Origin of the sequence: Aeromonas sp. A600620, assembly GCF_029479985.1 — a bacterium.
Taxonomy (GTDB): domain Bacteria; phylum Pseudomonadota; class Gammaproteobacteria; order Enterobacterales; family Aeromonadaceae; genus Aeromonas; species Aeromonas veronii_A.
Genome location: NZ_JAAKXB010000014.1, coordinates 1 through 57,198, shown reverse-complemented (window position 1 = coordinate 57,198; position 57,198 = coordinate 1). Strand labels below are relative to the sequence as shown.

53 protein-coding genes and 1 pseudogene (1 of these 54 only partly in view) are annotated in these 57,198 nt (G+C 58.1%); 39 read left to right on the top strand and 15 right to left on the bottom strand.

The genetic code is table 11. From position 1 onward, the window contains the following. From rnpA to G5533_RS16310, 5 genes are all read left to right on the top strand, one after another. On the top strand, window positions 1-139 hold the 3' portion of the coding sequence (gene rnpA / locus G5533_RS16330) for a ribonuclease P protein component (protein ID WP_005342318.1). 221 nt of this gene lie to the left of the window's left edge; only the last 139 of its 360 coding nucleotides appear in the window; the start codon falls outside the window, past its left edge; its stop codon occupies window positions 137-139. Continuing rightward, window positions 106-354: a membrane protein insertion efficiency factor YidD gene (gene yidD / locus G5533_RS16325; protein WP_075116235.1), complete on the top strand. Its 249-nt coding sequence runs from the start codon at window positions 106-108 to the stop codon at window positions 352-354. Before rnpA ends, yidD begins: the two co-directional genes overlap by 34 nt. A gap of 5 nt (window positions 355-359) precedes the next feature. Beyond that, a complete protein-coding gene (yidC, locus tag G5533_RS16320; RefSeq protein ID WP_421276564.1) occupies window positions 360-2,006 on the top strand; it encodes a membrane protein insertase YidC in 1,647 nt (548 codons plus the stop codon). Between the two features lie 99 nt (window positions 2,007-2,105). Then, window positions 2,106-3,467 (top strand): tRNA uridine-5-carboxymethylaminomethyl(34) synthesis GTPase MnmE, encoded by a 1,362-nt coding sequence (mnmE, locus tag G5533_RS16315; protein WP_441255083.1) that lies wholly within the window; start codon window positions 2,106-2,108, stop codon window positions 3,465-3,467. Between the two features lie 162 nt (window positions 3,468-3,629). Further along, window positions 3,630-3,821: a hypothetical protein gene (locus tag G5533_RS16310; protein ID WP_421223552.1), complete on the top strand. Its 192-nt coding sequence runs from the start codon at window positions 3,630-3,632 to the stop codon at window positions 3,819-3,821. Here the strand turns inward: G5533_RS16310 and G5533_RS16305 are convergent. The 9 genes and pseudogenes from G5533_RS16305 to G5533_RS16265 all read right to left on the bottom strand — a co-directional run bounded on the left by G5533_RS16305 (window position 3,774) and on the right by G5533_RS16265 (window position 15,939). Continuing rightward, window positions 3,774-4,754: a hypothetical protein gene (locus G5533_RS16305; protein WP_216952506.1), complete on the bottom strand. Its 981-nt coding sequence runs from the start codon at window positions 4,752-4,754 to the stop codon at window positions 3,774-3,776. The two genes, G5533_RS16310 and G5533_RS16305, sit on opposite strands and share 48 nt — an antisense overlap. A 16-nt stretch (window positions 4,755-4,770) precedes the next feature. Further along, complete coding sequence (locus G5533_RS16300; RefSeq protein ID WP_421223550.1) at window positions 4,771-6,045, bottom strand: hypothetical protein; 1,275 nt, start codon at window positions 6,043-6,045, stop codon at window positions 4,771-4,773. 40 nt (window positions 6,046-6,085) lie between these two features. Continuing rightward, entirely contained in the window at window positions 6,086-7,960 is a 1,875-nt protein-coding gene (locus tag G5533_RS16295; protein WP_421223548.1) for an HAD-IB family phosphatase, read from the bottom strand. Between the two features lie 189 nt (window positions 7,961-8,149). Then, window positions 8,150-8,383 (bottom strand): annotated as a pseudogene (locus G5533_RS16290) (IS3 family transposase); the annotation flags it as partial. A 24-nt stretch (window positions 8,384-8,407) separates the two neighbouring features. Further along, a complete protein-coding gene (fhuB, locus tag G5533_RS16285; RefSeq protein ID WP_441255080.1) occupies window positions 8,408-10,390 on the bottom strand; it encodes a Fe(3+)-hydroxamate ABC transporter permease FhuB in 1,983 nt (660 codons plus the stop codon). Further along, on the bottom strand, window positions 10,387-11,271 hold the full coding sequence (locus G5533_RS16280) for an ABC transporter substrate-binding protein (protein WP_421255595.1): 885 nt from the start codon (window positions 11,269-11,271) through the stop codon (window positions 10,387-10,389). The genes fhuB and G5533_RS16280 overlap by 4 nt, the downstream gene beginning before the upstream one ends. A gap of 34 nt (window positions 11,272-11,305) precedes the next feature. Next, window positions 11,306-12,070, bottom strand: a complete 765-nt coding sequence (locus G5533_RS16275; RefSeq protein WP_421255577.1) for an ATP-binding cassette domain-containing protein — start codon at window positions 12,068-12,070, stop codon at window positions 11,306-11,308. Between the two features lie 46 nt (window positions 12,071-12,116). Further along, window positions 12,117-13,763, bottom strand: coding sequence for a multidrug ABC transporter permease/ATP-binding protein (locus G5533_RS16270; protein ID WP_421255578.1), 1,647 nt, complete (start codon window positions 13,761-13,763; stop codon window positions 12,117-12,119). 79 nt (window positions 13,764-13,842) lie between these two features. Further along, on the bottom strand, window positions 13,843-15,939 hold the full coding sequence (locus G5533_RS16265; RefSeq protein WP_227341687.1) for a TonB-dependent siderophore receptor: 2,097 nt from the start codon (window positions 15,937-15,939) through the stop codon (window positions 13,843-13,845). Window positions 15,940-16,335: 396 nt separating this feature from the next. On the opposite strand from G5533_RS16265, the gene mioC reads away from it, so the two are divergent. The 26 genes from mioC to G5533_RS16135 all read left to right on the top strand — a co-directional run bounded on the left by mioC (window position 16,336) and on the right by G5533_RS16135 (window position 42,364). Next, entirely contained in the window at window positions 16,336-16,785 is a 450-nt protein-coding gene (gene mioC, locus G5533_RS16260) for an FMN-binding protein MioC (RefSeq protein ID WP_335838293.1), read from the top strand. A gap of 508 nt (window positions 16,786-17,293) precedes the next feature. After that, window positions 17,294-19,183, top strand: a complete 1,890-nt coding sequence (mnmG, locus tag G5533_RS16255; protein WP_421255579.1) for a tRNA uridine-5-carboxymethylaminomethyl(34) synthesis enzyme MnmG — start codon at window positions 17,294-17,296, stop codon at window positions 19,181-19,183. 21 nt (window positions 19,184-19,204) lie between these two features. After that, window positions 19,205-19,831: a 16S rRNA (guanine(527)-N(7))-methyltransferase RsmG gene (rsmG, locus tag G5533_RS16250; protein ID WP_033115246.1), complete on the top strand. Its 627-nt coding sequence runs from the start codon at window positions 19,205-19,207 to the stop codon at window positions 19,829-19,831. 26 nt (window positions 19,832-19,857) lie between these two features. Then, a complete protein-coding gene (locus tag G5533_RS16245) occupies window positions 19,858-20,661 on the top strand; it encodes a ParA family protein (RefSeq protein WP_216952494.1) in 804 nt (267 codons plus the stop codon). Next, window positions 20,658-21,566 carry a ParB/RepB/Spo0J family partition protein gene (locus G5533_RS16240; protein ID WP_005342343.1) on the top strand — a complete coding sequence of 303 codons (909 nt, stop codon included), beginning with the start codon at window positions 20,658-20,660 and terminating at the stop codon, window positions 21,564-21,566. Before G5533_RS16245 ends, G5533_RS16240 begins: the two co-directional genes overlap by 4 nt. Window positions 21,567-21,756: 190 nt before the next feature. Next, complete coding sequence (locus tag G5533_RS16235) at window positions 21,757-22,167, top strand: ATP synthase subunit I (protein ID WP_216952492.1); 411 nt, start codon at window positions 21,757-21,759, stop codon at window positions 22,165-22,167. 8 nt (window positions 22,168-22,175) lie between these two features. Further along, window positions 22,176-22,958 carry a F0F1 ATP synthase subunit A gene (gene atpB, locus G5533_RS16230; RefSeq protein WP_216952488.1) on the top strand — a complete coding sequence of 261 codons (783 nt, stop codon included), beginning with the start codon at window positions 22,176-22,178 and terminating at the stop codon, window positions 22,956-22,958. Between the two features lie 58 nt (window positions 22,959-23,016). Next, on the top strand, window positions 23,017-23,259 hold the full coding sequence (gene atpE, locus G5533_RS16225; RefSeq protein ID WP_005307205.1) for a F0F1 ATP synthase subunit C: 243 nt from the start codon (window positions 23,017-23,019) through the stop codon (window positions 23,257-23,259). 55 nt (window positions 23,260-23,314) lie between these two features. Beyond that, window positions 23,315-23,785, top strand: a complete 471-nt coding sequence (gene atpF / locus G5533_RS16220) for a F0F1 ATP synthase subunit B (RefSeq protein ID WP_204480536.1) — start codon at window positions 23,315-23,317, stop codon at window positions 23,783-23,785. A gap of 13 nt (window positions 23,786-23,798) precedes the next feature. Further along, entirely contained in the window at window positions 23,799-24,332 is a 534-nt protein-coding gene (atpH, locus tag G5533_RS16215; protein WP_204480539.1) for a F0F1 ATP synthase subunit delta, read from the top strand. Between the two features lie 15 nt (window positions 24,333-24,347). Continuing rightward, complete coding sequence (gene atpA / locus G5533_RS16210; RefSeq protein ID WP_216952485.1) at window positions 24,348-25,889, top strand: F0F1 ATP synthase subunit alpha; 1,542 nt, start codon at window positions 24,348-24,350, stop codon at window positions 25,887-25,889. A 42-nt stretch (window positions 25,890-25,931) separates the two neighbouring features. Then, a complete protein-coding gene (gene atpG, locus G5533_RS16205) occupies window positions 25,932-26,798 on the top strand; it encodes a F0F1 ATP synthase subunit gamma (protein WP_041210471.1) in 867 nt (288 codons plus the stop codon). 33 nt (window positions 26,799-26,831) lie between these two features. Beyond that, window positions 26,832-28,220, top strand: coding sequence for a F0F1 ATP synthase subunit beta (atpD, locus tag G5533_RS16200; RefSeq protein ID WP_026455856.1), 1,389 nt, complete (start codon window positions 26,832-26,834; stop codon window positions 28,218-28,220). 18 nt (window positions 28,221-28,238) lie between these two features. Continuing rightward, window positions 28,239-28,667, top strand: coding sequence for a F0F1 ATP synthase subunit epsilon (locus G5533_RS16195; RefSeq protein WP_005339345.1), 429 nt, complete (start codon window positions 28,239-28,241; stop codon window positions 28,665-28,667). Between the two features lie 93 nt (window positions 28,668-28,760). Further along, window positions 28,761-30,128: a bifunctional UDP-N-acetylglucosamine diphosphorylase/glucosamine-1-phosphate N-acetyltransferase GlmU gene (gene glmU / locus G5533_RS16190; protein ID WP_421255580.1), complete on the top strand. Its 1,368-nt coding sequence runs from the start codon at window positions 28,761-28,763 to the stop codon at window positions 30,126-30,128. Window positions 30,129-30,148: 20 nt separating this feature from the next. Continuing rightward, window positions 30,149-31,552: an undecaprenyl-phosphate glucose phosphotransferase gene (locus G5533_RS16185; RefSeq protein WP_216952480.1), complete on the top strand. Its 1,404-nt coding sequence runs from the start codon at window positions 30,149-30,151 to the stop codon at window positions 31,550-31,552. Next, window positions 31,536-32,855 (top strand): outer membrane beta-barrel protein, encoded by a 1,320-nt coding sequence (locus tag G5533_RS16180; protein WP_441255076.1) that lies wholly within the window; start codon window positions 31,536-31,538, stop codon window positions 32,853-32,855. The genes G5533_RS16185 and G5533_RS16180 overlap by 17 nt, the downstream gene beginning before the upstream one ends. A gap of 1 nt (window position 32,856) precedes the next feature. Next, on the top strand, window positions 32,857-33,396 hold the full coding sequence (locus G5533_RS16175) for a polysaccharide biosynthesis/export family protein (protein ID WP_421231433.1): 540 nt from the start codon (window positions 32,857-32,859) through the stop codon (window positions 33,394-33,396). Window positions 33,397-33,411: 15 nt separating this feature from the next. After that, window positions 33,412-35,553, top strand: coding sequence for a GumC family protein (locus G5533_RS16170; protein WP_441255074.1), 2,142 nt, complete (start codon window positions 33,412-33,414; stop codon window positions 35,551-35,553). Next, a complete protein-coding gene (locus G5533_RS16165; RefSeq protein WP_441255072.1) occupies window positions 35,550-36,764 on the top strand; it encodes a lipopolysaccharide biosynthesis protein in 1,215 nt (404 codons plus the stop codon). Before G5533_RS16170 ends, G5533_RS16165 begins: the two co-directional genes overlap by 4 nt. Then, on the top strand, window positions 36,761-38,140 hold the full coding sequence (locus tag G5533_RS16160) for a hypothetical protein (RefSeq protein WP_441255070.1): 1,380 nt from the start codon (window positions 36,761-36,763) through the stop codon (window positions 38,138-38,140). The genes G5533_RS16165 and G5533_RS16160 overlap by 4 nt, the downstream gene beginning before the upstream one ends. Then, window positions 38,137-39,147: a glycosyltransferase family 2 protein gene (locus tag G5533_RS16155; RefSeq protein WP_441255069.1), complete on the top strand. Its 1,011-nt coding sequence runs from the start codon at window positions 38,137-38,139 to the stop codon at window positions 39,145-39,147. Before G5533_RS16160 ends, G5533_RS16155 begins: the two co-directional genes overlap by 4 nt. Beyond that, window positions 39,144-40,358, top strand: coding sequence for a glycosyltransferase family 4 protein (locus G5533_RS16150; RefSeq protein ID WP_441255068.1), 1,215 nt, complete (start codon window positions 39,144-39,146; stop codon window positions 40,356-40,358). The genes G5533_RS16155 and G5533_RS16150 overlap by 4 nt, the downstream gene beginning before the upstream one ends. Continuing rightward, window positions 40,355-40,846, top strand: coding sequence for a serine acetyltransferase (locus G5533_RS16145; protein WP_441255067.1), 492 nt, complete (start codon window positions 40,355-40,357; stop codon window positions 40,844-40,846). The genes G5533_RS16150 and G5533_RS16145 overlap by 4 nt, the downstream gene beginning before the upstream one ends. Beyond that, window positions 40,833-41,960, top strand: coding sequence for a glycosyltransferase family 4 protein (locus G5533_RS16140; RefSeq protein WP_421223518.1), 1,128 nt, complete (start codon window positions 40,833-40,835; stop codon window positions 41,958-41,960). Before G5533_RS16145 ends, G5533_RS16140 begins: the two co-directional genes overlap by 14 nt. Then, window positions 41,957-42,364, top strand: a complete 408-nt coding sequence (locus tag G5533_RS16135) for a hypothetical protein (protein WP_441255066.1) — start codon at window positions 41,957-41,959, stop codon at window positions 42,362-42,364. Before G5533_RS16140 ends, G5533_RS16135 begins: the two co-directional genes overlap by 4 nt. A gap of 32 nt (window positions 42,365-42,396) precedes the next feature. Here G5533_RS16135 and G5533_RS16130 read toward each other — a convergent pair whose 3' ends face one another. From G5533_RS16130 to blrA, 5 genes are all read right to left on the bottom strand, one after another. After that, window positions 42,397-43,794 carry a DUF4832 domain-containing protein gene (locus G5533_RS16130; protein ID WP_421236156.1) on the bottom strand — a complete coding sequence of 466 codons (1,398 nt, stop codon included), beginning with the start codon at window positions 43,792-43,794 and terminating at the stop codon, window positions 42,397-42,399. A 134-nt stretch (window positions 43,795-43,928) separates the two neighbouring features. Further along, the gene (gene creD, locus G5533_RS16125; RefSeq protein ID WP_421255589.1) at window positions 43,929-45,278 is read right to left on the bottom strand and encodes a cell envelope integrity protein CreD; all 1,350 of its coding nucleotides are present in this window, start codon (window positions 45,276-45,278) and stop codon (window positions 43,929-43,931) included. Window positions 45,279-45,398: 120 nt separating this feature from the next. Further along, entirely contained in the window at window positions 45,399-46,193 is a 795-nt protein-coding gene (gene blaOXA / locus G5533_RS16120; RefSeq protein WP_263085054.1) for an OXA-12 family class D beta-lactamase, read from the bottom strand. Window positions 46,194-46,276: 83 nt separating this feature from the next. Next, the gene (gene blrB, locus G5533_RS16115) at window positions 46,277-47,698 is read right to left on the bottom strand and encodes a beta-lactam sensor histidine kinase BlrB (protein ID WP_421223931.1); all 1,422 of its coding nucleotides are present in this window, start codon (window positions 47,696-47,698) and stop codon (window positions 46,277-46,279) included. Further along, window positions 47,695-48,369 carry a beta-lactam response regulator transcription factor BlrA gene (blrA, locus tag G5533_RS16110; protein WP_157161682.1) on the bottom strand — a complete coding sequence of 225 codons (675 nt, stop codon included), beginning with the start codon at window positions 48,367-48,369 and terminating at the stop codon, window positions 47,695-47,697. Before blrA ends, blrB begins: the two co-directional genes overlap by 4 nt. Before the next feature lie 122 nt (window positions 48,370-48,491). On the opposite strand from blrA, the gene G5533_RS16105 reads away from it, so the two are divergent. Continuing rightward, a complete protein-coding gene (locus tag G5533_RS16105) occupies window positions 48,492-49,265 on the top strand; it encodes a DeoR/GlpR family DNA-binding transcription regulator (protein WP_421209781.1) in 774 nt (257 codons plus the stop codon). Between the two features lie 55 nt (window positions 49,266-49,320). Then, a complete protein-coding gene (glmS, locus tag G5533_RS16100; protein WP_005355853.1) occupies window positions 49,321-51,153 on the top strand; it encodes a glutamine--fructose-6-phosphate transaminase (isomerizing) in 1,833 nt (610 codons plus the stop codon). A 59-nt stretch (window positions 51,154-51,212) separates the two neighbouring features. On the opposite strand, the gene G5533_RS16095 is transcribed toward glmS, so the two are convergent. Then, window positions 51,213-51,989 carry a helix-turn-helix transcriptional regulator gene (locus G5533_RS16095; protein ID WP_216952456.1) on the bottom strand — a complete coding sequence of 259 codons (777 nt, stop codon included), beginning with the start codon at window positions 51,987-51,989 and terminating at the stop codon, window positions 51,213-51,215. 210 nt (window positions 51,990-52,199) lie between these two features. Between G5533_RS16095 and G5533_RS16090 the strand changes: the two genes are divergently transcribed. From G5533_RS16090 to G5533_RS16065, 6 genes are read left to right on the top strand one after another with little or no spacing between them, the layout of a single operon-like run. Further along, a complete protein-coding gene (locus G5533_RS16090; protein WP_216979813.1) occupies window positions 52,200-52,961 on the top strand; it encodes a DUF3450 domain-containing protein in 762 nt (253 codons plus the stop codon). Next, window positions 52,958-54,262, top strand: coding sequence for a MotA/TolQ/ExbB proton channel family protein (locus G5533_RS16085; RefSeq protein WP_257691535.1), 1,305 nt, complete (start codon window positions 52,958-52,960; stop codon window positions 54,260-54,262). Before G5533_RS16090 ends, G5533_RS16085 begins: the two co-directional genes overlap by 4 nt. Further along, the gene (locus tag G5533_RS16080) at window positions 54,259-54,789 is read left to right on the top strand and encodes a MotA/TolQ/ExbB proton channel family protein (RefSeq protein ID WP_005339367.1); all 531 of its coding nucleotides are present in this window, start codon (window positions 54,259-54,261) and stop codon (window positions 54,787-54,789) included. Before G5533_RS16085 ends, G5533_RS16080 begins: the two co-directional genes overlap by 4 nt. Next, window positions 54,786-55,187, top strand: coding sequence for an ExbD/TolR family protein (locus G5533_RS16075; protein ID WP_005339369.1), 402 nt, complete (start codon window positions 54,786-54,788; stop codon window positions 55,185-55,187). The genes G5533_RS16080 and G5533_RS16075 overlap by 4 nt, the downstream gene beginning before the upstream one ends. Then, window positions 55,184-55,846, top strand: a complete 663-nt coding sequence (locus tag G5533_RS16070; RefSeq protein WP_005339371.1) for an energy transducer TonB — start codon at window positions 55,184-55,186, stop codon at window positions 55,844-55,846. Before G5533_RS16075 ends, G5533_RS16070 begins: the two co-directional genes overlap by 4 nt. A 2-nt stretch (window positions 55,847-55,848) precedes the next feature. Next, on the top strand, window positions 55,849-57,027 hold the full coding sequence (locus G5533_RS16065) for a hypothetical protein (protein WP_421298890.1): 1,179 nt from the start codon (window positions 55,849-55,851) through the stop codon (window positions 57,025-57,027). The last annotated feature ends 171 nt before the right edge of the window (window positions 57,028-57,198 follow it).

Below are 57,198 nucleotides of genomic sequence, written 5' to 3'. Positions count from 1 at the left end.
CCGCCTCAAACAACATCAGCTGCCCGCTATCGACATCGTGGTGATCGCCAAGGCCGGTGTGAAAGAGATGGATAACGAGGAACTGTTCAAGTTACTGGAAAAGCTATGGCGCACCCTGTCACGCCGTTGCAATGGGTAGCTATCAAACTGATACGCCTGTATCAGCTAATCATTAGCCCTCTGCTCGGGCCGCGCTGCCGTTTTACCCCGACTTGTTCCCAATTTGCGATAGAAGCCATCCGACTTCACGGTTTCATAAAAGGCGTTTGGTTAGCCAGCAAACGTCTATTAAAATGCCATCCCTTATCCGAGGGTGGTTATGACCCGGTTCCGCAACCAAAGCGAAGAAACTGAAAACTATGGAATCACAACGCAATCTACTCCTGATCGGTTTGCTGTTCGTGAGCTTTCTGCTCTGGCAACAGTGGGAGTCCGACAAGGCTCCGAAGCCGGCCCCGACTACCGTGGCCCAAACCGAACATTTCGTACCTGAAGCCGGTCAGACCGGTGATATTCCTCAGGTTTCCGAGCAAGCCAACGCGACTGCCGCACGCAAGCTGATCACAGTCTCCTCTGACGTGCTCAAGCTGACCCTGGATACCCAGGGTGGCGACATCGTGTCTGCCGAACTGCTGTCTCACAAACTGGAAGAGGGCAAGGACCAACCGTTCGTGCTGCTGACCAGCAAGCCTGAGCACCTCTATATCGCCCAGAGCGGTCTGGTGGGTCGCAACGGTCCGGACAGTCAGGCCGAAGGTCGTCCTACCTATGAAGCCGCCCAGACCAGCTATCAGCTGGCCGATGGTCAGGATCAAGTCGTCGTTCCGATGACCTGGACCGACAGCAAGGGCGTGGTCTTCACCAAGGAGTTCGTCCTCAAGCGTGGCGACTATGCCGTTGGCGTTGATTACAAGATCGACAACAAATCTGCCGAGCCGGTTCAGGTGCAGTTCTATGGTCAGCTGAAGCAGACCGTAGCAACGCCGAAGGATCAGGAAGGTCATGCCATGGTAGCCAGCGCTTACCGTGGTGGTGCCTTCTCCACTGAAGATACACGCTACAAGAAGTACACCTTCGACGAGATGAAGGATGCCGACCTGAACAAGACCACCAAGGGTGGTTGGGTCGCCATGCTGCAACACTACTTCGTCTCTGCCTGGGCTCCGAATGCCGACGATACCAACAGCTTCTACAGCCGCGTGATCCCGGGTAAAGGCCAGGCCATCATCGGTTACAAGGCGCCAATGGTTGACGTGGCTGCCGGTCAACAGGCCGAAGTGACCAGCAAACTGTGGGTCGGCCCCAAGCTGCAAGACCAGATGGCCAAGGTAGCTAACCACCTCGACCTGACTGTCGACTACGGCTGGCTGTGGTTCATCGCCCAACCGCTGCACTGGCTGCTGACCGTGTTCCACGGTTTCGTCCAGAACTGGGGTCTGGCCATCATCATGCTGACCCTGCTGGTGCGCGGCATCATGTTCCCGCTGACCAAGGCCCAGTACACCTCCATGGCCAAGATGCGCATGCTGCAACCCAAGATTGCGGCCCTGCGCGAGCGCTTCGGCGATGACCGCCAGAAGATGTCTCAGGGCATGATGGAGCTGTACAAGAAGGAGAAGGTCAACCCGCTGGGTGGCTGCCTGCCGATCCTGGTTCAGATGCCCATCTTCATTGCCCTCTACTGGGCACTGATGGAGTCTGTTGAGCTGCGCCACGCGCCGTTTGCCCTGTGGATCACTGACCTGTCAGTGAAGGACCCCTTCTTCGTGCTGCCAATCCTCATGGGTGCCTCCATGTGGTATCTGCAGAAGATGAGCCCGACCACCGTAACCGACCCGATGCAGCAGAAAGTGATGCAGTTCATGCCGATCATCTTCACTTTCATGTTCCTCTGGTTCCCGGCTGGCCTGACTCTCTACTGGCTGGTGAGCAACGTCATCTCCATCATCCAGCAGACCATCATCTATCGTCAGCTGGAGAAGAAAGGACTGCATTCACGCAGCTAATCTTCCCGTGATGACAAAAGAGGCGGCCTTCGGGCCGCCTTTTTTATTACAATGTCCCCCACTACGTTTTCCTATCAGCGAACAAACGAGCCAAGCAAGATGACAACAGATACGATCGTGGCCCAGGCCACCGCGCCAGGCCGTGGTGGCGTCGGCATAGTCCGGGTCTCCGGCCCCGCCGCCGAACAGGTCGCCGAGATAGTGCTCGGCAAGCTCCCTCGGGTGCGCTACGCCGAATATCTGCCGTTCAAGGATGAGCAAGGCCAGGTACTGGATCAGGGCATCGCCCTGCTGTTCAAAGCCCCCAACAGCTTCACCGGCGAGGATGTGCTGGAGCTGCAGGGCCACGGCGGCCCCGTCATCATGGACATGCTGATCCGCCGCATTCTGAAAATCGATGGCATCCGCCCTGCCCGCCCCGGCGAGTTCAGCGAGCGCGCCTTCATCAACGACAAGCTGGATCTGGCCCAGGCCGAAGCCATCGCTGACCTTATCGAAGCCTCCAGCGAACAGGCCGCTCGCAGCGCCATGCACTCCCTGCAGGGGCAGTTCTCCAGCAAAATCCAGCAACTGGTGGAGAGCCTGATCCGGCTGCGCATCTATGTGGAAGCGGCCATCGACTTCCCGGACGAGGAGATCGATTTCCTCTCTGACGGCAAGGTGGCGGGCGACCTCTACAGCATCATGTCCGAGCTGGACGACGTGCGCGGGGAAGCCAAACAGGGCGCTCTGCTGCGGGAAGGGATGAAGGTGGTGATCGCAGGTCGTCCCAACGCCGGCAAATCGAGCCTGCTCAACGCTTTGGCAGGGCGCGAGTCAGCCATCGTCACCGAGATTGCCGGTACCACCCGCGACGTACTGCGCGAGCATATCCATCTCGATGGTATGCCGCTGCACATCATCGACACAGCCGGTCTGCGCGACACTCAGGACAAGGTGGAGCAGATCGGTATCGAACGCGCCTGGGCCGAGATCGAACAGGCCGACCGGGTGCTGTTTATGGTGGATGGCACCACCACAGACGCGGTTGACCCGCGGGAGATCTGGCCGGAATTTGTTGATCGGTTGCCAAAAAACATCGGCCTCACCGTCATTCGCAACAAGGCCGACCTGACCGGCGAGGATCTGGCACCGAGCCAGGAGCAGGGCCACGCCGTCTACCGCATCTCCGCCAAGACCGAGCTGGGGCTGCCTGCCCTGCGCGAGCACCTGAAAGCCTGCATGGGCTTCCAGGGCAACACCGAAGGGGGCTTTATGGCCCGTCGCCGCCATCTGGATGCGCTGGAGCGCGCCGCCGAGCGCCTGCTGGTGGCCAAGGAGCAGCTGGAAGTGTTCATGGCCGGCGAGCTGGTGGCCGAAGAGCTGCGCCTCGCGCAAGAGTCCCTCTCCGAGATCACCGGCGAATTCAGCTCCGACGATCTGCTGGGCCGCATCTTCTCCAGCTTCTGCATCGGGAAGTAATGTGGTGAAAAATCAGCAATAAAAAGCAGCCAGTGAGAACATAAGATATTGTAAATATTGGATTTTGTTTTTTACTGGCTATTCTTGCCTGATCTTGTTTCGTGAGAATTTACCCCGAAAGTACCCCGAAGTAACCTCTCGGGGTACTTTCGGGGGACACTCATGAAGATCAGCATCGAATTCTGCGCACCGGACGCCGAAGGCAAGCGCGCTCTGCGCTTAACCTACTACGCCGGCTCCTACCTTGATCCAGCCACAGGCATCCGCAAGCACAAACGCAACTGCGCCATCACAATGACCACAGCATCACTTGCTGATGATGTTTTCCACTACACCATAATCAAAGTGGGCTGACGGGAAGTTGCTGTGATATTTCATCGCCTGCTCGACAAACTCATCTGCCAATGGTGCTCGTTGTCGATAGTCATGAAACAGAATGGCCTGGAGATGTCCCAGCTTGCTGCGCTGCTCATCGGATGGCAAGCCCTCATCATCCAACAGGCAGACTGTGGGCCGCCCCATTAGAATGGACTCGGCATGTATGGAGGAAGCACCGTTGCACAACACAACATCAGCCTCCTGAATCGCTCGGATCGAGCACTCCTCAGCGGGAATGATGCAATCGGGAAAACGATTATTGAATAATTTCTCTACCTGCGCCACGTCCCGCCAAGCAGGTAACTTGACTCTGACATTTTCCGTTATAAGCGGAGCAAAGTAATCGACTATTCCTGAATCACCAAATCTCAGACGCAAGTGTTCAAACATACTGATGAACAGTACAATCCTCGGTTTATTTTTTTGGGCTGGCTGGCTAGGACGAGCACTTTTTGTATGCTTTATCCATCCACTTTCTATGACTTTCGTATGACGACCCAAGGTCGCCTGGAGTGCAGAGGATGAAAAAGGCGTAAGTATGTAGTCAAAAAGATCCAAAAACCTTAGTTCATTGAGATTTTTATCTCCAAAAGGAGTAAGAAGATCATGTGGAATATATATGGATTTCTTAGGTTTTAATTTTTGAATTATTTCTAATGGCGATAAATAATTTGGGTAGTGTTCATTAAATTTTGGCGCCAAAAACTTTGCAACATCTCTAGTTAAATTAGTATGTGCTGATGTAATGTAGACAACATCCTCACCAATAAAGGGGGCAAGTAAATCTTCATCCTGCGCTGTGAGTTGGCCAAAATCCAACTCTGTGACATCATAACCAACCGCCCTAAGGTATTTGCATAAATCAGCCAACACATACTCAGAATCTACGCCTGAGGTAACAATTTTCATGAGGTCTGGCCTTTTATTATGTGGTAATTTGAGAAACAGCAAACTGATTATCGCTTGCTCTTATCCCCACTCGCGGTGTACGCGTCAACTTGGTGTCAATGACATCAATAATGAGAGTGCTGCCAACCTCAACCATTACCTTGGTAGACATGACAGAGAGTGCAATAATAGTAGAGTACTGCCCAGCGGTAACATTCACCTCTTCACTTGGTATAAATTTAGGCTCACTTATTATCCTCCAACTACCATCATTAACCCATAATGTGATAACAGGCATATCTGCCGTGGATGCCTGAAGCATACAGGCATACATATGACTATCTTGCGGGCCTGAATAGCAAGCGACCAGAGAAGCATGTCCACTCCCAGCCCCCAACCACGAAAATTTAGCCTTTATACTAATCACATCATCTACAGCAGTTTTTGCCTGAGCAATGGCCAGAGAAAAACCATCAGCTGGCGCCATAAAACCAATCTTGGTCGAATCAAATGGTGTTATCATCAAATTCTCCCAATAGAAATTTTCGGTATTGCAAATTGGGAGTCTAGCCGCCCTAAGTGTTACACAGCTGGGCGACTCAGTATAAATCGCCGGTGCAGAACCAAATACAGAATAAGAACCATCAGGCAAACATCCAATAGAGACAAAATCACATTTTTGATTTTCCGAAAGCTGTGCTATCTCATAGAAACCAACCTTATGAAGACATTTTCTAGTGTTCTTGCTATGTACCACAAAATGGCAATTATCGATATATAAAATATGACTTTGACAAGCCCTCAGAAGTAGATTTAGGATATGTCGCTCACCAAAAAAATCCTGCATCAGCCAAGGTGATGCGATACCAATACTTGTTACATGACGATCTTTCAAATGCAATACAAAATCGTCAACATTGCGAACATAAATAACTTCCTGATCTTGCAACAGTAACGAGACACCATCATGTAGCACTGGACATGCAAAAACTATATTGCACTGCTGCCAACTCTTGATATTTTTAGAAATACCAACAAAAACATCTTCAAGCTCAGCCGCTGTAACTATCACATCGTGGACATTGGCTGATGACATCACCGGTAATGAACTGACTTTCTCGCGCAGAAGTTCTGTTATAGCCTGAAGTCTGGAGATATCATCACGCAGAGTTAGCTGCCCCTCTGACAGTTGCTGGTTACCTTGCTCAATCCCCTGACTCAGATTAACCAGCTGTTCTGAAAAAATGAGATCAGCATCGCACTTTCCTGAACACCTCAGGAATGATTGGAGAAAACGCGTAAATCGACTCATGGTATCGTCATCCAATAATTATTATTCAGTACAGTTTTGCCTAACTGCTCTCTTCAGGTATACAGACAAGGGCATAGAAATGGGTGTTATCCCATCGGTTGTACTCTTTTGGATAAATATCAACAACTTCCTTAATGCTGAAACCGGCTTGACGTATAAGATCTATCTCATGCTGTAGCCATCTATATTCAGAGTAGTAATCTGTTCCTAGCTCTTTGGAGTAACCATCAACAATGACATCTTCAGTACACCCCATCTGATGCTTGACTATCAAAGTACCAGCAGGTCGTATCCATGAGCGAGCCTTCTGATAAATCCGTTCCGCCTCTGTTCTATTGAAGAAATTCATCACACCAAAAATGGTAACAAGATCAAATTTCTCTGCCACATCAAATATATTGAGATCTTCATTAATAACTTTCAGGTTGTCCATTCTTTTTATAAAATCGCTAAAGTTAGAATATTTTTCTACAGCGACTATTTTAGAGAAATCTTCTGTAAGGTGATTAACAAGCAGCCCAGTACCAGCACCAAGATCAAGCAGGGTTTTACTTTTATCTGAGAAACGTTTGACTAACTCAATATCAAAAATAGAAAAATCGGGGGCTTTATTTCTAGTCTCTATTGGTGATTTTATTTTGCTGGCTAGTTTTTCATAATAACTATTTATTTTATGATTACCACTACTCCACGAGTCCACAAAATCAACAGCTTTCTTATAGTCTTCATAAGTGTCAATATCTTGCGCTCGTATTATCTTCGCAGACATTGGCAATAATGGTTCTAAAAGATTGTAAAGATGGCCCGAGGTAAATCTTATATTTTCCCTGCGGATGGCAGCAGGTCCAGACCACTCGTAATCACCATCATCTCTGGAAAATGAAACAACTTGTTCTTGTTCATTGAGCTTCACAAAAACTGCGTCTTCGCTCACTTTTTGACTCACCCCAATAAATTCTTGCTCTGCTTCAATGCACTGAGCAATATCATCTGGGTGAACTAATAGATCCCCATCCCAAGCAATAATCATTTCATTAGCATGTTTACCACCAAGATAGAGACTAGCGCCAGTTTTAGAGTGAAAATAATCGTGATTGAAAACAAAAATAATATCTTTTCTGATCGAGCATACTTCATCAATAAGACTGCTAGCCTGAAAACCAACAACTATTCTAAGATCACTTACATGCCGGAATTGTTCTAGCTGTAGATGAATAAGTGGCACCCCTTGTAGCTTAATAAGCGACTTTGTTTGTCCCAGCCCAAGGCGCGAACCAACCCCCGCAGCACTAATTACCACTGACCTTCCATTTTGAGGTGATTTTATCTGTTGCAGTAACCTGAGCATAGCAACAGAATCATATACTGCATAATCTGCAACTTGCATTACCGTATTTGCCGGTTGGTGAATCAAGCCGCAAGCAATAGAAACATCAGCGATCCTCATGGCCTCAGCATCATTATTTCCATCACCGATGAAAACGACTTGCTCACCTTGCGCTTGATACTCTTTAACAATATCTTCTTTCTTTAGTATTTTGGTTAATCTAACCTTGCCATTGGCATCAACTTCCCCTTCTGATGATCGAATTACGCACTCTATTTTTTTGGCTAATTCTGCGATCCAGCCATTATAATTTCCAGTGGCAATAATACAGTCATCACGGTTACTATTGATAAAATCGAGCAGAGACTGGTTAAGGGGAATATCCGCTACGATGCGAGCAACTTGAGCCACATCTAGGTGACCAAGTATGTCAACCCGCTTGATGAAACTTTCCATGAATGGGATCTGACCATTAATAGTCTGGGCAGTTAACTCTTCTATTTGCGTAGTGACATTGAAACTTTTAGCTATGATAGGCAATGTTTCACAGCAGCTAAGTGTTCCGTCGAGATCGAAAATAAATTTCATCCTTTGCCTCGCTAGGTTGGCAATATCTAAACGTTTGTATTTATAAGACAATAAGCAAGTGAAGTCGAGACAATCTGGCGCAGGATCATACCCAGATCAGATGGACTTAGCCCACGATGGTAGACATATTCTGTTCTCACGACGAGACTTATTCGAAGACCTTTGGTGTGGCGCGCATCCAAGGTGGCTCTAGCGTCGCACTCTGTAGTAGAACGCTTCAATGCAATCGAAGATTTCGGCGCGGGCCAGATCGTGGGTTTTGTTGATCCTTTTTATGATGCGATCTTTTTTTCAGCGAACTGAAGAACGATTCAGAGACAGCATGATCCCAACAGTTGCCACGTCGGCTCATATTGGGGGCCAAGTTATTGGCCCCAAAAAACACTGCCTATCGTTACTGCCATATTGGCAACCCTGATCCGACTACACGATAGCCAATCCACAAACCTAAAGGCGGCGCAGGCACCACATGAAGTAAGCGCCCCCCAACAGGGTGGAGACCAGTCCGACCGGCACCTCCTGCGGGAAGATGATCTGCTGGCCGACCCAGTCCGCCGACACCATCAACAGGGCGCCGGAAGCGGCGGCCCCAAGCAGATGCCAACGTGCCCGCACCAACCCCATCAGCTTGGCCATATGCGGCGCCAGCAGACCGATGAAGGAGAGCGGCCCCACCACCAGGGTGGCACTGGCGGTGAGAACGGCCACCAGCAGCAGGATGGCGAGCTGGGCACGGTTGAGGCGAATGCCGAGTGCGGTCGCCACCGCACTCCCCATTGGCAGCAGATCGAGCCAGCGGCTGACAAGCAGGCAGGCGGCCAGCATCAACAGCGCCAGCCCCACCAGCCCATAGGCCACCGGCAGGGTGACGTAATAGGTAGAACCGGACATCCAGGAGAGCAGTTGCTGCACCCGCAGGTCGCCGTTGGCCAGCGCAATGGCCTGCAGCGGCTCAAACAGTGCCGTGATGGCGATACCTGAGAGCAGGATCCGCTCCGGCTGAAAGCCGTGCTTGCGATTGACCACCACCAGCAGCAACAGGCAGCCGAAGGCTCCGAGCAAGCCACCGGCCAGCATCAGCGGCAGGGGCAACGCGGGCAGCAGCAGCGCTGTGGTAATCACCCCCATAAAGGTGCCGCCGCTCACCCCCAGCAGCTCCGGACTCGCCATCGGGTTGTTGCTGACCCGCTGCAACAGGGTGCCCGCCAGCGCCAGCAGCACGCCAGCCGCCCCCGCAGCCAGAGTGCGCGGCAGTCGCCACTCCAGCTGGGCCTGCCAGCGGAGCCAGCTTGGCCAACTCCAGCCCGTCATCCCCTGCCCAACCAGCAGGGAGGCGACCACGGCCAGCAGCAGCCCGACCAGCAACAGGCCGATAAGGCGAGTCGGTGCCGGATGGCGGGCCACCAGCAGGCCGGCGTTTGCCTTAGGCGCACCCGACTTGATGCCCAGGCGCGGGAGCAGCCAGAGCAGCAGCGGTGCGCCCAGCAGGGCGGTCATTGCGCCGGTGGGGATCAAGACTGGCCAGAAGCGGCTCAGGCTCTGCAGCAGCAGATCGGTCGCCGCCAGCAGCAGGGCGCCGAGGATCGGTGCCCACAGCAGCCGCTGGCCAAGCTGGCGGATCCCGAGCAGCCGCACCATGGCGGGCGCCGCCAGCCCGATAAAGCCGATCAGCCCCACCACGCTTACCACGCAAGTGGTGATAAACACCGCCAGCCCCAGTCCGGCAAAACGCAGATGCTGCAGGGAGACCCCCAGACTGCGGGCGCTGGCATCATCCAGCTCCAGCACTGCCAGCGGGCGTACCAGCACAACGGCCAGCGCAGCGGCTACCAGCAGGCGGGGTAACAGGTAACTCACCCCGCTCCAGCTGTTCTGCACTAGCGAGCCACTGCCCCACACCAGCAAGCCTTTCAGCTCCTCCTGAAAGAACAGCAAGAGTCCCATGCTGATGGCCGCCAGATAGAGGTTGATCACCAGCCCGGCAAAGACGATGACCACCGGATTGAGCTGGCGACGCCAGGCCAGGGCAAACACCAGTGCCATCGCGAGGCTGCCACCGGCCATGGCGATCCACTCCCGCCCCAACAGCAACCAGGAGGGGGCAAACAGGGTCACCATCATCAACGCCAGTTGGGCGCCGGAGGCCACCCCCAAGGTGGTCGGTGACGCGAGCGGGTTGCGCAGCACCTGCTGCATCAGGGTGCCTGCCAGCCCGAGCGCCGCCCCAGCCAGCAGGGTGACAACCAAGCGGGGCAGCCAGCTGAAATGCACCACCGCTTGGCTGACATCATCCAGATTGGGGGTGAACAGGCTCTGCCACCAGAGCGCAGCGGGCAGCTGGCGAGCCAGCTCCCAATACGCGAGCAAGAGGGTCAATCCCAGCAGGATCGAGACCGGCCGCAGCAGCGGCGATGTGAGCAGTCGCTTCATCGGCTAGCCTCCATACGCTCGGCATCTTGCAACAATGCATCGCTGAGCAGACCGGCGAAACGGCGGGCGGCCAATACGCCACCAAAACTCCAGACCGCAGGCAGATGCAGCACAGGCGCCTGCCGTACCTGCGGCAGATGCTGCCACAGCCCAGGCTCCTGCAGCCGTTCGCTCACCCCTACCGGGATGGGATCGACCACCACCAGCCGCGCGGTTGGCAAGGTCATAAACTGCTCGATACTGACCACCGAGAAACCCCAGTCATTGGTCTGCTCCTGCCAACCATTACGCAGCCCGAGCCGCGTCATCACCGCATCGAACAGGCTGTGGCGACCAAACACCCGCACATGGCGCTCATCGATAAACTGCACCACCAGCAGAGGCGGCAGATCCGCAGACAATCCGGCCTGCATTCTGGCGAGATCCCGATCCAGCCCGGCCAGCAGCCGTTCGCCCTCGGCGGTTTTGCCCACCATGCGGGCGAGGGTCAGGGTCACCTCGTGCAGCCGCTGCCACAGATCGGTTTGCCCATCATAGAGGGCGATGGTGCTCACCGGTGCAATGCGGGAAAGAGTTGGCGCCAGCGGGGCCGCCAGCGGCGAGATGAGGATGTGATCGGGTTTGAGCTCCGCCAGCAGCTCACGGTTGGGCTGGGTGCGCAGGCCGATATCCACCACTCCGGCAGGTAGCCGTGGCTCGCCGACCCATGCCTGATAGGGGCCTGCATCCCCCACCGCCAGCGGCGTCACCCCGAGCGCCAGCAGGGTCTCGGCTATGGTCCAGTCGACAGTGGCAATACGGGGTAGCGGCGCAGAGGCGATCGGGGATGTGTCGGCCTGCGCCGCTAGTGGCAGCAGCAGGCTAATAAGGCAGGGTGCCATCTTCTTCAATAAACGGTTCAAGAGAGCCCCCCGGTCAGACGATGGCGATGGGATGAGCATGAGCCGGGTGGCGAATGACCTCCATCGGAATGCCATAGATAGCGTGCAGGGTCTCGCTGGTCATGAGCCCCTCAGGTTCACCGTGGGTAAGCAGGCGGCCGGAGTGGAGCGCCACCAGCCGATCACAGAAGCGGGAGGCCATATTGATGTCGTGAATGACGATGATGACCCCAAGGTTTAGCTGACGGCTCAACTGCTTGACGAGCGTCAGCACCTCCACCTGATGGGCCACATCCAGCGCGGCCAGCGGCTCGTCCAGCAGGATAAAACGGCTCTCCTGGGCCAGCAGCATCGCCAGCCAGACCCGCCCCCGCTCGCCGCCGGAGAGGGTATCCACCAGCCGATCGGCAAAGCGTTCGGTATGGGTAAGGGCGATGGCCCGATCGACCTGGCGGTGATCCTCCGCCCCCATCCGGCCCAGCAGGCCGCGCCAGGGATAGCGGCCCATCTCCACCAGCTCCCGCCCGAGCAGATTCTCAGCGCTCGGCAGATGCTGGGGCAGATAGGCCACCTGACGGGCGAACTCCCGGTTGCCCCATTCGGGTAGCGGCTTGCCATCGAACAGGATCTCTCCATCACTCAAGGGTTGCTGGCGTGCCAGCAGCTTGAGCAGGGTCGATTTGCCCGAACCATTGTGGCCGATGAGGCCATAGACCTGTCCCTGCTCAAAACGCAGGTCGGTGGGGTGCAGCAGCGTGCGGTCATTGACCGTGAAGCTGGTTGATTTCATCTCGAACATAAGCAATTCCTGTGCTGGCTTGCCGTCAGTCTCATCGGTGCCGGTATCAAGCCGGCACCTCGCAATCCAGATGGGCGATCGCATCGCGGCTCACTGCGGCGCGGCGCGCCCCGGTCAGCTCAGTGAGCTGGCCCTGGCGCATCTCCAGCAGGCGATCTGCCAGCGGGAAGTAGTGATCGTCGTGACTGATGGCAATCACTGTCTTGCCCATCTCCTTGAGGCGCGGCAACAGCACCTGATAGAAGATGCGGCGGAACTGGGGATCCTGATCCGCAGCCCACTCGTCAAACAGCATCACCTCGCGCTGCTCGGCCAGCGCCAGCAGCAGGGCGACCCGCTTGCGCTGCCCTTGGGAGAGATCGATATCGGCGATAAAGCCATCCTTGATGGTGAGCTTGCTGCCCATCTGCAACCGCTCCAGCCACTCGGCCACCAGCTCATCCTTGGGTTCCGGCCCCAGCAGGTGCTGGAACAGGTGATAGTCGGTAAAGATGGCGGAGAAGAGCGCCAGATAGCCATTGCGATCGGTGATCGGCTCACCATCCAGCAGGATCCGGCCCGATACCGGTTGATAGAGGCCGGTCAGCAGCATGGCCAGGGTCGACTTGCCGGAGCCATTGCCACCGATGATGAAGATCTGCTCCCCCTTTTCGATGACCAGATCGGTGGGGCCAACGGCAAAACCGCCCTCCCCCTGATAGTGAAAGCTCACCTGCTCCAGCTCGATACGCTGCCAGGGTCGGATGGCGGGCGGCAGCGGGAAGTCCGCATCCGGCTCGGCCAGATTGAGGGCGGCGATCTTGTCGAACGCCACCTGAGCGGCAAGCAGGGTCGGCAGGGCGCCAATTCCCTGCAACAGCGGGGTGCGCAGGAACAGCAGGGTCAGGGCGAAGGTGGCGGCCACATTGGTGTTGGCCCAGCCAAGGCCGTTGGCCAGAAAGAAGACCAGACCGATGGCCCCCAGCATCATGATATTCGACCAGTTCACCGCGCTCAGGTGATAGGTGTCGGCGCGGATGATCTGCTGGCGATAGTCACGGGCATTTTGCTCATAGAGCTGGTGGTAAACGAAGTGAGCCCGCTCGCGGTTGAGCGCCAGCTCCTTGCTGCCAGCGATGATGGCCTGATAGTTCTGATAGAGCCGATCTTCGGCCTGACGCATGTGGGAGAGATGGCGATAAACACGGTTCACCAGCAACCAGCCCACCACCATGGTGACGGTGACCCAGAGCGCGGTCACCCCGAGCAGGGCCGGAGAGAGCCAGCCGAGGTAAAAGGCAGAGCCCAGCGTGAGCACCAGCCCCTGCACCAGCTCAGGCAGGCGCACGAAGGCGATGGTGATCTGGCCGATATCGCTGGAGAGGGAGGCCAGCAGTGGCCCCTGACCAATCTGTCGGATGCGGGCGACATCGGTATCCAGCAGTTGCTTGAGCAGACGGCCGCGCAACCGGTAGACAAAATGGTGACCGAGAGTGGTCAGGGCCAGCTGGGATCCAAGCGTGATCACCAGCAGCAACACAATCAGGCCGACCAGCTGACCGAGGATCGGCAGCGGATCACCTATAGATTCGATAAGAGACTGATTGATAAAAGCAATGACGCCAATCCCGCTGACGGCACTGAGCAGACTGAGCAGGGTGATGGCGATAAAGGGCCAACGATATTGGCGATAAACCAGAGACAAGAGTTCCATAACGGACCGGTATTCCAGAGAGATCAGAACAACTGCGGGTGAAAAGAAGGGCGGGAATCCGGTTCCCGCCCGACTTCGATTACCAGCGGTAGTTGATGCTGCCCACTACGCTGCGCGGCTCGCCGTAGTAGCAGTAGTAGTCACAACTGGCCACGTAGGTTTCACCCAGCAGGTTGTTGACGTTGAGCTGGGCACGCCAGTTCTTGGCAAAGTCATACCCGATCATCGCATCCCAGACGGTATGGGCCGGCACCTCGGCAGAGCCGTAGATGGGGGTGTAGTCCGCATTCACGGCGCCAATACCCACGCTGGAACCGATATAACGCACACCGGTACCCAGCTCCAGACCCGAAGCCACCCCTTGCTGCACCTTGTAGTTACCCCAGAAGGAGGCCTGGTGGCGCGGGATCAGGCTGGCACGGCGATCGCTACTGCCTGTGTCGTTGGTTTTGGCATCGGTGTAGGTATAAGCAGCGGTCAGACGCAGCGCATCGGTCACCTGCACGCTCCCTTCCAGCTCAACCCCCTGAGAGGTCACTTCACCCGCCTGGGTCTGCTGGCCGGAACCGGTAGAGACCAGCGAGTTGGTCTGGGCCAGATCGAACAGCGCCAGATTGATGTAACCGTCGAGGAAGGCAGGCGCATACTTCACGCCGGTCTCGTAGAGCTTGCCCTTGAGCGGCTTGTAGGAACTCTTGGTGTTGGGATCGATCCCCGGCAGCACCTCGAACGACTCGGCATAGGCAAAGTAGGGAGAGAGGCCGTTGTCAGCCAGATACATCAGGCTGCCCGAGAGGGAGAGCTCGTGATCGTACTGGCGCTCGTCCTTGCTGGTATTGGTGTTGTGGGTCTCCACATAGTCAAAACGGCCACCGGCAGTCAGCAACCAGCGATCGTCCCAGCGGATCTGGTGCTGGGCATAGAGACCGCTCTGGCCCTTGCTGCTCTTCTGGTGAGTAGCAGTCGACTCATCAAAACCGGGGAAGCCGCTGTAATCCGGGTTCATGGTATTGATGGAGCCCATGGCGTAGTTGTCGGCCTCGACCCCTTCATTGACGTGACGCTGCAGATCCACCCCCAGCAGCAAGGTCTGCTCGGTGCTGTCGGTGTTCCAGTAGCCCACCATCTGGTTGTCCATAGTGGCACTCTTGGTATTGCCATCGCGGTAAACCAGGCCACGACTGGCGGTTGTGCCTTCATAGGTCGGGAAGATATAGGTCTGGCGCAGCAGCAGATCGTTGTAGTTGAAGCGGACGTTCTGCTTGAACTCCCAGGTCTGGTTGAGCTGGTGGGCCAGCTCGTAACCGGTGGAGATCTGGGTATTGCGGTTGCGATCGTAATCCGGCTGGCTCAGGTTGGTGGAGGGATCAATCTGGCCACCTGACGTATTCAGGGTGCCATAGACCGGGAAGAAGCCGTTGGTCGGGACCCCTTCGTCGTGCAGAAAACTGGCCAGCAGGGTCAGGCTGGTACGATCCGAAAGATCGAAGGTGACGCTGGGCGCCAGATAAACCCGATCGTTGTAAGTACCGGTAAGCACCCCATCACGCTCTTTATAAAGAGCAACCATGCGGTAGCGGCTGTTGTCGGAGAGCGCGTCAGAGACGTCCACCCCGACTTGACGATGATCCCGGCTGCCAAGCTGCAGATCCACCTGCCCTTGCGGCGTGGCGGTCGGCCGCTTGCTGATGGCATTGATCACCCCGCCCGGAGGCGCCTCACCGTAAAGGATCGAGGCTGGCCCTTTCAGCACTTCCACACTCTCCAGACCGAACGGTTCCGGCGTCCAGACGTAGTAGCCGGTGCCAAACAAGCGGTTGCCATCCAGATAAGAGGCGGCATCGAAGCCACGCACCTTGAACCAGTCGGTGTTGTTGTCGGAACCATAGAGACCGGTCAATACGCCGGAACGGTAGCGAATCGCTTCATCCAGCTGCAACACGGCGTGCTGATCCAGCTCCTCGCGATTAACCACGGAGACGGCGCGAGGGGTCTCGGCCATCGGCACTTCCACCTTCATGGCCGTACCGGTCACCACCATGGTTTCGCTGGCTTTGGGCAGCTCAGCGGTGGTTTGTTCGGCCATCAGCGGCAGGGAGACGAGCAAACCGGAGAGCGAAAGCACGCCGAAGGCGCCCTTCTTGCCGGGTCCTGTTGTGTATTTTTGCGCAATCATATTAAAGTCTCGTTTATCAATGAGTTATGTTGTTTTAATTGTTATTTGTGGTCGTTTGTCACGACATCACCCTGTTCCATGGGCGAATAAAGCAGCGCAATCCTACTACAGGAGCCGTGATCGAATCGATTCAATAATTGCTAATCATTTGCATCTACATTGTTATCTGGCTGCATCGTTGGCAGGATTTCGCGGGAGATGGGAGCCATCAGGAGAGCTATGAGCGGAGAAGAAAATGGAGAGGAATATAAAGAAGCAGAAAAAAGATCGGCAGGATGGATCCGATGGCATTATCTGACTGGATCCATTATCCCCAAGCTTTATCCATATTTATCCACACCCTTTGGCGGTAGAATCCGGCTTTCCGTTTCTTTGTCTGAAATCAGGATCCATTCCATGGCCAAACTCAATCTCGTCGTCGGCTCCATGCTGGGCGCCGCCGAATATGTCGCAGACCACGTCGCCAACCTGCTGGAACAGGCTGGCCACCAGACCCGGATCCACAACCCGGCCAAGCTGGCAGAGGTACTGGATGATGCGGGATCCATCCTGCTGGTGGTCACTTCCACCCATGGTGCCGGGGATGTGCCCGACAACCTGCAACCCTTCGCCAAGGAGCTTGCCGAGCAGCATCCGGATCTTAATTCATTGAAATATGGCGTGATCGCCCTTGGTGACAGCAGTTATGACACCTTTTGCCAGGGCGGCAAGACGCTGGATCGCCTGCTGGCCGAGTGCGGAGCCAGCCGGATTGGCGAGCGACTCGACATCGATGTGACCCAACACGAGATCCCCGAAGATGCCGCAGAAGTGTGGATCCGCGACTGGATGACGATGATCGCCTGATCGGCGTGCGGGAGATCCTGAAAAAAAGCTTGATCTCCCCACTTATCCCCAGATCGACTATCCACCATGTTATTAACAGATTGATCCGGGGGAGTTGTTCTACAAGGTTACCCACAACGCCCAGGGGTAATGTGCATAACTACGGTGTAAAGCTCTGTAAAACCTATAGTTATCCATGTATTAGATCCAGACCGACAGACATCTGTGTATAAAAGTCCTGGTTATCCCCTCGTTCACCGGGCCAGGATCCAAGCTTTTCCACAAGCTAGGATCGTCCTTAAATTAATGATCTTTATGATCAAAAAGTGCTTATCAACAGAAAGGGCGGATCCTAATAAGAGATCCAGTAAAAGATCGATCTAAAGATCCTTAAGATCTAATTAGTGGATCCTCCCTTCATACTGAACGTTAAGTAGACGTTCCCCTCAGGACGCGAAACAGATAGAATGTTCCGCCCTTTAGCCCAGGCAAATAAAGATCTTCAGGCGTGCAGATCAAGGTGATCCCAATGCAATACCATGAACAATTTGATGTGATCGTCGTCGGTGGCGGTCATGCCGGAACCGAAGCAGCAACAGCGGCAGCCCGTATGGGCATGAACACCCTGTTGCTGACCCACAATATCGATACGCTGGGACACATGTCCTGTAATCCGGCGATCGGCGGGATCGGCAAGGGACACCTGGTCAAGGAAGTTGACGCACTCGGCGGGATCATGGCGCGTGCCATCGATCTTGGCGGGATCCAGTTCCGCACCCTCAACTCCTCCAAGGGCCCGGCAGTGCGAGCCACTCGTGCCCAGGCGGATCGCCTGCTCTACAAGGCCGTCGTTCGCCAGATGCTGGAAAACTACCCGAACCTGAAGATCTTCCAGCAGGCTTGTGACGATCTGATCATGGATGGGGATCGTGTTGCCGGTGTGGTCACCCAAAGCGGGATCCGCATCAGCGGCAAGACTGTGGTGCTGACGGTCGGTACCTTCCTGAATGGTTTGATCCACATCGGGATGGAAAACTACAAGGGCGGTCGTGCCGGGGATCCTCCCTCGATCGCTCTGGCCCAGCGCCTGCGTGAACTGCCGCTGCGCATCGATCGTCTCAAGACGGGCACCCCTCCGCGCATCGATGCCCGCAGCGTCGATTTCTCCGTCATGCAGGAACAGCACGGTGACGATCCGCGTCCGGTATTCTCTTTCATCGGTGATGCCAGCCAGCATCCCCGTCAGGTGCCCTGCTACGTTACCCATACCAACGAGCGCACCCACGATGTGATCCGCAATAACCTGGATCGCAGCCCCATGTACGCCGGGGTGATCGAGGGGATCGGCCCGCGCTACTGCCCGTCGATCGAAGACAAGATCACCCGTTTCGCCGACAAGACTGCGCACCAGATCTTCGTCGAACCGGAAGGCCTGACCACCCACGAACTCTATCCGAACGGGATCTCTACCAGCCTACCGTTTGACGTGCAGGTGCAGATCGTCCGTTCCGTGCGTGGCTTCGAGAACGCCCACATCACCCGCCCCGGCTATGCCATCGAGTACGATTTCTTCGATCCGCGGGATCTCAAGGCCAACATGGAGAGCAAGTGCATTCCAAATCTGTTCTTTGCCGGCCAGATCAACGGCACGACCGGTTACGAAGAGGCAGCGGCACAAGGCTTGATGGCGGGTTTGAACGCGGCCTTGCGTGCCCAAGACAAGGATCCCTGGAACCCGCGTCGGGATCAGGCCTACATGGGCGTGATGATGGACGATCTCTCCACCCTGGGGACCCGCGAGCCTTACCGCATGTTCACCAGCCGCGCCGAATACCGCCTGCTGCTGCGTGAAGACAACGCCGATATCCGCCTGACCGCCATCGGTCGCGAGCTGGGTCTGGTGGATGACGAGCGCTGGAGCAAATTCAACGCCAAGATGGAACAGGTCGAGCTGGAGCGTCAGCGCATGCGTTCAACCTGGATCCACCCGCAACATCCGTCACTGGAGGCAGTCAACGCCCTGGTCAACACCCCGCTGACCCGCGAACAGAGTCTGGAAGAGCTGCTGCGTCGTCCCGAGGTGACCTATGATGCGCTGATGGCCATCGAAGGTGTCGGCCCTTCCGTGACCGATCCTGCCGCGGCCGAACAGGTTGAGATCCAGATCAAGTACGCCGGTTACATCGAGCGTCAGCACGATGAAGTGGAAAAGCAGCTGCGCAACGAGAACACCCTGCTGCCGCTGGATCTGGACTATCGCGAGGTGAACGGCCTCTCCAACGAGGTGAAAGCCAAGCTGAACGATGCCAAGCCGCAGACCATTGGTCAGGCTTCCCGCATCTCCGGCATCACCCCGGCGGCCATCTCCATCCTGCTGGTTCACCTGAAAAAACACGGCCTGCTGCGTAAAACCGCCTGAGGATTCTTACCGTTGGAAAATATGCTGGAAAGATTGAACGGCCTGCTCATGCAGGCCGGAATTGTTATCACCGATACCCAAAAGAGCCAACTGGTGCAGTTGGTCGAGTTGCTGCACAAGTGGAACAAGGCTTACAATCTCACCTCGGTGCGAGATCCGGACGCCATGCTGGTCAAGCATATCCTCGATAGCCTGGTGGTAAGCCCCCACTTGCACGGTGAGCGCTTCATCGACGTGGGGACCGGTCCCGGCCTGCCGGGATTGCCGCTGGCGATCATCAATCCGGACAAGCAGTTCGTTCTGCTAGACAGTCTGGGCAAACGGATCAACTTCATCCGCCAGGTCATTCTGGAGCTGGGGTTGACCAATGTGACGCCGATCAAATCCCGGGTGGAAGAGTATCAACCCGAAGTCGGGTTTGATGGTGTACTCAGCAGAGCGTTCGCTTCGCTAGAGGACATGCTGAGCTGGTGTCACCACCTGCCGTCAGAACAGGGCAGCTTCCTCGCGCTCAAGGGACAATATCCCGCAGAGGAGCTGGCCCAGTTGCCTGCCAATATCCGTCTGGTAGCCTGTCATGAGCTGCGGGTGCCGGAGCTGGAAGGCGAACGTCATCTGCTGGAATTCAAACATATCCAGCCCGAATAGGGTCGCAGTTTCATTTAGGGGATAGTGTGGGAAAAGTCATTGCCATAGCCAACCAGAAGGGTGGAGTGGGTAAAACCACCACCTGTGTGAACCTGGCCGCCTCCATGGCCGCCACCCGGCGCAAGGTGCTGGTGATCGATCTGGATCCGCAGGGCAATGCCACTATGGGCAGCGGCGTCGACAAGTACGAAGTCGAGCGCACCGCCTATGAGCTGCTGATCGAAGATGCTCCCATCAGCGAGGTGATCATACCCGAAACTTCCGGTGGTTATCACCTGATCGCCGCCAACGCCGACGTGACCGCAGCCGAAATCCGCCTGATGGAGTTTTTCGCCCGCGAGATCCGTCTGCGCAATGCGCTGGCCTCGGTGCGGGACAAGTACGACTACGTCTTCATCGACTGCCCACCTTCCCTCAACATGCTGACCGTGAATGCCATGGCCGCCGCCGACTCCGTGCTGGTGCCCATGCAGTGCGAATACTATGCGCTGGAAGGGCTCACCGCCCTGGTCGACACCATCAGCAAGCTGGCCGCCGTGGTCAATCCCGATCTCAAGATCGAAGGTGTGCTGCGTACCATGTACGATCACCGCAACCGGCTGGCCAATGATGTGTCCGATCAGCTAAAACAGCACTTTGGCGACAAGGTCTACCGCACCATCATTCCCCGCAATGTTAGACTGGCTGAGGCCCCGAGTTTCGGTGCCCCGGCCATGCACTATGACAAATCATCGGTGGGCGCCAAGGCCTACCTGGCACTGGCTGGCGAGATCCTGCGCCGCCAGGAGCAGGAACGTCAGGCGACCATCGCAGACCGAGAGAGCATATGACTCCGAAAAAACGTGGACTGGGCAAGGGGCTGGATGCCCTGCTCAGTACCAGCACGGCTGCCCGCCAGAAACAGGTGATGAGCGATCAACGTACTGAAGAGGCCATGGCCCCCACCAATCAGGGCGAGCTGCGCAAGCTGCCGGTGGAGTGGTTGCAGTCCGGCAAGTACCAGCCCCGCAAGGACATGTCCCAGGATGCACTGGAAGAGCTTGCCAACTCCATCCGCGCCCAGGGGGTGATCCAGCCCATCGTGGTACGCCCTCTCGGCGAACAATCCTTCGAAATCATCGCCGGTGAGCGGCGCTGGCGCGCGTCCCAGCTGGCGCGGCTCGAGGTGGTGCCCTGCATCGTCAAGGATGTACCCGACGAGGCTGCCGTTGCCATCGCGCTGATTGAGAACATCCAGCGGGAAGACCTCAATGCCATCGAAGAGGCGGTCGCTTTACAAAGACTACTGACCGAATTCGAACTCACCCACCAGCAGGTGGCCGAGGCGGTGGGCAAGTCCCGCACCACGGTGACCAACCTGCTGCGTCTCAACCAGCTCAACGACGACGTGAAGCGTTTCGTCGAGCATGGCGACCTCGACATGGGTCATGCCCGAGCCCTGCTGGCCCTGAGCGGTCAGGCTCAGTCCGAACTGGCCAAGCTGGTTGCCCAGAAAGGGCTGACTGTACGCGATACCGAGAAGCTGGTGCAAAAAGCGCTTGAACCGGCAAAAGCCAGGGTCGAACCGGCCCGTGATCCGCAGATCGGCTACCTGGAGCGCCAACTGGCAGAAAAAATTGGCAATCAGGTGCAACTTCAGCCTGGCAAGCGGGATAGCGGAAAGTTAGTAATAAGTTACGAGAATTTATCCGATTTGGACCGTATATTGGGCTATTTTGGCGTGTCAGAATCGTGATTCTTACGCTTTTTGTAGTAATAAAACATCCATTCCTTTTGATATGGCCATAACCTTGATTTGCCGCGGAAAGCCGCAAAAATTAAGGATTTTTGTCATATTGCAATAGCGGCCCTCAAGGGTATAATTTGACCGGCTTTAAGAGCTGTTAACATGGGGTCTTCGGATCCCGATTTTTTACAGTTCTGTAATGTTCAGGGGTAGGTTGGTGAAGCAGAAAATAGCCTTGGAAGGTTTTACGCTAGCCTGGGTTATGCTCGTTTGTCAGCTCATCCTGATCCTGGCGATGAGTGCTGTCTGGTTTTATCAGATTAGTGCCAGCGCCGGTTATTCCGCCCTTTACGGAGGGGGGATGTACTGGGTTCCTCAAGCCTTGTTTACTGTCTGGGTGCTGCGCCGCAAGGTGACAACCGAGAGTGTGGGCCTGGTTTTGCGGGACTTTTATGGTGGGGCTGGGATTAAGCTCGTTTCGACAGCAGGTCTGTTTGCTCTGTTGTTTGGTGCGAAAGTCGAGGTCGTTACCGTCTCGTTTTTCGCCACTTATATCCTCGCCCTCGTTGTACAGTGGATAGTCTCATTCACGCTTAACAACCACTATTAGGAAAACTCATGTCTGCAACCGGAGAAGTCCTGACTCCTCAGGGATATATCTCCCACCACCTGACCCACCTTCAAGTCGGGTCCGGGTTCTGGACGGTGAATATCGACTCAATGGTATTCTCCGTCGTGCTAGGCGCCCTGTTTATCCTGCTGTTCCGCAAAGTAGCCGTTAACGCTACCAGCGGGGTGCCGGGTAAGCTGCAGTGCTTTGTGGAGATGCTGGTCGAGTTTGTGAATGGTAACGTCAAAGACATCTTTCATGGTCGCAACAAGGTCATCGCACCTTTGGGGTTGACTGTGTTTGTCTGGATCTTCCTGATGAACCTGATGGATCTGATCCCCGTTGACTTTATCCCTCACGCTGCACAATTGATGGGTATTCCCTATCTGCGTGTGGTTCCCTCTGCTGACGTTAACATCACCATGTCCATGGCTTTGGGCGTGTTCTTCTTGATCCTGTATTACAGCATCAAGGTCAAGGGTATCGGCGGGTTTGTGAAGGAGCTGACGCTTCAGCCTTTCAACCACCCGGCGGCCATCCCGGTTAACCTCATCCTGGAAACTGTTACGCTGGTATCCAAACCGGTCTCTCTGGGTCTTCGACTGTTCGGCAACATGTATGCTGGCGAACTGATCTTTATCCTGATTGCGGGTTTGCTACCCTGGTGGTCACAGTGGATCCTGTCCGTGCCTTGGGCAATTTTCCACATCCTGATCATCACTTTGCAGGCATTCATCTTCATGGTTCTGACCATCGTCTATCTGTCGATGGCACAGGAAGACCATGGTTGATGCGACTCAAATAATCCTTTTTATACAATCAATTACATCTAAATAAATGGAGATCCTCATGGAAAACTTGAACATGGACCTGCTGTACATCGCTGCTGCAATGATGATGGGTCTGGCTGCTATCGGCGCTTCCATCGGTATCGGTATTCTGGGTGGCAAGTTCCTGGAAGGTGCTGCTCGTCAACCTGATCTGATCCCTGTTCTGCGTACCCAGTTCTTCATCGTAATGGGTCTGGTGGATGCGATCCCGATGATCGCCGTTGGTCTGGGTCTGTATGTGATGTTTGCGGTTGCTGGCTAAGTCGTTACGACATCTCCAGGCATAACCCATTAACTAACTAAAGAGGACATCGGCTGTGAATATCAACGCCACCCTCCTCGGCCAAGCAATTGCTTTTTTCTTCTTCGTTGTGTTTTGCATGAAGTATGTATGGCCGCCGCTGATGGCTGCCATCGAAGCCCGTCAGAAAGCTATTGCTGACGGTCTCTCTTCTGCCGAACGAGCCAAGAAAGATCTGGATTTGGCCAAGGCCAATGCCGTCGATCAGCTGAAAGAAGCCAAGCTGCAGGCTGCTGAAATCATTGAACAGGCCAACAAACGCAAGGCCCAGATCATTGATGAGGCAACTGTCGGTGCTCAGGCTGAGCGGGAAAAAATCCTGGCTCAAGGCCGTGCCGAGATTGAAGCTGAACGTCATCGTGCCAAAGAGGAACTGCGCAAGCAGGTTGCTGCTCTTGCCATTGCGGGTGCAGAGAAGATCCTGGCGCGCCAAATCGACCAGGCTGCCAACAGCGACATCGTCGACAAACTGGTAGCTGAACTGTAACGGGAACGGGGCTATGTCTGAACTGACTACAATCGCTCGCCCCTACGCCAAGGCTGCTTTCGAGTTTGCCGTTGAGCACAAGGCGGTTGATCAGTGGCTGGGGATGCTCAGCTTCGCTGCGGAAGTAGTGAAGAACGAGACCATCCACTCCCTGGTTAACGGCTCTGTGGCTGCCGACGAGCTGGCAAAACTGTTTGTCAGCATCTGCGGGGAGCAACTCGACGAGCATGGCCAGAACCTGATCCGGGTAATGGCAGAGAATGGTCGCTTGGGTGTGCTGCCGGCGGTCGTTGCCGAATTTGTGGTGTTCAAGTCTGAACTGGACAAAGAAGTTCAGGCTGACGTGATTTCGGCGATTGCACTGACCGACCAGCAGAAAGCCAATATTCAGGCTTCTCTGGAACAACGTCTCGCGCGCAAAGTGAAGCTGAATTGCAGCATCGACGCGTCCTTGATGGCCGGGGTGCTCATCAAGGCCGGTGATCTGGTTATCGACGGAACTGTCCGCGGCAAGCTGGATCGCATGGCTGACGCGCTGCAATCTTGATTGGGGTATTAGAGCATGCAACTGAATTCCACTGAAATCGCCGAGCTGATCAAGCAGCGCATTGCGCAGTTTGATGTAAAGAGCGAAGCGCGTAACGAAGGTACCATCGTCTCCGTGAGTGACGGTATCATTCGTATCCACGGCCTGGCCGATGCCATGCAGGGTGAGATGATCGAGCTGCCGGGCAACCGCTACGCTCTGGCATTGAACCTGGAGCGTGACTCCGTTGGTGCCGTAGTGATGGGTCCCTATGCCGATCTGGCCGAAGGGATGAAAGTAAAAGGTACTGGCCGCATTCTGGAAGTGCCGGTCGGTCGTGGTCTGCTGGGCCGGGTGGTCAACACCCTGGGTCAGCCTATCGACGGTAAAGGTCCGGTCGAGCACGATGGCTTCTCTCCGGTAGAAGTGATTGCCCCGGGCGTTATCGAGCGTAAGTCTGTTGACCAGCCTGTCCAGACCGGTCTGAAAGCCATCGACTCCATGATCCCTATCGGTCGTGGCCAGCGTGAGCTGATCATCGGTGACCGCCAGGTAGGTAAAACTGCCATTGCGATCGACACCATCATCAACCAGAAAGACTCCGGCATTAAGTGTGTCTACGTTGCGATTGGCCAGAAGGCCTCCACCATCGCCAACGTGGTGCGCAAGCTGGAAGAGCACGGTGCTCTGGCCAACACCATAGTAGTGGTTGCCTCTGCTTCCGAAGCGGCTGCCCTGCAATACCTGGCTCCGTATTCAGGTTGCTCCATGGGTGAGTACTTCCGTGACCGCGGTGAAGATGCCCTGATCATTTATGATGACCTGTCCAAGCAGGCCGTTGCATATCGTCAGATCTCCCTGCTGCTGCGCCGTCCGCCAGGACGTGAAGCATTCCCGGGCGACGTATTCTATCTGCACTCCCGTCTGCTGGAGCGTGCAGCTCGCGTCAACGACGAGTACGTAGAGAAGTTCACCAAGGGTGAAGTGAAGGGCAAAACCGGTTCTCTGACCGCGCTGCCGATCATCGAAACCCAGGCGGGCGACGTATCCGCGTTCGTTCCGACCAACGTGATCTCCATCACCGATGGTCAGATCTTCCTGACTTCCCAGTCTTTCAACGCCGGTATTCGTCCTGCGGTTGATCCGGGTATCTCCGTATCCCGTGTGGGTGGTGCCGCCCAGACCAAGATCGTCAAGAAGCTGTCCGGTGGTATCCGTACCGCGCTGGCCCAGTATCGCGAACTTGCTGCCTTTGCCCAGTTCTCTTCCGACCTGGACGATGCAACTCGCAAGCAGCTGGACCACGGTCAGAAAGTGACCGAGCTGATGAAACAGAAGCAGTACTCTCCGATGAGCGTGGCTCACCAGTCTCTGGTGCTGTTCGCCGCGGAAAAAGGCTATCTCTCTGATGTCGAGTTGAGCAAGATCCTCGACTTCGAAGCCGCTCTGCTCTCTTTCGCCGATACCCAGCATGCTGAGCTGATGGCTGAAATCAATGCCAAGGCTGACTACAACGACGCGATCGTTGGCAAGCTGACTGCGTTGCTGGATGACTTCAAGGCAACCCAGACCTGGTAAGCGAGTGTGGCAGCGCAAGCTGCCACCTGATGGAGAGAAGAGATGGCCGGCGCAAAAGAGATACGTAACAAGATCGGGAGTGTTAAAAACACTCAAAAGATCACCAGCGCTATGGAAATGGTGGCAGCAAGCAAGATGCGCCGTGCGCAGGATCGCATGTCTGCCAGCCGTCCGTACGCTGAAACCATGCGCAAGGTGATCGGCCATATCGCTCAGGGGAACCTGGAATACAAGCACCCCTACCTCATCGAACGTGAGGTCAAGCGAGTGGGTTACATCGTCGTCTCCACCGACCGTGGCCTGTGTGGTGGTCTGAACATCAACCTGTTCAAGGCTGCCCTCAATGATATGAAGCAATGGAGCGCGAAAGGTGCCAAGGTTGACCTGGCTCTGATCGGCAACAAAGCCTCCAACTTCTTTGAACGGCACGGCGCCAAGGTGAAAGCTCATGTCGCAGGACTGGGCGATAACCCGAGCGTCAATGACCTGATTGGTTCAGTCAAGGTCATGCTGAAGGCTTACGACAACGGTGAGATTGACAAGCTGTATCTGGTGTACAACAAGTTCGTCAACACCATGGTGCAGCAACCACGGGTCGATCAACTGCTGCCTTTGCCCGTAACTGAAGACAGCAAGCTCGCCAAGAAACACCACTGGGATTACCTCTATGAGCCGGATCCCAAGAAGCTGCTGGATACCCTGCTGGTTCGCTATGTCGAATCTCAGGTCTACCAAGGTGTAGTGGAAAACTTGGCCAGTGAACAGGCAGCCCGAATGGTTGCCATGCAAGCCGCGACTGACAACGCCGGTAACCTGATTAACGATCTGCAACTGGTATACAACAAGGCCCGTCAGGCCAGTATTACCCAGGAGCTGACAGAGATCGTATCCGGTGCTGCTGCGGTGTAAGGCAAGGGTTATCAAAGGTTTAGAGGATTTGACATGAGTAACGGTTTCATCGTCCAAATCATCGGCGCTGTAGTGGACATCGAGTTCCCGCAGAATGCCGTGCCCCAGGTGTACGATGCACTGAAGGTCGTTAGCGAAGGTCAAGGCCAGGGTCTGGTGCTGGAAGTTCAGCAACAGATCGGTGGCGGCGTCGTTCGTTGCATCACCATGGGTTCCTCCGACGGTCTGCGTCGTGGGTTGGAAGTAATGAATAGCGGTAAATCCATCCAGGTTCCGGTCGGTACTGCGACACTGGGTCGGATCATGAACGTACTGGGCGAGCCAATCGACGAGAAAGGCCCGATCGGTGAAGAAGAGAGCTGGTCAATCCACCGTGAAGCCCCCAGCTACGAAGATCAGTCCAACAGCACCGAGCTGCTGGAGACCGGCATCAAGGTTATCGACCTGGTATGTCCGTTCGCCAAGGGTGGTAAGGTTGGTCTGTTCGGTGGTGCCGGTGTAGGCAAAACCGTAAACATGATGGAGCTGATCCGTAACATCGCGATCGAACACAGTGGTTACTCTGTATTCGCCGGTGTAGGTGAGCGTACCCGTGAGGGTAACGACTTCTACCACGAGATGATGGAGTCCAACGTACTGGACAAAGTATCTCTGGTTTACGGTCAGATGAACGAGCCGCCCGGAAACCGTCTGCGCGTAGCGTTGACCGGCCTGACCATGGCCGAGAAGTTCCGTGACGAAGGTCGTGACGTGCTGTTCTTCGTGGACAACATCTACCGTTACACCCTGGCCGGTACCGAAGTATCCGCACTGCTGGGCCGTATGCCTTCCGCAGTAGGTTACCAGCCGACCCTGGCCGAGGAGATGGGTGTTCTGCAAGAACGTATCACCTCCACCAAGACCGGTTCCATCACATCCGTACAGGCCGTTTACGTTCCTGCGGATGACTTGACTGACCCGTCTCCGGCGACCACCTTCGCCCACCTGGATGCGACCGTCGTACTGTCCCGTCAGATCGCGGCACTGGGTATCTACCCGGCCGTTGACCCGCTGGACTCTACCTCTCGTCAGCTGGATCCGCTGGTGGTTGGCAAGGAGCACTACGAGACCGCTCGTGGCGTTCAGACCGTACTGCAGCGCTACAAAGAGCTGAAGGACATCATCGCCATCCTGGGTATGGATGAACTGTCAGAAGAAGACAAACTGACCGTAGCCCGTGCCCGTAAGATCGAGCGTTTCCTGTCCCAGCCGTTCTTCGTTGCAGAAGTGTTTACCGGTTCTCCGGGTAAATACGTGCCGCTGAAAGAGACCATCCGTGGTTTCCAGGGCATCCTGAAAGGCGAGTATGACGATCTGCCCGAGCAGGCGTTCTACATGGTTGGCGGTATCGACGAAGTCGTCGAGAAATCCAAGAAACTGTAAGCCTCGACAGGAGGGCCCATGGCAGAGATGATCTCCTTTCACCTGGACGTGGTGAGCGCCGAAGGAAAACTGTTTTCCGGTCGCGTGCAATCCGCTCAGGTATCAGGCTCCGAAGGTGAGTTGGGTCTCCGCCACGGTCATGCTCCGTTGCTGACTGCCATCAAGCCGGGCCTGGTCCGCTTGGTGAAGCAGAACGGAACTGAAGAGGTGCTGTACATCTCCGGCGGTATGCTGGAAGTACAACCTGAATCCGTGACCGTGTTGGCGGACACCGCGATTCGTGCTGACGACTTGGATGAGGCGAAAGCCCAGGAAGCCAAGCGCGCAGCCGAAGAGCGGATCCACAGCTCCCATGGTGATATCGACTACGCCCAGGCCGCCACCGAGCTGGCCAAGGCGATGGCTCAACTGCGAGTCATCGATATCGTCAAAAAGAATTACCGCTAATAACGGTGATGCAAAAAGCGACCTTCGGGTCGCTTTTTTTTTACCCGTTGGATAGACTCCGCCGAGTATTTTTCATGTTCCAAAGGCCAATTTATGTCCCTCAACGTCGTGATCCTGGCTGCGGGTAAAGGTACCCGTATGCGCTCTTCCCTGCCCAAGGTACTGCACCCGGTAGCCAACAAACCCATGGTTTCCCATGTGATCGATACCGCTCGTCAGGTCGGTGCCGAGCAGCTGCATCTGGTCTATGGCCACGGTGCCGAGCTGCTGAAAGAGCGGATCGTGGCGGCCGATGTGAACTGGGTGCTGCAAGCTCAGCAGCTGGGAACTGGTCATGCCGTCGCCCAGGCCATCCCGTTCTGGAAGGATGAAGACGATGTGCTGGTGCTCTACGGCGATACCCCGCTGATCCAGCCCGAGACCCTGCAGCGCTTGCTCGCCGCCAAGGCTGAAAACGGGATGGCACTGCTGACCGTGGTGCTGGACAACCCCACCGGCTATGGCCGCATCGTCCGTGAAAATGGTCAGGTAGTCGGTATCGTCGAGCAGAAGGATGCCAATGCCGAACAGCTGGTCATTCGTGAGGTGAACACCGGCGTGCTGGTGGCCAATGGGGGCCAGTTGCGTCAATGGTTGTCTCGTCTCGACAACAAAAACGCCCAGGGCGAGTTCTATCTGACCGATGTGATCGCCATGGCTCACGGCGATAATTGCCCGATTGCCGCCGTTCATCCGGAGCGTGCCGCCGAGGTGGAAGGGGCCAACAATCGGGTGCAATTGGCTCAGCTTGAGCGCAGCTATCAGCAGATGCAGGCCGAGAAACTGATGATTGCAGGTGCAACCATGATCGACCCCGCACGCTTTGATTTGCGTGGGGTTTTGGAAATTGGTGAAGAGGTTGTTATTGATGCAAACGTCATCATTGAGGGCAAGGTGACTCTCGGCAATCACGTTCGTATCGGAGCCGGTTGCGTACTGAAAGATTGTGTCATTGGCGATCACTCTGAGGTGAAACCCTACTCGGTTATCGAGGGTGCACAGGTGGCAGATCAGTGCTCAGTGGGTCCGTTTACCCGCTTGCGTCCGGGGGCGGTTCTGGAGCAGGATGCGCACGTTGGCAACTTCGTCGAGATGAAGAAGGCCCGTCTGGGGGTTGGTTCCAAGTGCGGTCATCTGACCTATCTGGGTGATGCCGAGATAGGAGCCGGGGTGAATATCGGTGCCGGTACCATCACCTGCAACTACGACGGGGTCAACAAATTCCAGACCATCATCGAGGACGATGTGTTCGTCGGTTCTGATACCCAACTGGTAGCGCCTGTTCGCATCGGCAAGGGGGCCACCCTGGGAGCCGGCTCTACTATTACCAAGGACGTGGGTGAAAATGAACTCGTGATTACCCGGGTACCCCAGCGTCACATCAAGAACTGGGCTCGTCCGGTCAAGAAAACTGATAAGTGATATCAGTATGAAGGCGACCCATGAACAAGCGAATCATCAAGCTCGCAGACGCGAGCCACAGTCTGTTTTCCCGCTTTGTCGATCTGGTGGGAATTTCAGTCTCAATGGTGCTGCTCGCACGGCACTTTGGCTTGTTTCATGGGTTGGACGAGATGTCCCTGGTCACGCTGGGCATGGTGGTCTTCTTTCTGGTCTCCCAGAATACCGGGCTCTATTGCAGCCGGGTTCGTAAACATCTGGCGCAGTCTCTGCTGCGCCTCATCTTCTCCTGGTTGGTAACTGCTACCCTGCTCTACCTGCTGGTCTATCTGGTTCCCATCTTTAAACCCTACCACCCCTTCCCGCTGGAGCTGGCGGTGCTCTGGCTTGCCATGGCCTGCCTCATTTCCACCGGCTATCGGGTGTTGTACCGACTGGTGACCCTCTGGTTCAGCGATGCCTCCTGCTGTCGGCGTGTGGCCATCATTGGCGTGACTCCGGCCGGACTGGCGCTGGAAAAATCCCTGTGGGAGAGCCCGCGTCACGATATTCAGATGCTCGGATTTTTCGATGCCCGTAGCGAAGAGCGCTTCGGTTACCCGACTCGCAGTCCTCTGTTGGGTGATGTCGATGAGCTGCTCGAGCTGGCACGCAAAGGGCTGGTCGACGAAATCTATCTGGCGCTGCCCCTGACCGCCCGGGAGCGTATCAATCACTACCTCTACGAACTCTCCGACACCACGGTTAATACCTATCTGGTTCCCGATTTCTACGAGTACGGCCTGACCGTATCCCACATCGATCGGGTGGGCGATATCTATACCTTCAGCTTTTTCGATTCCCCGTTCGAAGGGGGCGCCGCCCTGCTCAAACGCATTGAAGATCTGGTGTTGGGTTCACTCATCCTGCTGCTCATCTCTCCGGTTATGGCGCTGGTGGCTCTCGGGGTGCGTCTCTCTTCCCCTGGACCCGTGCTCTTCAAGCAGGATCGCTACGGCCTGGGGGGGAAACGGATCCAGGTCTGGAAATTCCGCTCCATGCGCGTCATGGAGAATGATGCCGTGGTGACTCAGGCAACCAGAGGCGATCCCAGAGTGACGCCATTCGGTGCGTTTTTGCGTCGTACCTCGCTGGATGAGCTGCCGCAGTTTTTCAATGTGATTCAGGGCTCCATGTCGATCGTGGGGCCACGTCCCCATGCCGTGGCGCACAACGAGCAGTACCGCTCACTGGTGGAGCGGTACATGCTGCGCCACAAGGTCAAACCGGGGATTACCGGGCTGGCCCAGATAAATGGATTTCGTGGTGAAACCGACACCCTCGACAAGATGGAGATGCGGGTCAAGTTCGATCTCAAGTACATCCAGTACTGGTCGCTCGGACTGGATTTCAAAGTCATTTTCCTGACTGTATTCAAGGGGTTTGTCGGTGCGTCAGCTTACTAGCCTCGTTTGCGCCGGACTGCTGCTCTCCCCCTCTCTTTCAGTCCGTGCCGAGGTCACTCCCTTATCCCATCAGGGGCTGCTGGGTCTGGAGGTCCAGACCGAGATGGAGAGTCGTTATGGTCACGACAGCAACCTGCTGTGGCTGCGTGACAGTGGTCAGGCGATTGGCTCCGATTTCATCGGAATCACCCCGGAATTTCGCATGGTGGGCAAACGCGGCCTGGATCGCTATCAGTTCAGCTATCTGGGTGACTATCGTCGCTATGGCAGCAGCCATGGGGATGGCTATGCCGATCACCAGTTCCAGTTTGACGGCAGCTGGCGCTTCTCCCTGCGCAACGCCTTCAAGCTGATGTACCAGTATCGGCTGGGCCATGAGGCGCGTGGCGAGGGGCTGACCGAAGGCTTTATGTTGCAGGGGGATGAGAAGGCTGGCGGTGATGCCACTTTCGGCTGGTTCAACATTGCCGAGCCGTTGCGCTTCAAACGCAGCGAAGTGGGTGGCCGCTACAGTTATGGCGCTCCCGATGCCAGAGGCAAGCTGGAGCTGGCGCTCTCCCACAAGGATCTGGGTTATCTCGACAGGCACCTCTACCTGCATGACTTTGAACGCTATATGGCCGAGCAGGAGTGGCATGAGAACACCGCCATTGTCGAGCTGTTCGATCAGGTGAGCCATGTCAGCCGTTTTCGTTACACCCTGCAGACCAATCTGCGACGCTATCCGGCCAATCCGCGCAAGGATTCCGACGAATTCTTCCTTATCACAGGGGTGATGAGCCAGCTGACCGGCAAGACCCGGATCGATGCCAATATCGGCGGGATCTACAAGCGTTTCGTCAATGATCCACAGGCAGAGAGTTTCAAAGGGCTGAACTGGGATCTGCGTCTGGAGTGGCAACCGCTCGATTACAGCAAGCTCGCGCTGCTCTCCAGCCGGACCATTCGTGATCCGGGTGGTGACGGCGGCTATGTCAGCAGCCAGCTATATGGCGCCGAGTGGCAGCACCACTGGTCACCCGGAGTAGCGACCACGCTCTCTTATCACGATATCCGGGATGATTATCACCAGTCGGTGGTCTGTGGTAACGACAACCGCCACCGTCAGGACGACATCCATCGCTGGGGCATGGGCATCAGCTACGACATTCGTCCCTCCGTCAATCTGGGGCTCCACTACCTGCAGGCCGACTCCGGTTCCAGCTTTGCCGGGCAGCCCATCGACATCGGCGGCAATTGCTATGGCCGTGCCCTCGGTTACGACAAACAACAGCTTTCTCTTTCACTCAAGGTAGCCATTTAACATGAACAAAAGCGTGATGGTGCTTCTGCTTGGCTGGTTGTTCAGCCTGTCGGTCTGGGCTGGCCAGAGCCCTCAAGGCAACGATTCCGCCTACCGGCTGGCGCCGGGGGACGAGGTCGAAATCCGGGTGTATGGCGAGCCGGATCTGTCGATGAAGTTCAAGGTCGATACCAGTGGCCACGTCAATTACCCCTATCTGGGTCAGGTGTTGCTGATGGGCCATACCACCGCTGAGGTGGCCGAGCTGCTGACCAGAGGGCTCAAGCACGGCGTGCTGCTCGATCCCATGGTGACGGTCAACGTGACCACTTTCCGACAGGTGTTTGTTGCTGGCGAGGTGGCTCACCCGGGGGGCTACGAATACCAGCCCGGCCTGACGGTGGAGAAGGCCGTCGCGTTGGCGGGTGGTTTCACCGATCGCGCCGCCAGACGGGATATCAGCCTGCGCCTCAATGGCAGCGATCAGTTGCTGGAAGAGGTGAGCCTGCAACGGCAGCTCAATCCCGGCGACATCATCACCATCGAACAAAGTTTCTTCTGATCCAGGACGCTCTTCATGACTTCATTGTTGGTTGAAAATGGCCGTGCGCTAGAGAGTCGCCTCGATTTCAGCGGCCCCTGGCGGGTGCTCAAGGCAAACTGGTGGAAGGTGGTATTGTTTGCCGCCGTGGTGACCCTGGCGGCAGCCCCCTTTATCCTCAGCATGCCGCCCTATTATCAATCCAGTGCGACCCTGCTGCTGAAGGCAGATGCCAACAGCGCTTCCCCTATCGAGCCCGTCTACCGGGTCGATACCAGCCGCCGCGAGTACTACAACACCCAGTTCGAGCTGCTCAAGTCACGCCGGGTAGCCGAGAAGGTGGTTACTCATCTGGGTTTGGCCGAGTTGCCGGAATTCAACGGGCAGCCCAATCCCGACAGCTGGCTGAGCCGCATCAAGGGGCTCTGGAGTGCCGCACATCAGGAGGATGCCTCCTCACGCCACCAGCATGCGCTGGAGTATCTGGCCAGACACCTGACCGTCTCGCCGGTGCGCGATACCCAGCTGGTCAGCATAGGGTTCGAATCCCGCTCTCCCGAGCTGGCCGCCAGCGTCGCCAATGAGGTGGCCCAGACTTACATCGATCTCAATGTGGAGGAGCGGGTCGATGCCAACACCACGGCATCGCACTGGAACCAGAGCCGGCTGGTGGAGATAAAGGCCAGTCTGGAGAAGCAGGAGAAGCAGCTCGGCGATTTTCTTGCCCGCAATGATCTGCTGACGTTTCGCGGCGTAGATGGTCTGCAAACCGAAGAGCTCGGTATCATCACCAACAAGTACGCGGATGCACGCGAGCGGCGGCTGGCGGCGCAGGCCGAATTCCAGTCCATTCAGGAGTACGGCCGCAATCCGGCGGCGCTGGCTTCCCTGCCCGAGGTCTCCAACCACCCCCAGATGCAGGATCTGCGCATCGCCCTCATCAAGGCCCAGCAGGAGCTCTCCGAGCTGGCCAAGCGTTATGGCCCCAAGCATGACCGTATTCTGCAGGCCGAAGCGCGCATCAAGGCGCTCAATACCCAGTCAAACCAGCTGATGCGGGAGATTGCCGACGGTATCGAGGATCGCTACCAGAGCAGCCAGCGCAAGGAGCAGGAGTATCTCGCCCAGCTTGACGAGAAGAAGCGGGAGTTCTCCTCGCTGGCGGTCAAGAAGGATGAGTACAACAATCTGAAGAACAATATCGACAAGACCCGTCAGCTCTATAACGAGCTGTTCCGCCGTCAGGAAGAGACCCGCCTGAACGCTCAGTTGCACGAGTCGAATGCCATCCTCTACGATGCTGCATCGGTGCCCTTGTTGCCAGCCAAGCCAAACAAGATGCTGTTTCTGCTGATGGTGGTGATCATGGCGGGCATGGTTGCCGTGCTGGCCGTCATCACTGCCGGAGCACTGCGCAATACCCTGGATCGTCTGAGCCAGCTGGTCTCCCAGCTCGGTGGGCGGGTGCTTGGCGAAATCCCGCGGCTGGCAGCCTTGCAGGATCAGAGTGCACTGCTGCGGGTGGGAGCGGTCAATCCCAGAGTATGTGCCAGTGCCGATGACCTCTACGCCATCATGCGGCTGGAGTCGGGTCAGCTGCAGCGCATCATGATCACCTCGACCGGTGCTGGTGAGGGCAAGTCGACGCTGGCGGCTCTCTGTGCCGCCAGCTTTGCCCGCCATGAGCGAGTGCTGCTGGTGGATGGGGATCTGCGCCGGGGCTCCCTTGGTCGCCAGTTGCTGGGGCAGGCAGCCAGACCGGGGTTAGCCGAGCTGCTCGCAGGCGAAGCCGATTTGGCTGCCTGTCTGGTGCCAAAAGAGGGATTGACCCTGCTACCGGCTGGCCAGCCGGTCTCCTCCCCGCTGGCACTGCTTGGCTCGCCACGCTGGAGCGAACTGCTGGCAACCCTTGCCGGGCAGTTTGACCGCATCATAGTGGACACCCCTGCGCTGGAAGTCGGCAAGGATGCCCTGCTGCTGGGGCAACTGCTGGATGGTGCCATTCATGTGATCCAGTCCGGCCAGCTGCCGGCCAGTCGGGTGCTGAGCGTGCTGGCACAGCTGCGGGATGCCAGAGTGGCGGTGTTGGGGACAGTGCTGACCCAGGTCGCCGAGCGCGATCTGGAAGGGGCGGAGAACCTGAGATTCTGTGGTGCACCCACCTGGGGCGCGCTATGAAACTGCTGCGCAGCATCACCACCATAGGGGGTGCTTCCGTGTTATCCCAGCTGATCGGGGCGTTCTCGGTCTGGTCACTGTCGCACAAGTTCGACATGGCTGCGGTCGGGCTCTATGCCCTCAGCTACAGTCTGGTGCTGATCGGTGCCCAGCTTGCCACCTTTGCCTCGCAACTGCTGTTGCCCAAGCTGGAGGAGGCCGAGCTGCCCGGCAACCTGATCTTTTCCCTGTTGCAGGTCTGGCTGCTCCCCATCCCCTATGTGCTGGTGGTGGTCTGCTTTTTCTCGCTGCCGCTCTGGCCGCTCTACCTGCTGACCGTGACCCACGGGCTGCTCCTCATCGCCGAGAATCTGGCCCTGCGGGCCGGCCACTACCAGCGGCTCGGTCTGCAGCGTATCTCGGCCTCTGCCGTGGTGCTGCTCTGTCTGCTGTTGGCCCCTGACATGGCGCACTTCTATCAGTTATGGGCCTGTCTGCTGCTGGTGGTGATCGGGGGCTGGTTGTGGTCTGCCTTTACCTGGCACAGTGCCATGCTGAGGGAGGCTGCCCCGCGCCGCTTGCAGCACTTCTTCTCCCGCCATAAAGCGCATCTGGCTGGTGTCGGCAGTGCCGAGGTGCTGGCGATGGTGACGGCCAATCTGCCGACCGTGTTGATCAACTTCTGGTTTTCCCCTCTGGTGGCGGGCTACTTTGCCGTGGTCAACCGCTTCTGTCTGGCGCCCGTGGTGATTGTTGGCAACGCCATCCGCCACTCCATCTTCTCGCGATGGTCGGAGGATTTTCGCCAGCGCCGTTTCAACGGGGAGGAGTTTCGCAAGGTGAAGCGGCTGCTGCTGGCGATGGGCAGTGCGGCCACCCTCGGGATCCTCATCTGCTATCCGCTGGTGATGAAGTGGTTCTTCAATGCGGAGTGGATCGCCTCCATCGATACCTCCCGCTACATGTTGCCCTATGTCTTTACTGCGGTGGCCATCTGCCCGCTGACCGTAATCGAGCTGGTGTTCGGCTCGCCCCGCTACTTTTTGCAGATCCAGCTTGAGCAGCTGCTGGTCGTGGTGATTGCCTTCGTGCTGTTGCCCTGGTTGCAGCAGGAGTACGAGCTCTGCGTGCTGGCCTTCTCTCTGCTGACTGCGGTGCGCTACGGCTTCGTCTTTTTGCGGGTCAACCGCCGGGCTGCCGAGTTGCAGGGGCGGATGGATCTGCCCTCGTGAACAGTGCCCTCATCATGCAGGCCAATCTGCTGCTGTCGCTGGTGATCTGCGGCCTGGCCCAGTACGTCACCGGTATTACGGCCTTCCTCTGGCTGCCCTTCCTGCTGGCGATTGCCACCTTGATGTTGCTGCTGCTGCAGACGCGTTACAGCCCGTTGCGGCTCGACTATCAGGAGAAGGTGCTGCTGCTGCTCTACTGCGGCTTGCTGGTGCTGGCGCTGCTGGGCACCCTGCTTCAGCAGGGGGGCATGGTGACTATCATCGGTTTCAAGAACGAGCTGGCGCTCTCTCTGCTGCTTCCCTGCCTGTTGCTCGGCTTTTGCCGCGAGTCACAGATTTACCGCATCATGAAGCTGGTGGAGTGGGTCTTCTACCTGCAGATCCCGGTGGTGCTGTTTCAGGTGCTGGTGGTGGTGCCGAAGCGGGTGGCAATGCGCGGCGAGTTTGAGAAGTGGGACTCGGTGGTCGGTACTTTCGGGGGGGATCCCATGGGTGGCGGCAATACCGGTGCACTCGGCTTCTTCTGCCTGCTGGTTATGCTGATCAAGCTCTCCGAGTTTCGCCACGGCCTCATTTCGCGTCGTTCGGTCGCTTTTCACATTCTTGCCGCCTTTGCCATTTGCGTGCTGGCCGAGGTGAAGTTCGTCATCCTGTTGTCCCCCTTGCTGCTGGCCTGGGTCTGGCTCTCGCCAAGCTATGTCAGGGGGATGAAGAGCTATGACCTCAAGCGTCTGTTGCTGATTGCGCTGGCGATGACTGCACTGGTGGCCGTGGCCGTTCTGGTGCTGGCTGCCTCCTACTCATCCGCGTTCGAGGGGGCCGGGCAACAGGGGGCCATTGAGCTGTTTATCGACTCCCTCGGCTATATCTTCGATCCCAACCACATCAACCCGGAAACCGGCGAGCTGGGGCGGGTGACGACTCTCTTTTTCTGGGCCAGCAACGGTGATCACCACGGTCTCAGCAATCTGCTGTTTGGTTATGGCCTCAACACCACCAACCATGGCAGCACCCTGCCCGGTTTTCTCAACCCCCTGTTCAACGTGCTGCTCGACTCCACCTCCCTCAGCGTGTTGCTGTGGGAGGTGGGGCTGATGGGCACCCTGATCTTCATCGCGCTGATCGTTCTGCTGCTCTGGTGCTGCCGTCCCCGCCCGTTGCTGGATCGCCAGCTGCTGAGCGCGGCAGATGTGCTTCTGCTCAGCTACCAACCCGCTTTCATCGCGTTCGGGATCGCCTGCCTGCTGAGCTTGCCTTACAGCCAGCTGCTGATGCTGATCCCGGTGCAGCAGTTCCTCTTCTATTTCGTGCTGGGTGCCGCCCTGGTGATCCGTTCTTCGGTTCGGCAGGCCACCAGCTCTTGTGAGGTGTCATGACTCCATCCCCCCTTATCTCCGTCATCATCAAGACCTACAACGAGGAGGCAGGGATTGCCGACACCATAGCCAGCATCAGGAGCGCTCTGGCCGACTACTCCCACCAGATTATCGTGGCGGACAGTCTCTCGACCGACCGTACCCAGTCGATCGCCTGCCAGCTGGGAGTGACTGTGGTGAGCCTGACCAACCCGGCCGATCGCTGTTGTGGTGTGGGGCCACAGCTTGGCTACCTCTTCAGCGAAGGGGAGTTCCTGCTGCTGCTTGATGGCGACATGAAGCTGGAGCCGGAGTTTGTGCCGGCCGCTATTGCGCACATGCACTCCCACCCCGAATGCGGTGGCGTGGCCGGGCGGGCCGAGATGGATGATGCCCACAGCTATGAGTTCAAGTCGCGCAAGCAGCGCATCAACCAGATCTACCCGCTGGGCGAGTCGCGCTGGCTGTGTGGTGGCGGCCTGTTTCGACGCCGCGCCATCGAGCAGATCGGCTATCTCACCAATCGCAACCTGCACGGTTACGAAGAGGCGGAGCTGGGCATCCGGCTGCGTCAGGCGGGCTATCGGCTGGAGCGGCTCGATGTCCCCTTCTTCTTTCACACCTCCCACACCATGGACTCCCTTGCCCTGATCCGTTACCGCTGGCGCATGGGGTATCTGTTTGCCAGCGGCGAGCTGGTGCGCTCGGCGTGGGGGCAGCCCTATTTTCGCGAGGTGCTGTCGGTGATCCGCTCCGAGCTGCTGTTCGGACTCTACCTGCTGGCACTCCTGTTCTGCGTGCTGCTTTTCGTAGCCGGGCTGCCGTTCTGGTTGCCGCTGCTGGCGCTGGCACCGCTGGGTGGCTTCATCGCTCTCAAGTGGTTGAAGAACTGCTCCCTGCAAGATGCCCTGCGCAGTGTCATGAACCTCTCCATCTATGCAGCCGGGCTGGTGCGCGGCCTGCTGTTGCCCCAGCGCTCCCCGCGCGAGGCGCCCGCCCATCGTCTGATCCAGGAGTCATTGCCGTGAAGGTGCTCTTTGCCAACAAGTTCTTTTTCATGAAGGGAGGTGCCGAGACAGTCCTCTTTCAGGAGCGGGAGATGGTGCGTCAGGCGGGTCATCAGGTGATCGACTTTGCCATGCAGCATCCGGATAACCTCCCCTCACCCCAGAGTGGCTACTTTCTGGCCAACGTCGATTATCACCAGCGGCACGGGCTCTTCGATCGGCTGAAGATCGCCGCTCGCTTCATCCACAATCAGGAGGCCTGTGATCGGTTGGCGGAGCTTATCCGTGCCGAGCGGCCCGATATCGTTCACTTTCACAACATCTACCACCAGCTCACCCCGGCGATCATCCGGGTGGCCAAATCCCTGGGCTGCAAGACGGTGCTGACAGCCCACGACTACAAGGTGGCTTGTCCCAACTACAGCATGCTGGTCGATGGCGAGCCGTTCGATCTGACCCGGCTCGAGGGTTCCTGGCTCAAGCTGTTTCGCCATCAGTGGCAGGAGGGGTCGTGGGGCAAGAGCCTGCTGCTCTCTGCCGAGGCGGCCTGGCAACAGTGGTGCCGCAACTACGAGCAGGTCGATGCATTGGTGGCGCCGAGCGCCTTCATGGCCGGGATGCTTCGTACCCGGCTGCCCGCTTCCCGCATCGAGGTGATCCTCAATGGCATCGATGTCGAGTCGAGCCGCGAAAGCGGAGAGGATCGGGGGTACTTTCTGTTCCTCGGCCGCCTGATGGCCGAGAAAGGGGTCGAGACGCTTGCCCGTGCCCATCAGCGCATGACGCGGCCGGCGGGCCTCAAAATTGTGGGCGGTGGCCCGCTGCTGGCGCACCTAGGTCAGCATTATCCCAATGCCGAACTGCTGGGGTTCAAGCAGGGGGAAGAGTTGCTCGATCTGTTGCGCCACGCCAAGGCCGTGGTGGTGCCGTCCGAGTGGTACGAGAACTGCTCCATGTCGGTACTGGAGGCGATGGCCTATGGCAAACCGGTGATCGGGGCTCGAATTGGCGGGATTCCGGAGCAGATCCGCGATGGTCTCGATGGCCTGCTGTTCGAGGCGGGCAATGCCGACGAGCTGGCTCGCTGCATGGACAGGCTGGTGGCCGAGCCGGAGCAGACGGCGGCCATGGGGCGTTCGGCCCGCCAGCGGCTGATCGACAACTACTCCCTTGCCAGCCACCAGCAAGCCCTGCTGGCGCTCTACCAGTCGTTGCTGGAGGAGCAGAGATGAGTTTCTGGCACGATCTGAAAGCCGAACTGGCGCTCAATCCGAGCAAGACGGCGCGCCTGTTCCTGCTCTGCTACCGGCTGGCACAGGGAGGCCGCTTTATGAGGTTGCCCTGCTTGTTGCTGCTCAAGGGATTCAAGCTGCTGTGCGGCCTCGATATCTCGCCAAGAGCCCGGCTGGGTTGGGGCCTGCGCCTCTATCACCCGCAGAATATCGTCATCGGTGACGGCGTGCAGATGGGGCGTGACTGCATCCTGCGCCACAACTGCACCCTGGGCAACAAGCCAGATCGTCAGAGCGGTCAGCTCCTCTCGCCCAGCGTGGGGGACGGGGTCGAGTTCGGCACCGGCGCCATCGTTATCGGGGCCATCGCCATTGGTGATCATGCCTGTGTCGGTGCCGGCGCCGTCGTTACTCGTTCCGTCCCGGCTCGCGCCGTTGTTGCGGGCAATCCCGCCAGAATCATTCGAGAAGATCATGAAGCAGATTAGTGTGACCGTGCTCGGTACCCGGGGGATCCCCCATGTACTGGGCGGTGTCGAAACCCATTGTCAGTCCCTCTACCCGGAGCTGCACCGCCAGTTCGAAGTGGCCGCGACCGTGCTGGCTCGCGCCCCCTATGTGAATTACCGAAGCGGCGAGTTTGAAGGGGTGGCTCTCAAGGCGTTGCCCGCCCCCAAAAAGAAGTCGCTGGAGGCAATCCTTCACTCTCTGCTCGCGGCTTTTTACTGCCGCCGTCATGCCTGCGATCTGGTGCATGTCCATGCCATCGGCCCGGGTCTGGTGGTACCGCTGCTGAGGTTGCTTGGCAAGCGGGTGGTCTTTACCCATCACGGTCCCGACTATGACCGCCAGAAGTGGGGGGCGCTGGCCAAGTGGGTATTACGCCTTGGCGAGCGCTGGGCGGTACGTTATGCCAGCGAGGTGATCGTCATCTCCGAAGTGATCAACGAGGTGATCCGCCGCCAGTACGATCGCCAGGATGCCCACCTCATCTACAACGGGGTGAAACGGGTCGAGCTACCGGCAGCGGACAAGAGGGAACTGACGCTGGCCCGTTTCGGACTGACCGCTGGCAGCTATCTGGTGGCGGTGGGCCGCTTCGTCGAGGAGAAGGGGCTGCACGATCTCATTGCAGCCTATCGCCAGCTTGATACCGAGCTGCCGCTGGTGCTGGTGGGGGATACGGATCACCCTACCCCCTATAGCGAGCGCTTGCAGCGAATAGCGGATGAAACACCGGGGGTGATCCGTACCGGTTTCCTCAATGGCGAGGCGCTGATCAGCGTCTTTTCACAGGCGGCCCTGTTTGCCATGCCCTCTTATCACGAGGGGTTGCCGATAGCCCTGCTGGAGGCGCTCTCCTTCTCCCTGCCGGTGGTGGTGAGCGACATTCCCGCCAATCTGGCGGTGGCGCTGCAACAGGAGTGCTATTTCCCGGTCGGCGATGTGAGTGCACTGGCTGAGCGGCTCAACGCCCAGTTGACTCGCGGCAAGGTCGATTACAGCGACTATCTGCAACGGTATGACTGGCAGCGGATCGCCGGTCAGACCATGGAGGTCTACCGCAAGGCTTTGGGCTTGCCCGCAGGAGAAAACCAATGAGCCAATTACCGCAGAAAACGCAGGGGGCGATCGACCGCTTCTACCGTGCTCTCTCCCCCGAGGTGGGCGAGAGCCTGAGTGAAACCCAGCGCGACGGTATCGAGCAGGCGCTGCGGCTGATGAGTGATGGCAAGTCGCACGCCATCAACGTCAACAGCGCCTTCGGCATCGGTCGCTGGCGCTGCTATCTGGTGGTGTTGATGGGACGGGATCGCCGTCATCGCGGGCGGGAGAGCGGCTTTCGCTTTCACCTAAAGGTGCTGCTGACCACCCTGCTGTTACTGCTGGGGATCTGCGGCATGGTGCTGCTGCTCTATCTGGTGAAGTCGGCCCTTGGCATCGACATCTTCAAGCACTTCTCGTTCGGGGTGTGGGATCTGTTTAAAAAGATCGTGCTGATGTAATGAAAGAGGGCTCCTGCGGGAGCCCTCTTGCGTTACTGGATGTCTATCTCGGCCAGACGATACCAGCCACTCTCTTCCAGACCGGCAATGCCGAGCTGCAGGGCGGGCTGCTTGTCCTGACCGATGAAGGCCAGCTCGAGATAGTAGTGACCGCGTGCCATCCGGCCCGGCAGGGTCAGGCTGTCGCGAGTGGTAGCCTTGCTGCCCGGGATCCAGCGGGTCATGTCGTTGCGGGTCACCAGCATGGCGCCGACCTGGCCTTCCTCGTTGACCAGCCGGTAAGTGAGCGGCCAGTTGCGATAGGCCGGCGCTACCCCGTCGTTGTGCCAGTCGCCGTTGAGGGTAAGGGTAGCCCCCGGCTTCATGGTTCCCTTTAGGGTCAGCTGGTCCAGCACGATGCGATAGCCCAGCTTGCGCAGGGCATTGTCGACGATGGGTCGATATTGGGGGGGAACCGGATCCGACTTGAGATTGATGGTGGAGGCGTGTTGGGCCAGCGCCCAGTCAAAGGTGGCCTTGACCTCCTCCATGGTGTACTGCTGCTGGCCTGGCCACTCGCTCAGCTTGCCGCACACCTCGAAACTGACCGGCGCCCGCTGCCAGCTGGAGTCGAAGTTCGCCACATCGGTGCGGGCGCTCGCCAGTCGTTCCGGGTAGGCGTTGCGCATGTGGCTCCAATTTTGGGAGAAGTGGTGCCAGTCGCCGAGGCAGTCTGCCCGCCAGCCAGCTCCCTTGCCCACGGCATACTCAAACATGGGCAGGTTGTTGATGAGCATCAGCTTGGGGGTTCGCGGAAAAGCGGCCATCTGCAGGTCAACATAGGGTTTGAGCTGCTCGCTGCTGTAGCGCTGTTCCAGCGTCGGGCCAGGGAAGTTGCTCATGTGCCACTCTCCCCATGAACCTATCATGCCGATGTCGACATGACTCAGCGCCGGGTTGCCATCGTAATGGGCACCCAGCGCCTGAAACAGCCGGGTGGCACGGGCGAGGAACTGCGGGTCGCTGTAGTCGGGCACAAAGGTCTGGTGGTTGTTCACCCACTCTCCCCGAATCCCCTTGTTGATAAGCCACTCCGGGATCTTGCTGCCCGAGAAGGGCTCATCAAGGGTCATGACCCTGAGGGCGATCGACTGTTTCGGGGTGGCGTGCTGTGCCTGATCGATGGCCCTGTCGATCAGGGCAAAGTTGTATTCGCCCTCCCGTGGTTCCAGCTCGCTCCAGTAGAAACGGAAGTAGTCGACCGTACTGACCGGGTGTTCGGCCAGAGAGAGGGGATGACCCCAGCTGTTGTGAAACTCTTCGATACCGACGCCGGGATTGTGCAAGAGGTCGTCGACCGGTTCGGGATGAATGGTGAGGGTACCGGCCAGAGTTCCCTGAGCCCATAGCAAGCCGGAATAGAGCAGGTTCCTGCCCGGATGCATTTTCATGTGATCGTCCGCCTGTGGAACATGGTTGCATGCTAGGAAATTGGCGGACAAAGGCCCAGCCGGTTCCGCTGTTTTCGAGAAGAACCGACTGAAGCCTTTGTTGTCTAGGTCAGAGATTGACGGAGGTTGTGCCCTCAGTCGTCATTGTCATGTCCGGCTGGGCGGGACTCGACACTCTGTTGCCCCATCACCTGATACCAGTCGAGCTTTCGGGTCAGCAGCATGATCAGCGCCAGGGTGGCGAACAGCAGCAGGGCGCCTAGCAGCAGAGCGATCTCTTCGGCCTGCAGCAGGCTGTAGAGAGTGGCATAGACCAGCCCGAGCAGCGCAGCAAAGCCGATCCCCTGCTTCGGGCCGCCCAGCACATGGCTGAGGTAGAAGCCGTTGAGCAGCACGCTGGCCAGCGCGGCCACCAGATAGGCCCAGCCAAAGCCGAGGTGTTCAGTCAGGGCCAGTAGCACCAGATAAAAGATGGCCAGCCCCATGCCCACCAGCGCGTACTGGATCGGGTGGACCCGCAGCCCCTTGAGCAGTTCGAACATAAAGAAGCTGATAAAGGTGAGACCGATGAAGAGCAGGGCATATTTGGCCGCCCGCTCGTTGAGCTGATAGTGATCCACCGGTTGCACCAGACTGACGCTGAAGGTGGGCAACACGCCCTCCCCGCCGTTCATCGCCCGGTTGAAGCGGCTCTCCATATCGGTGGCGAACCAGCTGGTCTGCCAGCTGGCGTTGAACCCCTCCTGATTGAGGCTGCGACTGGCCGGTAGGAAGTCGCCGATAAAGTTGGGGTGGGGCCAGTTGCCCGCCAGCTGCAGGGTGCTCTCCTTGCCCAGCGGGACTATGTCGAGGGCGTTCATCCCCTGTAGATTGAGCTCCAGATGGAAGGTGCCATCCTGCTGCGGCAGGCTGTCGATCGGGGCATGGATACCCGCGAGCGCATCACCGAGGCGGGCGCCGGGGGCAAACGGGATCCGCTGTGTGCCGAGTTGCAGTTCGGGGACGCTGTTGATACCGCGGGCATCGGAGAGTACCAGACTCAGGTAGGGTTTGCCTGCCACCAGCTCATCATCCCCGGCGAGCGGCGCGCTCTCTTGTAGTTGAGCTGCTGTCGGCAAACGGCCGGAGAGGGAGAGCCGGGTCTGATAGACCTGCGCCTGATAAATGCCGAGCTTGCGCGGGGTCACCTCCATGATGGCCTGCACGTCCAGCTGTTCCGGCAGCAGGTAGCGGTAGATCTGCTCCTGACGGACGAAGCGCTTGCCCTCCTGCTCGACCGTCACCGAACGGGTATAGGGCTGTACGATAATGGGCCCCATCAGTCGCTGCGGGCCGCTGCTGCTGGCCATGATGCTGTGAATGGCCTGACTGCGGTAAGCCTGACGCTCCCGGTTCAGCTCCATGATGGATTGCACCGGTACCATCAGCAGCAGGCTGAGCAACAGCAGCAGAAAGATCTTGTGGGTGAATATCTGTTTGACCATGACACGTCTCCTTGTTGGATGGAGTGAGTCTGCCGGCCGGACGTGAAGGGGGGATGGGCTTGTGTGAAGTGGTGGTGAAGGGGGATAAAAAAACCGGCATTGCGCCGGTTTCTGGAGGAATTACAGGGTCTTCAGCTTCCCGGGCAATGCGGCCAGCACCTCTTCTTTCGCCTTGAGGGAGGCGAACTGCTTGCCGGGCTTTTGCACCACGGTATGGACGAAGATCAGCTGTTTGCCCGGTTTGCTGGCCCAGCCGACGAACCAGCCAATCTGCTGATCGCGGTTGAGGCTGCCATCCAGCTTCTTCGGGTAGCCCATGCCGGTTTTGCCGTGGATCTGCCAGCCGTCGATCTCGCTCACCTTGAGGATATTGGCGGTGTACTGCAGGGTCTGCGCCGAGACCGGCAGCTTGCCGCTCAGCATCTTGCCGAGGAAGCGAGCCTGCTCCTCCGGACTGATGGCGAGGCTGGAGCTGAGCCAGGCCTGGGTCAGGCCGTCATGTTTGCCCGGATTGCCGGAGAGATCCCGGTTGCCGTAGTCGAAGCGGTCGACGTATTGCTGGAAGCGCTCCATCCCCAGCCATTCGGTGATCTGCTGGGAGAACCAGACCACCGAGTAGGTTTCCCAGCGGCGCGGGGTGGTGGTTTCACGCCAGGCGGGCAGCCAGCCGTCATAGCTCGGTTTGTAAGGCAGTGCCGGATGCTCTTCATCCACCAGATAGCCGCTGTCGTAACCCATCAGCGCGAGCGGGATCTTGAAGGTGGACGCGGGTGGCAGCTGGCTGGAGCAGTCCCCTTCGCTGGAGAGGGTCTGGCCGTTGCCGTCAGCATAGAGAAAGCAGCCGCTGGCGGCGGAGGCAGGCAGGGCTGCGAGCAAACTGGCAGCCAGCAGGCTGGAGAGAAGCAGGCGGGACATAGCATTTCCTTGAGCAAATGGATGAGAGAAAGCGGCAGTCTATAGCCGCTTTGTGTGGGGAGTGTGAAGTTGCAGGGCGGTGACTAGGTGAACGGCAGCCAGAGTTCCGCCAGCGCGCCCCCTTCCGGCCGGTTGCTCAGGGTCAGACGACCGCCATGCTGGTGGGCTACTTCATGGGCGAAGCTGAGCCCCAGACCGCTGCTCTTGCCCTTGTCCGGGCGCGGCAGGGAGTAGAAGCGCTCGAAGATGCGCGGCAGGGCGTAGTCGGGAATGCCGGGGCCGCAGTCGGTGACCCGAAAACAGTAGCCCTCCTCCTGCTGGCTGCCGCTTAGGGTGACCAGCCCGTTGGCGGGAGAGAAGTCGATGGCGTTGTCTAGCAGGTTGCCGATGGCCTGCTCCACCAGCAGTGGATCCCATTTCTGTTTCGGCGCGCTGGCCAGCTCGGCTACCAGTGCCACCTGACGGCGCTGGGCAATAATCTGGCGAGCATCGAGGGTGCGCTTGCCCAGTTTTGCCGGTTCCACCGACTGGCGATCTAGCCCCTGCCCCGACTCCAGCCGCGCCAGTTGCAGCATTCGCTCGATCAGCTGCTGCATGCGGGCGGTTTCCAGATTGATGTTGCCGATAAAGCGTTTGGCAACTTCGGGGGGCGGCGTTTCGGCCAAAATCTCCCCTGCCCCGCGAATAGCGGCCAGCGGGCTCTTCAGCTCGTGGGTCAGGCTGTGCACATAGGCTTCGATGTAGCTTTTGCCATCGAGCTGGTGGCGCATGGTCTCCAGCGAGCGGCCGAGCCGATCCAGCTCGACGGTGTGCAGCCGTGGCAGCGGTGCCACCTCCCCCTTGCTGACCGAGTCGGCGTAGTGCACCAGCTTGCCGATGGCGCGGTTGAGCCACCATACCAGCAGGCTGCCGATCAGCAGTGAGATGAGCAACATCTGGCCGCCGGCCCGCAGCAGCTCCTGTTCCCCCCGCTCGATGGCGGGCATCAGGGTGCGGTTGGGTTTGGCGACGGTGAGGGAGCCGATGATCTCGGCCCCTTCCCTCAGCGGTGCCGCCACATACATGGTCGAGCTGGCGGCATCGTCGGGATCGGTGCGGGTGCTGCGGGCGCCATACTGGCCACGCAGAGTGCGGTAGACATCGTTCCAGCGGGAATAATCCTTGCCCAGATCCGTGCCGTCGGAGTCGTAAATCACCATCCCCTTCTGGTCAGTGACATAGATGCGGTACTCCGCCTGCTGCTTGAGGTGGCCATCGATCATCGCATTGATGGGATTCTGGTTGAGGCGGGCGAAGGCGCTGGCCAACCGCCCGTTCATCATATTGCCCTCTTGCAGATCATCGAGGGCGAGCGGCGCCAGCAGCTGGGTCATGTCGACCAGAGTATCCTCGGTGGCGCTGCGCACCCCGGGTTTTATCTCCTCGACGAAGATCTCCAGTACAAACCAGGCGGCCAGCGCGAAGATCAGCAGCAGGCCGCACAGCAGTTGCAACCCGAGTCTCATGCCAGCTCCAGGCTGTAGCCCAGCCCGCGGTGGGTGAGGATCAGGTTGGCTTCTGGATCATGTTCGCGCAGCTTGGCGCGGATGGTCTTGATGTGGGTATCGACGGTGCGATCAAGACTCTCCTCCGCATCCTGCCACACCAGATCCATCAGCTGCTGGCGGGAGTAGACCCGCCCCGGCGCCTGCATCAGGGTCTTGAGCAGTAGATATTCGTAGCGGGTGAGGGCCAGCGGTTGGCCGCGAAAGTGAATGCGGGCCCGCTGCTCATCCAGTACCAGCAGGGTGCTGGGCTGGGGGGCGACCGGCTGGCTGCGGCGCAGGATGACCCGCACCCGGGCACACACTTCCCGTGGCGAGAAGGGTTTGGCCACATAGTCGTCGGCACCGATCTCCAGCCCGATCAGTCGGTCTATCTCCTCGCTGCGGGCGGTGAGGAACATCAGGGGGATATCGGTCAGCGCCCTCACCTGCTTGCAGAGTTCGAAGCCGCTGATGTCGGGCAGCCCCACATCGAGGATCAGGAAGTCGGGTCGCGTCTGTTCCAGTCGTGTCAGCAACTGCTGGCCCAGCATGAACCACTCCACCTCGAACCCGTCGGTCTGCAGGGCGTAAATCAGGGTGTCGGCGATGCTGGCCTCATCCTCCACCAGCCAGATGACTCTCTTTTGCATGGCATCCTCGTCGTAAATTGGCACCCCATTCTGGCATCGAACCAAATCGGATCCTATTTGCTGTTTTATTTTTCCGAAAAAGGGGCTAATATTTCGATGTTCTTTCGAATCGAAACTTAAAAATGACCAAACGTAATACTCAACAACGCCGCCACACCATAGTGACCCTGGTACAAGAGCAGGGTGAAGTGAGCGTCGACGCCCTTGCCAAACACTTTTCTACCTCCGAAGTGACCATCCGTAAAGATCTGGCGGTACTGGAGACCGGCGGTCTGCTGCTGCGCCGTTACGGTGGTGCCGTTCCCTTGCCAAACGAGATGGTGGTCGAGGTCAACCCTGAACAAGTTTCGAACCGAAAGTTAGCTATTGCCCGTTCGGCGGCCGAGCGGCTGCGTGATCACAACCGCGTCATCATCGACAGCGGCAGCACCACCAGCGCCATGATCCCCATGCTGGGCAACAAGCGCGGCCTCATAGTGATGACCAACTCCCTCAATGTGGCCGGTGCCCTGCGCGAGCTGGAAAATGAGCCTACCCTGTTAATGACCGGTGGCACTTGGGACCCTCACTCCGAATCCTTCCAGGGGCAGGTGGCGGAACAGGTGTTGCGCTCCTACGACTTCGACCAGCTCTTTATCGGTGCCGACGGCATCGACCCGGAGCGTGGCACCACCACCTTCAACGAGCTGGTGGGCCTGTCGCGGGTCATGGCCGAGGTATCGCGGGAGGTCATTGTGATGGTCGAATCGGAAAAGATCGGCCGCAAGATCCCCAATCTCGAACTTCCCTGGTCGAGCATCCATACCCTGGTGACCGACGAGGGGCTGGCCAGCGAGGCCAGAGAACAGATTCAAGCCCAGGGGGTGACGCTTATCTGCGCCCCGGTCACTTGCTGACACGAGCTCTGAACCATCCAACTGACTTTACGATTTGCATCTCAAGGAGAAGTGTATGTGTGGCATCGTCGGGGCTGTTGCCCAACGTGATGTGGCTGAAATTCTGGTAGAGGGCCTGCGCCGTCTGGAGTACCGCGGTTATGACTCAGCCGGTGTGGCCGTGTTCAGCGCCAACCAGCCGTTGCAGCGGGTTCGCCGTCTGGGCAAGGTGGCCGAGCTGGCCAAGGCGCTCGACGAGCAGTCCGTCCATGGTGGTACCGGCATCGCCCATACCCGCTGGGCCACTCACGGCGAGCCTTCCGAGCGCAATGCCCACCCCCACGTCTCCGAGCATATCGTGGTGGTGCACAACGGCATCATCGAGAACCACGAAGAGCTGCGGGAAGAATTGAAGGCGCTGGGTTATGTGTTCAGCTCCGACACCGATACCGAGGTGATTGCCCATCTGGTCCATCACGAGCTGAAGAGCGCCGGCAGCCTGCTGGCCGCCATGCAAACTGCGGTGAAGCAGCTGCGCGGTGCCTACGGTACCGTGGTGATGGACAGCCGCGACGACAGCCGCGTGGTGGTGGCCCGTTCCGGTTCACCGCTGGTGATCGGCCGCGGTATCGGCGAGAACTTTATCGCCTCCGACCAGATGGCGCTGCTGCCGGTGACCCGTCGCTTCATCTTCCTGGAAGAGGGTGATGTGGCCGAAGTGACCCGTCGCGATGTGCATATCTTCGATACCAACGGTAACGCCGTGGTGCGTGAAGAGCAGGAGTCCGAACTCTCCCACGATGCCGGTGACAAGGGCGAATACCGTCATTACATGCTCAAAGAGATCCACGAGCAACCCAAAGCGATCACCAACACCCTGGAAGGGCGTCTGGGCAGCGATCACGTGGTGGTCGAATCGTTCGGCAACGGCGCTCGCGCCATCTTTGACAAGGTCGAGCACGTGCAGATCGTCGCCTGCGGCACCTCCTATCACTCCGGCATGGTGGCTCGCTACTGGTTCGAAGAGATCGCTGGCGTCTCCTGCGATGTGGAGATCGCCTCCGAGTTCCGCTATCGCAAATCGGTAGTGCGCCCCAACAGCCTGCTGGTGACCCTCTCCCAGAGTGGCGAGACTGCCGATACCCTGGCGGCGCTGCGTCTGGCCAAGGAATCCGGCTACATGAGCTCGCTGGCTATCTGCAACGTGCCGGGCTCCTCGCTGGTGCGTGAATCGGATCTGGCTTTCATGACCCGCGCCGGTGCCGAAATCGGCGTGGCCTCCACCAAGGCGTTTACCACCCAGCTGGCTGGCCTGCTGATGTTGGTGGCCTCGGTCGGTCACTGCCGTGGCCACCTGAGCGCCGCCGCCGAAGCCGAACTGGTCAAGGCGCTGCAAGCCCTGCCGCTGCGTATTAAAGAGAGCCTGGCACTGGCCAAGGATATCGAAACCCTGGCCGAAGAGTTTGCCGACAAGCAGCACAGCCTGTTCCTCGGCCGTGGCAGCCAGTACCCCATCGCCATGGAGGGGGCGCTCAAGCTCAAAGAGATCTCCTACATCCACGCCGAAGCTTACGCCGCTGGCGAACTGAAGCACGGCCCGCTGGCGCTGATCGATGCCGAAATGCCCATTATTGTGGTGGCGCCGAACAACGATCTGCTGGAGAAGCTCAAGTCCAACGTGGAAGAGGTGCGCGCCCGTGGCGGTATCCTCTACGTGTTCGCCGATGCCGATACCGGCTTCAAGAGCGACGAGACCATGCGGGTCATGAACCTCAACCATGTGGAAGAGGTGATCGCCCCCATTGTCTATACCGTGCCGCTGCAGCTGCTCTCCTATCACGTTGCCCTGATCAAGGGCACCGACGTCGACCAGCCGCGCAACCTGGCAAAATCGGTGACCGTCGAGTAAGTCACTTTCTTAAATGATAAAGAGCCGCAATTGCGGCTCTTTTTGTTTCGGCTGAGGGGTTACGACAGCCGCAGGTTGGTGATGGTGACCTCGTCGAGGGAGGGCACAATGATGCCGCTGGTGATCCCTTTGGCGATGGCTTGACTGCGGTTCTTCGAGTCGGTCTTGTTGGTCACCTGGGTCAGGTGAAAGTTGACCGTCCGCTCACTGATGCCGAGGATGGTGGCGATCTCCCAGGAGGTCTTGCCCTCGCTTGCCCAGAACAGGCACTCCTTCTCCCGATCCGACAGTTCGGTCAGGTACTTCATCAGGTCAGGCCGGCTTTTGATCAGTTGCAGCGCGGAGTTGAAGATGTAGCTGGCGCAGAATGACAGCAAGGGAACGTTTTCAAACATCAGATCAGAGTTGGACTTCTCCTTGGTGATGAATGAGAGGATACCGTGCTCCCCCTGCGGGGTGTGGAGCGGGAAGGATACGCCGTTGCGCACCCCGAAATCGGCAGCCAGGTTCATCACGTCGCGGCTGGCGCTGGGTAGCCAGGGCGAGTCGCAGTCGAGTTTGTTCCAGAAGATAGGCTGGGTCTGTTTCAGCCCCAGATAGACCACCGGATCCTGGGTCAGATACTGGTTTTCGCTGTAGGCGTCAAACCAGCTGGTCGGACAGTTGTTGAACAGTGCCACGTGGGATTTCTGCATGCTGATGGGGAAAATAATCAACAGCCGGAAGTAATCAAAGCCCATTTGATGACTGAAGCGTTCCAGTTGTTGCTGGATATCGCTGGTTTTTGTTGCCTTGGTGAACTTGTCGATATGTTCCCAGATCGCATCGTTGAGCATGACTTTCTCCTTTTTCGATCTCTATCACACTGATCGAAAAGATTTTTTCTCGTTATTTATATTTGTGCGGTGGCTATTGGCGCCACTTATTCCGTGCGTGTCTAAAAATTATCCTGTTTTTGTGCATAAAGGCCAAGAAAATCCTCTCGTTGCCAGTCCGCCCCGCATTTGAGATAATGATAATAGTTATCATTAGTAAGATGTATTTCAATGAACAAATTATGGGGTGTGGCCCTGCTGCCACTGTCAGTCCACTTTGCTGCCATCGGGGATGAGCTGGTTGCTCCCGCCCTCAAGAACAGCATAGCTGCCGGGAAAGCCTCCCAGCAGCGGGTGGAAAAAGCCGCCGATGCCGCCGTTGCCGCACGACTGGAGCTGCAAAATGCCCAGCTGCAACTGCGCGACCTCGAAGCCTACAACCGCTACATGCAATCTCTGGTGGCCGATCAGCAAAATGAGCTGGGTAAATTGAGTCAGCAGCTGGAAGCGGTGCAAGAGACCCGTCAGGGCTTGATCCCGCTGATGTTGCAGATGCAGGCAGATCTGGAACTGCTGGTGCAAAACGACATCCCGCTGCGCAAGGAAGATCGTTTGGCGCGGGTTGAACAGTTGAAAGCGACCCTGGCCCGCGCAGACGTTAGCGAGGCAGAGAAATTCCGTCAGCTGCTGCAGGCCTATCAGATCGAAGCCGAGTACGGCAGCCGGATGGACAGCTATTCCGCCGAGCTGGAGCTGGATGGTGCTCCTCGTCGGGTCGATGTGCTGGCGCTGGGTCGGGTCTCCCTGCTGGCAATGACGGCCGATCGCAGTCAGGCATGGCGCTGGTCTGCCGAGGCGAAGCAGTGGCAAGCCCTCGATAGCCAGTGGCTCTCCCCTATCGCCGAGGCAATGGATGTGGCCGCCGACAAGAAAGTTCCCCAGTTGCTCAATGTCCCCCTCTCTGTCAGCCGCAGTCAGGAGGCCCAATCATGAGAGTCACCATGAAGTGGTTCCCCCTCCTTATTGCCCTCTTCTGCGGTACCAACGCCGCTGTCGCCGATGAGTGGCAGCAGCAGGAACAGGCTCGTGAACAGCAGGCTCAGCAAGATCTGGCGACCGTTGCCAAGGAGCTCGGCACTGCCCGTGCCAGACTGGCCGAGGCCCAGCGCCTGAGCAAGGAGCTGGCTGGCAAGTTCGCCAGCAACGAGAAGCAGCTGGTCGAGCTTAACGCCCAGTGGGAGCAAGCCTCCGGCGACATGAACGAGATCTTCGCGGTCACCCGTCAGGGCGCCAGCGATGCGGTCAAGCTGCTGAGCGAATCCGCCGTCGAGGGCCAGTACCCGGAGCGTCTCGCCCCGCTGAAAGCCATGGCACAGGATAAACAGGTGCCGGATCGTGCCGCTCTCGCCCTGCTGCCCGCCACGCTGCTGCAGGAGATCCGCGAATCTGGCCGGATTGCCCAGTTCAACGGCAAGGTGCTCGATGCCCAGGGGGCTGCCAGCGAGCAGTCGCTGACCCGGGTTGGCAGTTTTGCCCTGCTGGGGAGCGAAGGCTTCCTGCAACCGACCGCCGAAGGCTTGAGCCCGGTACTGGGTCTGCCCGGTAGTGTGCTCTCTGCCGTTGCGGCTTATCAGGGTCAGGAAGGGGAAGCGCTGCCGCTGGATCCTTCTCATGGCACTCTGCTGGCGATGCTGGCACAGGCACCCACCTTCTGGCAGCAGGTACAGCAAGGTGGTCAGGTCGGCGCCATTATCGTGCTGCTGGCCGCTATCGGTTTGGGAATTGCTGCGGTACGGCTGTGGAGTCTCTCCCGCGAACTTACTCTGGTGCGCCGCCAGCTCAAGAGCGGCGAGTATCACGCCGACAACGCCCTCGGCCGGGTGCTGACGGTAGCAGACAAACACCCCGAGCTGAGCATGGAGACCCTCGAGCTGCGTCTTGATGAGGCGATCCTGCAGGAGACTCCTCGTATGGAGCGCGGTATCGGCATGGTCAAGGTAATCGCGGCCATCGCCCCCATGCTGGGTCTGCTCGGTACCGTAACCGGGATGATCGGCACCTTCCAGGCCATCACCCAGTTTGGCACCGGCGATCCCAAGATCATGGCGGGCGGCATCTCCATGGCGCTGGTTACCACGGTACAGGGTCTGGTTGCGGCAATTCCGCTGATCCTGGCTCACAGCCTGCTGCAATCCCGCTTCACCGAGCTCTCCAATGTGCTGGAGCAGCAGGTAGCCGGCATTCTGGCGGAGCGTGCCGAGAGCAATAACGGCGGGATGGAGCGAGCAGCATGATGCTCGACATCTGGCAACAGCTGCAGAGCTTCATGGGCCGTGGCGGCCCGGTGCTCTGGGTCATTCTGGCCCTGCTGGTGCTGATGTGGATTTTGATGATCGAGCGGTTGCTCTACCTCAATCTGGGTTTCGGCCCGCTGCAGCAACAGCTGCTCGGCCGCTGGCAGGCGCGCAGCGAGCGCCACAGTTGGCACGCCCGGGCGATCCGCAGCCGCTGGCTGGCGCAGGCGGAGCTGGAACTGAACCGTCATCTGATCTTCATCCGCACCCTAGTGGTGCTCTGCCCCATGCTGGGGCTGCTGGGCACTGTGACCGGCATGATCGGCGTATTCGATGCGTTGGCTGCGGCCAACCGCTTTAACCCGGAGAGCATGGCGGGCGGGATCTCCCGCGCCACTATCCCCACCATGGCAGGCATGGTGGTGGCGCTCTCCGGCGTGTTGTTACTCAGTCGGCTCGAGAGTCAGGCCAAGCGTGCGCTGGCCAAGACCCGGGACGGCCTGCGAGAAGAGAAGGTAATGCAATGAGACGGCAATCCAAACGCCAGCGTGACGAAGTGCAGATCGACATGACCCCCATGCTGGATATCGTGTTCATCATGCTGATCTTCTTTATTGTCACCACCTCCTTTGTGCGCGAAGCCGGACTCGAGGTACACAGACCCCAGGCCAGTCAGGCCAAGGCGCAGAAATCTTCCAGCATCATGCTGGCGATCGGGGCTCAGGGTCAGATCTTCCTCGACCGCAAGCAGATCGATGTAGAGCGGGTACAGGCCACCATCGCCCGTCTGCTGGCGGAGCAGCCCGATGCCAGTCTGGTGATCCAGGCCGACGAGCGAGTGCCCCATGGCAAGGTGGTGCGGGTGATGGATGAGGCCAAGGCGGCAGGCATCGCCAATATCGCTGTGGCGGTGGCGCCGAAATGAAATACAAGCTGATGAGCCTGGGGCTGGGGATTGCCCTCAGTCTGGGCATCCTGCTGTTTATGGCCACGCTGGTTGAACCGCCCAGAGGCGAGAAGGTGGCGAGCGAGCAGAAGCCCATTGTCATCAATATGCAGAACGAGGTGACCGAGGTGCAGGTGCGCGAGCGTCCGGTACCGCAGGAACCCGAGCCTCTGCCAGAGCCTCCCGCTGCATTGGCCTCGACACCGCTGCCGATGCCCGCTGCAGCCCCCTTGGCGGCCGTTGAGCCGAGTCTGGATCTGGTCTCCAGCCTCAGTGCGGTGCAGGTCTATGCCCCCGGCGTGGCGACCAGTACCGCACCGGTATTGAGTGGCAACTACCACGGCCAGCAGCAGGGAGCGGGTATCGGCGCCGGTGACATGCTGATGCCGCTGCAACGGATCGAGCCGGTCTACCCCTATCGTGCCCAGCAGTCAGGGATCGAAGGTTTCGTCACTCTGCGCTTTAGCGTGAATGCGGAAGGTGGCGTGCAGGATGTGGAAGTGGTCGAGGCCAAACCCAAGCGTCAGTTCGAGCGGGCAGCCATTCAGGCGATCAACAAGTGGCGCTATCAGCCGAGACCGGGCGCTACCGACAAGCTGGTGCAAGTCATCACGCTCAAATTCAAACTGGAGTCATAACTATGTTGCGGATCTGGATCTGTCTGCTGGCCCTGGTCGGCCAAGCCTGTCTGGCGATGGAGGTCAGCCCTCACTTCTCCCGTCAGCTTGAACCCGTGATGAAGCTCTATCAGTCCGGTCAGTGGCAACAAGCCCAGAGCAAGGCGTCCGGCCTCAAGCCAAATAGCGATGCCGAGCATGCCTGGCTGGCGCAGTTGCAAGCCTCGCTGGCGGCCAATCTGCAACAGACCGCCCAGGCGAGCCGTTATGTCGAACAGGCTCTTGCCTATAAAGAGTGGCCCGAGCAGCAACAGCTCCAGCTGCTGCGACTGCGCGGCGATATTCAGGCCCAGCAATCCAACTGGTCTGGTGCCATTGCCAGCTACAAGGCGGCACTGGCACTGAAGCAAGACGATGCACTGCGCCTGCGTCTGGCCGGCCTCTATTACCACAACAAGCAGTACGGTGACGCCGCCAGCCAGAGCGAACAGTTGTTGAAGAAGGGTTGGCAGAAGCAGGCCGCCATTATTCGTCTCTCCGCCCTCACCGCCCAGCAACGTTATGGCGTGGCTGCCGAGCAGGCGGCTGAGTTGATCAGCCACGAACCCAAAGAGAGCAAATGGTGGCAGCAGTCGGTGTCGCTCAACCTCTCCGCCAAACGTGGGGATCAGGCGTTGGCGCTGCTGCAGACTGCCATTGACAGAAAACAGATGGATGACGCGTCAGCCCGCAACCAGCTGATCCGCCTCTATGCCTGGCAAGGGCTGCCTTATCGTGGTGCCCGTCTGCTGGAGGCGGCCATGGCCAAGGGACAGATGAAGCAAAGTGCTGAAAACCGCCAACTGCTGGCCCAATTGTGGGAAGGAGCCCGGGAGTGGTCACAAGCGGTCGATAGCTGGCAGCTGCTCGCCAACCAGCACGGTCAGCCCAAAGCCGCCATGCGCGCCGCCGAACTGCTGCTGCAACAGGGCAAGACAGATGCTGCCATGACCCAGCTCGCTGCCATCAAGTCGGTGAAGGGCGAGCAAGGCAATCGTGCCAAAGCGTTGCTGGTGCAGGCACACCTTAATAAGGAGCAGTATGCCCAGGCGCTGGAACTGGCCCGTGAGCTGCAGCAACAGGATAACTGGCAGCAGAAGGCAACCAGCTGGGTCAACTATATCCGGGCACAAAGCGAAGAATTGAGCAAAAAAGCAGCGTAAAAGAGGTGCCAATGGGCTGTTTTGGGGTGTTCAGTTCGCTTTTTCAGCAAAAGAACGCATTTTTGCAAAAAGCCCTTGTCATCCCGGCGCGGCTCCCTATAATGCGCCCCTACCAGCACGGCGGAACACGCCGGACTGATGAGCCAGCTTCCTAGCGAAGTGGGCGCCGAA

Excerpts from the sequence above, each read along its gene's own strand:
- yidD (WP_075116235.1), top strand. The coding sequence starts at position 106 with ATGGCGCACCCTGTCACGCCGTTGCAATGGGTAGCTATCAAACTGATA.
- yidC (WP_421276564.1), top strand. The coding sequence starts at position 360 with ATGGAATCACAACGCAATCTACTCCTGATCGGTTTGCTGTTCGTGAGC.
- mnmE (WP_441255083.1), top strand. The coding sequence starts at position 2,106 with ATGACAACAGATACGATCGTGGCCCAGGCCACCGCGCCAGGCCGTGGT.
- G5533_RS16310 (WP_421223552.1), top strand. The coding sequence starts at position 3,630 with ATGAAGATCAGCATCGAATTCTGCGCACCGGACGCCGAAGGCAAGCGC.
- G5533_RS16305 (WP_216952506.1), bottom strand. The coding sequence starts at position 4,754 with ATGAAAATTGTTACCTCAGGCGTAGATTCTGAGTATGTGTTGGCTGAT.
- G5533_RS16300 (WP_421223550.1), bottom strand. The coding sequence starts at position 6,045 with ATGAGTCGATTTACGCGTTTTCTCCAATCATTCCTGAGGTGTTCAGGA.
- G5533_RS16295 (WP_421223548.1), bottom strand. The coding sequence starts at position 7,960 with ATGAAATTTATTTTCGATCTCGACGGAACACTTAGCTGCTGTGAAACA.
- fhuB (WP_441255080.1), bottom strand. The coding sequence starts at position 10,390 with ATGAAGCGACTGCTCACATCGCCGCTGCTGCGGCCGGTCTCGATCCTG.
- G5533_RS16280 (WP_421255595.1), bottom strand. The coding sequence starts at position 11,271 with ATGGCACCCTGCCTTATTAGCCTGCTGCTGCCACTAGCGGCGCAGGCC.
- G5533_RS16275 (WP_421255577.1), bottom strand. The coding sequence starts at position 12,070 with ATGTTCGAGATGAAATCAACCAGCTTCACGGTCAATGACCGCACGCTG.
- G5533_RS16270 (WP_421255578.1), bottom strand. The coding sequence starts at position 13,763 with ATGGAACTCTTGTCTCTGGTTTATCGCCAATATCGTTGGCCCTTTATC.
- G5533_RS16265 (WP_227341687.1), bottom strand. The coding sequence starts at position 15,939 with ATGATTGCGCAAAAATACACAACAGGACCCGGCAAGAAGGGCGCCTTC.
- mioC (WP_335838293.1), top strand. The coding sequence starts at position 16,336 with ATGGCCAAACTCAATCTCGTCGTCGGCTCCATGCTGGGCGCCGCCGAA.
- mnmG (WP_421255579.1), top strand. The coding sequence starts at position 17,294 with ATGCAATACCATGAACAATTTGATGTGATCGTCGTCGGTGGCGGTCAT.
- rsmG (WP_033115246.1), top strand. The coding sequence starts at position 19,205 with ATGCTGGAAAGATTGAACGGCCTGCTCATGCAGGCCGGAATTGTTATC.
- G5533_RS16240 (WP_005342343.1), top strand. The coding sequence starts at position 20,658 with ATGACTCCGAAAAAACGTGGACTGGGCAAGGGGCTGGATGCCCTGCTC.
- G5533_RS16235 (WP_216952492.1), top strand. The coding sequence starts at position 21,757 with ATGTTCAGGGGTAGGTTGGTGAAGCAGAAAATAGCCTTGGAAGGTTTT.
- atpB (WP_216952488.1), top strand. The coding sequence starts at position 22,176 with ATGTCTGCAACCGGAGAAGTCCTGACTCCTCAGGGATATATCTCCCAC.
- atpE (WP_005307205.1), top strand. The coding sequence starts at position 23,017 with ATGGAAAACTTGAACATGGACCTGCTGTACATCGCTGCTGCAATGATG.
- atpH (WP_204480539.1), top strand. The coding sequence starts at position 23,799 with ATGTCTGAACTGACTACAATCGCTCGCCCCTACGCCAAGGCTGCTTTC.
- atpA (WP_216952485.1), top strand. The coding sequence starts at position 24,348 with ATGCAACTGAATTCCACTGAAATCGCCGAGCTGATCAAGCAGCGCATT.
- atpG (WP_041210471.1), top strand. The coding sequence starts at position 25,932 with ATGGCCGGCGCAAAAGAGATACGTAACAAGATCGGGAGTGTTAAAAAC.
- atpD (WP_026455856.1), top strand. The coding sequence starts at position 26,832 with ATGAGTAACGGTTTCATCGTCCAAATCATCGGCGCTGTAGTGGACATC.
- G5533_RS16195 (WP_005339345.1), top strand. The coding sequence starts at position 28,239 with ATGGCAGAGATGATCTCCTTTCACCTGGACGTGGTGAGCGCCGAAGGA.
- glmU (WP_421255580.1), top strand. The coding sequence starts at position 28,761 with ATGTCCCTCAACGTCGTGATCCTGGCTGCGGGTAAAGGTACCCGTATG.
- G5533_RS16185 (WP_216952480.1), top strand. The coding sequence starts at position 30,149 with ATGAACAAGCGAATCATCAAGCTCGCAGACGCGAGCCACAGTCTGTTT.
- G5533_RS16175 (WP_421231433.1), top strand. The coding sequence starts at position 32,857 with ATGAACAAAAGCGTGATGGTGCTTCTGCTTGGCTGGTTGTTCAGCCTG.
- G5533_RS16170 (WP_441255074.1), top strand. The coding sequence starts at position 33,412 with ATGACTTCATTGTTGGTTGAAAATGGCCGTGCGCTAGAGAGTCGCCTC.
- G5533_RS16165 (WP_441255072.1), top strand. The coding sequence starts at position 35,550 with ATGAAACTGCTGCGCAGCATCACCACCATAGGGGGTGCTTCCGTGTTA.
- G5533_RS16155 (WP_441255069.1), top strand. The coding sequence starts at position 38,137 with ATGACTCCATCCCCCCTTATCTCCGTCATCATCAAGACCTACAACGAG.
- G5533_RS16145 (WP_441255067.1), top strand. The coding sequence starts at position 40,355 with ATGAGTTTCTGGCACGATCTGAAAGCCGAACTGGCGCTCAATCCGAGC.
- G5533_RS16140 (WP_421223518.1), top strand. The coding sequence starts at position 40,833 with ATGAAGCAGATTAGTGTGACCGTGCTCGGTACCCGGGGGATCCCCCAT.
- G5533_RS16135 (WP_441255066.1), top strand. The coding sequence starts at position 41,957 with ATGAGCCAATTACCGCAGAAAACGCAGGGGGCGATCGACCGCTTCTAC.
- G5533_RS16130 (WP_421236156.1), bottom strand. The coding sequence starts at position 43,794 with ATGAAAATGCATCCGGGCAGGAACCTGCTCTATTCCGGCTTGCTATGG.
- creD (WP_421255589.1), bottom strand. The coding sequence starts at position 45,278 with ATGGTCAAACAGATATTCACCCACAAGATCTTTCTGCTGCTGTTGCTC.
- blaOXA (WP_263085054.1), bottom strand. The coding sequence starts at position 46,193 with ATGTCCCGCCTGCTTCTCTCCAGCCTGCTGGCTGCCAGTTTGCTCGCA.
- blrB (WP_421223931.1), bottom strand. The coding sequence starts at position 47,698 with ATGAGACTCGGGTTGCAACTGCTGTGCGGCCTGCTGCTGATCTTCGCG.
- blrA (WP_157161682.1), bottom strand. The coding sequence starts at position 48,369 with ATGCAAAAGAGAGTCATCTGGCTGGTGGAGGATGAGGCCAGCATCGCC.
- G5533_RS16105 (WP_421209781.1), top strand. The coding sequence starts at position 48,492 with ATGACCAAACGTAATACTCAACAACGCCGCCACACCATAGTGACCCTG.
- glmS (WP_005355853.1), top strand. The coding sequence starts at position 49,321 with ATGTGTGGCATCGTCGGGGCTGTTGCCCAACGTGATGTGGCTGAAATT.
- G5533_RS16095 (WP_216952456.1), bottom strand. The coding sequence starts at position 51,989 with ATGCTCAACGATGCGATCTGGGAACATATCGACAAGTTCACCAAGGCA.
- G5533_RS16090 (WP_216979813.1), top strand. The coding sequence starts at position 52,200 with ATGAACAAATTATGGGGTGTGGCCCTGCTGCCACTGTCAGTCCACTTT.
- G5533_RS16085 (WP_257691535.1), top strand. The coding sequence starts at position 52,958 with ATGAGAGTCACCATGAAGTGGTTCCCCCTCCTTATTGCCCTCTTCTGC.
- G5533_RS16080 (WP_005339367.1), top strand. The coding sequence starts at position 54,259 with ATGATGCTCGACATCTGGCAACAGCTGCAGAGCTTCATGGGCCGTGGC.
- G5533_RS16075 (WP_005339369.1), top strand. The coding sequence starts at position 54,786 with ATGAGACGGCAATCCAAACGCCAGCGTGACGAAGTGCAGATCGACATG.
- G5533_RS16070 (WP_005339371.1), top strand. The coding sequence starts at position 55,184 with ATGAAATACAAGCTGATGAGCCTGGGGCTGGGGATTGCCCTCAGTCTG.
- G5533_RS16065 (WP_421298890.1), top strand. The coding sequence starts at position 55,849 with ATGTTGCGGATCTGGATCTGTCTGCTGGCCCTGGTCGGCCAAGCCTGT.